This is a genomic window from Paraburkholderia susongensis (genome assembly GCF_900177725.1).
Lineage (GTDB): Bacteria > Pseudomonadota > Gammaproteobacteria > Burkholderiales > Burkholderiaceae > Paraburkholderia > Paraburkholderia susongensis.
The window spans coordinates 342,028-399,432 of record NZ_FXAT01000002.1; the positions used below are offsets into that span (position 1 = coordinate 342,028).

At 62.5% G+C, this 57,405-nt stretch carries 50 protein-coding genes and 1 tRNA gene (2 of these 51 cut by a window edge); 23 read left to right on the forward strand and 28 right to left on the reverse strand.

Annotated features, from left to right (window positions below):
• Positions 1-300, forward strand: the 3' end of a protein-coding gene (locus B9Z01_RS06660; RefSeq protein WP_085481459.1) for an alpha/beta fold hydrolase. The gene continues 471 nt to the left of window position 1, outside the view; only the last 300 of its 771 coding nucleotides appear in the window; its start codon lies off the left edge, out of view; it ends in the stop codon at positions 298-300.
• A gap of 148 nt (positions 301-448) precedes the next feature.
• On the opposite strand, the gene B9Z01_RS06665 is transcribed toward B9Z01_RS06660, so the two are convergent.
• Positions 449-1,390, reverse strand: a complete 942-nt coding sequence (locus B9Z01_RS06665) for an AraC family transcriptional regulator (RefSeq protein WP_085481460.1) — start codon at positions 1,388-1,390, stop codon at positions 449-451.
• 275 nt (positions 1,391-1,665) lie between these two features.
• Here B9Z01_RS06665 and B9Z01_RS06670 point away from each other — a divergent pair, with 275 nt between their 5' ends.
• On the forward strand, positions 1,666-2,514 hold the full coding sequence (locus tag B9Z01_RS06670; RefSeq protein ID WP_085481461.1) for an SDR family oxidoreductase: 849 nt from the start codon (positions 1,666-1,668) through the stop codon (positions 2,512-2,514).
• 98 nt (positions 2,515-2,612) lie between these two features.
• Here the strand turns inward: B9Z01_RS06670 and B9Z01_RS06675 are convergent, their stop codons facing one another.
• The 4 genes from B9Z01_RS06675 to B9Z01_RS06690 all read right to left on the reverse strand — a co-directional run bounded on the left by B9Z01_RS06675 (position 2,613) and on the right by B9Z01_RS06690 (position 6,472).
• Positions 2,613-3,725, reverse strand: coding sequence for a Gfo/Idh/MocA family protein (locus tag B9Z01_RS06675; protein WP_085481462.1), 1,113 nt, complete (start codon positions 3,723-3,725; stop codon positions 2,613-2,615).
• Positions 3,726-3,900: 175 nt separating this feature from the next.
• Entirely contained in the window at positions 3,901-4,302 is a 402-nt protein-coding gene (locus tag B9Z01_RS06680; RefSeq protein WP_244195944.1) for a nuclear transport factor 2 family protein, read from the reverse strand.
• Positions 4,303-4,319: 17 nt separating this feature from the next.
• Entirely contained in the window at positions 4,320-5,363 is a 1,044-nt protein-coding gene (locus B9Z01_RS06685) for a cupin domain-containing protein (RefSeq protein WP_085481463.1), read from the reverse strand.
• Between the two features lie 164 nt (positions 5,364-5,527).
• Positions 5,528-6,472, reverse strand: a complete 945-nt coding sequence (locus B9Z01_RS06690) for a 3-keto-5-aminohexanoate cleavage protein (RefSeq protein WP_085481464.1) — start codon at positions 6,470-6,472, stop codon at positions 5,528-5,530.
• 297 nt (positions 6,473-6,769) lie between these two features.
• On the opposite strand from B9Z01_RS06690, the gene B9Z01_RS06695 reads away from it, so the two are divergent.
• Positions 6,770-7,312 (forward strand): MarR family winged helix-turn-helix transcriptional regulator, encoded by a 543-nt coding sequence (locus B9Z01_RS06695; protein WP_085481465.1) that lies wholly within the window; start codon positions 6,770-6,772, stop codon positions 7,310-7,312.
• A 21-nt stretch (positions 7,313-7,333) separates the two neighbouring features.
• On the opposite strand, the gene B9Z01_RS06700 is transcribed toward B9Z01_RS06695, so the two are convergent.
• Positions 7,334-7,618, reverse strand: a complete 285-nt coding sequence (locus B9Z01_RS06700; RefSeq protein ID WP_085481466.1) for a DUF4148 domain-containing protein — start codon at positions 7,616-7,618, stop codon at positions 7,334-7,336.
• A gap of 165 nt (positions 7,619-7,783) precedes the next feature.
• Positions 7,784-8,110 carry a hypothetical protein gene (locus B9Z01_RS34705; RefSeq protein ID WP_208625898.1) on the reverse strand — a complete coding sequence of 109 codons (327 nt, stop codon included), beginning with the start codon at positions 8,108-8,110 and terminating at the stop codon, positions 7,784-7,786.
• A 20-nt stretch (positions 8,111-8,130) separates the two neighbouring features.
• On the opposite strand from B9Z01_RS34705, the gene B9Z01_RS06705 reads away from it, so the two are divergent.
• The 4 genes from B9Z01_RS06705 to B9Z01_RS06720 all read left to right on the forward strand — a co-directional run bounded on the left by B9Z01_RS06705 (position 8,131) and on the right by B9Z01_RS06720 (position 13,944).
• Entirely contained in the window at positions 8,131-9,222 is a 1,092-nt protein-coding gene (locus tag B9Z01_RS06705; protein WP_085481467.1) for a substrate-binding domain-containing protein, read from the forward strand.
• 16 nt (positions 9,223-9,238) lie between these two features.
• Positions 9,239-11,716, forward strand: a complete 2,478-nt coding sequence (locus tag B9Z01_RS06710; protein WP_085481468.1) for an ATP-binding cassette domain-containing protein — start codon at positions 9,239-9,241, stop codon at positions 11,714-11,716.
• An 8-nt stretch (positions 11,717-11,724) separates the two neighbouring features.
• Positions 11,725-12,735, forward strand: a complete 1,011-nt coding sequence (locus B9Z01_RS06715) for an ABC transporter permease (RefSeq protein ID WP_244195945.1) — start codon at positions 11,725-11,727, stop codon at positions 12,733-12,735.
• A gap of 138 nt (positions 12,736-12,873) precedes the next feature.
• Positions 12,874-13,944 carry a porin gene (locus tag B9Z01_RS06720; RefSeq protein WP_167387443.1) on the forward strand — a complete coding sequence of 357 codons (1,071 nt, stop codon included), beginning with the start codon at positions 12,874-12,876 and terminating at the stop codon, positions 13,942-13,944.
• 199 nt (positions 13,945-14,143) lie between these two features.
• Here the strand turns inward: B9Z01_RS06720 and B9Z01_RS06725 are convergent, their stop codons facing one another.
• The 4 genes from B9Z01_RS06725 to gtdA all read right to left on the reverse strand — a co-directional run bounded on the left by B9Z01_RS06725 (position 14,144) and on the right by gtdA (position 17,939).
• Positions 14,144-15,340 (reverse strand): 3-hydroxybenzoate 6-monooxygenase, encoded by a 1,197-nt coding sequence (locus B9Z01_RS06725; RefSeq protein WP_085481470.1) that lies wholly within the window; start codon positions 15,338-15,340, stop codon positions 14,144-14,146.
• Positions 15,341-15,445: 105 nt separating this feature from the next.
• Positions 15,446-16,087, reverse strand: a complete 642-nt coding sequence (gene maiA / locus B9Z01_RS06730; RefSeq protein WP_085481471.1) for a maleylacetoacetate isomerase — start codon at positions 16,085-16,087, stop codon at positions 15,446-15,448.
• A gap of 33 nt (positions 16,088-16,120) precedes the next feature.
• Positions 16,121-16,819 (reverse strand): fumarylacetoacetate hydrolase family protein, encoded by a 699-nt coding sequence (locus B9Z01_RS06735; RefSeq protein ID WP_085481472.1) that lies wholly within the window; start codon positions 16,817-16,819, stop codon positions 16,121-16,123.
• A gap of 73 nt (positions 16,820-16,892) precedes the next feature.
• Positions 16,893-17,939 carry a gentisate 1,2-dioxygenase gene (gene gtdA / locus B9Z01_RS06740; RefSeq protein ID WP_085481473.1) on the reverse strand — a complete coding sequence of 349 codons (1,047 nt, stop codon included), beginning with the start codon at positions 17,937-17,939 and terminating at the stop codon, positions 16,893-16,895.
• A gap of 130 nt (positions 17,940-18,069) precedes the next feature.
• Here gtdA and B9Z01_RS06745 point away from each other — a divergent pair, with 130 nt between their 5' ends.
• Positions 18,070-19,005, forward strand: coding sequence for a LysR family transcriptional regulator (locus B9Z01_RS06745; protein ID WP_085481474.1), 936 nt, complete (start codon positions 18,070-18,072; stop codon positions 19,003-19,005).
• A 34-nt stretch (positions 19,006-19,039) separates the two neighbouring features.
• On the opposite strand, the gene B9Z01_RS06750 is transcribed toward B9Z01_RS06745, so the two are convergent.
• Positions 19,040-19,597: a MarR family winged helix-turn-helix transcriptional regulator gene (locus tag B9Z01_RS06750; RefSeq protein WP_085481475.1), complete on the reverse strand. Its 558-nt coding sequence runs from the start codon at positions 19,595-19,597 to the stop codon at positions 19,040-19,042.
• A gap of 239 nt (positions 19,598-19,836) precedes the next feature.
• Here B9Z01_RS06750 and B9Z01_RS06755 point away from each other — a divergent pair, with 239 nt between their 5' ends.
• Genes B9Z01_RS06755 through B9Z01_RS06765 form a run of 3 tightly spaced genes read left to right on the forward strand, consistent with a single transcriptional unit; the run spans position 19,837 to position 24,430 of the window.
• Entirely contained in the window at positions 19,837-22,794 is a 2,958-nt protein-coding gene (locus B9Z01_RS06755; protein WP_085481476.1) for a molybdopterin-dependent oxidoreductase, read from the forward strand.
• Positions 22,791-23,636, forward strand: coding sequence for a 4Fe-4S dicluster domain-containing protein (locus tag B9Z01_RS06760; RefSeq protein WP_143808847.1), 846 nt, complete (start codon positions 22,791-22,793; stop codon positions 23,634-23,636). The genes B9Z01_RS06755 and B9Z01_RS06760 overlap by 4 nt, the downstream gene beginning before the upstream one ends.
• A gap of 20 nt (positions 23,637-23,656) precedes the next feature.
• Entirely contained in the window at positions 23,657-24,430 is a 774-nt protein-coding gene (locus tag B9Z01_RS06765; protein ID WP_085481478.1) for an SDR family NAD(P)-dependent oxidoreductase, read from the forward strand.
• A 70-nt stretch (positions 24,431-24,500) separates the two neighbouring features.
• On the opposite strand, the gene B9Z01_RS06770 is transcribed toward B9Z01_RS06765, so the two are convergent.
• The 5 genes from B9Z01_RS06770 to B9Z01_RS06790 form a co-directional block, all read right to left on the reverse strand.
• Positions 24,501-25,487 carry an alpha/beta hydrolase gene (locus B9Z01_RS06770; protein WP_085481479.1) on the reverse strand — a complete coding sequence of 329 codons (987 nt, stop codon included), beginning with the start codon at positions 25,485-25,487 and terminating at the stop codon, positions 24,501-24,503.
• A gap of 299 nt (positions 25,488-25,786) precedes the next feature.
• Positions 25,787-26,554 carry a glucose 1-dehydrogenase gene (locus tag B9Z01_RS06775; protein WP_085482047.1) on the reverse strand — a complete coding sequence of 256 codons (768 nt, stop codon included), beginning with the start codon at positions 26,552-26,554 and terminating at the stop codon, positions 25,787-25,789.
• A gap of 21 nt (positions 26,555-26,575) precedes the next feature.
• Positions 26,576-26,956: a nuclear transport factor 2 family protein gene (locus B9Z01_RS06780; RefSeq protein ID WP_085481480.1), complete on the reverse strand. Its 381-nt coding sequence runs from the start codon at positions 26,954-26,956 to the stop codon at positions 26,576-26,578.
• A gap of 14 nt (positions 26,957-26,970) precedes the next feature.
• Positions 26,971-28,314 carry an MFS transporter gene (locus tag B9Z01_RS06785; protein ID WP_085481481.1) on the reverse strand — a complete coding sequence of 448 codons (1,344 nt, stop codon included), beginning with the start codon at positions 28,312-28,314 and terminating at the stop codon, positions 26,971-26,973.
• Positions 28,315-28,390: 76 nt separating this feature from the next.
• Positions 28,391-29,383, reverse strand: coding sequence for an ABC transporter substrate-binding protein (locus B9Z01_RS06790; RefSeq protein WP_085481482.1), 993 nt, complete (start codon positions 29,381-29,383; stop codon positions 28,391-28,393).
• Between the two features lie 311 nt (positions 29,384-29,694).
• Here B9Z01_RS06790 and B9Z01_RS06795 point away from each other — a divergent pair, with 311 nt between their 5' ends.
• Positions 29,695-31,446: an FAD-binding protein gene (locus B9Z01_RS06795; RefSeq protein ID WP_085481483.1), complete on the forward strand. Its 1,752-nt coding sequence runs from the start codon at positions 29,695-29,697 to the stop codon at positions 31,444-31,446.
• A gap of 184 nt (positions 31,447-31,630) precedes the next feature.
• Here B9Z01_RS06795 and B9Z01_RS06800 read toward each other — a convergent pair.
• Positions 31,631-31,717: transfer RNA gene (locus B9Z01_RS06800), tRNA-Leu, on the reverse strand.
• A gap of 264 nt (positions 31,718-31,981) precedes the next feature.
• Here B9Z01_RS06800 and B9Z01_RS06805 point away from each other — a divergent pair.
• On the forward strand, positions 31,982-32,818 hold the full coding sequence (locus B9Z01_RS06805) for a squalene/phytoene synthase family protein (protein WP_085481484.1): 837 nt from the start codon (positions 31,982-31,984) through the stop codon (positions 32,816-32,818).
• An 86-nt stretch (positions 32,819-32,904) separates the two neighbouring features.
• Here B9Z01_RS06805 and B9Z01_RS06810 read toward each other — a convergent pair whose 3' ends face one another.
• The 3 genes from B9Z01_RS06810 to B9Z01_RS06820 form a co-directional block, all read right to left on the reverse strand.
• Positions 32,905-34,197, reverse strand: a complete 1,293-nt coding sequence (locus tag B9Z01_RS06810; RefSeq protein ID WP_085481485.1) for a DUF1501 domain-containing protein — start codon at positions 34,195-34,197, stop codon at positions 32,905-32,907.
• Between the two features lie 55 nt (positions 34,198-34,252).
• On the reverse strand, positions 34,253-35,911 hold the full coding sequence (locus tag B9Z01_RS06815) for a DUF1800 domain-containing protein (RefSeq protein ID WP_244195946.1): 1,659 nt from the start codon (positions 35,909-35,911) through the stop codon (positions 34,253-34,255).
• 240 nt (positions 35,912-36,151) lie between these two features.
• Entirely contained in the window at positions 36,152-36,478 is a 327-nt protein-coding gene (locus B9Z01_RS06820) for a hypothetical protein (protein ID WP_085481486.1), read from the reverse strand.
• A gap of 227 nt (positions 36,479-36,705) precedes the next feature.
• Between B9Z01_RS06820 and ompR the strand changes: the two genes are divergently transcribed.
• The 3 genes from ompR (at position 36,706) to B9Z01_RS06835 (ending at position 39,567) form a co-directional block, all read left to right on the forward strand.
• Entirely contained in the window at positions 36,706-37,440 is a 735-nt protein-coding gene (gene ompR / locus B9Z01_RS06825) for an osmolarity response regulator transcription factor OmpR (RefSeq protein ID WP_420814649.1), read from the forward strand.
• Positions 37,441-37,483: 43 nt separating this feature from the next.
• Positions 37,484-38,833: an ATP-binding protein gene (locus tag B9Z01_RS06830; RefSeq protein ID WP_085481487.1), complete on the forward strand. Its 1,350-nt coding sequence runs from the start codon at positions 37,484-37,486 to the stop codon at positions 38,831-38,833.
• Positions 38,834-39,018: 185 nt separating this feature from the next.
• A complete protein-coding gene (locus B9Z01_RS06835) occupies positions 39,019-39,567 on the forward strand; it encodes a peroxiredoxin (protein ID WP_085481488.1) in 549 nt (182 codons plus the stop codon).
• A 9-nt stretch (positions 39,568-39,576) separates the two neighbouring features.
• Here the strand turns inward: B9Z01_RS06835 and ispF are convergent, their stop codons facing one another.
• Both ispF and ispD read right to left on the reverse strand, forming a co-directional pair.
• On the reverse strand, positions 39,577-40,056 hold the full coding sequence (gene ispF / locus B9Z01_RS06840) for a 2-C-methyl-D-erythritol 2,4-cyclodiphosphate synthase (protein ID WP_085482051.1): 480 nt from the start codon (positions 40,054-40,056) through the stop codon (positions 39,577-39,579).
• Between the two features lie 98 nt (positions 40,057-40,154).
• Entirely contained in the window at positions 40,155-40,868 is a 714-nt protein-coding gene (gene ispD, locus B9Z01_RS06845) for a 2-C-methyl-D-erythritol 4-phosphate cytidylyltransferase (RefSeq protein ID WP_085481489.1), read from the reverse strand.
• Between the two features lie 130 nt (positions 40,869-40,998).
• Here ispD and mfd point away from each other — a divergent pair, with 130 nt between their 5' ends.
• From mfd to mscL, 4 genes are all read left to right on the forward strand, one after another.
• Positions 40,999-44,481, forward strand: coding sequence for a transcription-repair coupling factor (mfd, locus tag B9Z01_RS06850; protein WP_085481490.1), 3,483 nt, complete (start codon positions 40,999-41,001; stop codon positions 44,479-44,481).
• 153 nt (positions 44,482-44,634) lie between these two features.
• Positions 44,635-45,879: an acetylornithine deacetylase gene (gene argE / locus B9Z01_RS06855; RefSeq protein ID WP_085481491.1), complete on the forward strand. Its 1,245-nt coding sequence runs from the start codon at positions 44,635-44,637 to the stop codon at positions 45,877-45,879.
• Between the two features lie 96 nt (positions 45,880-45,975).
• The gene (locus B9Z01_RS06860; RefSeq protein ID WP_085481492.1) at positions 45,976-47,010 is read left to right on the forward strand and encodes a threonine/serine dehydratase family protein; all 1,035 of its coding nucleotides are present in this window, start codon (positions 45,976-45,978) and stop codon (positions 47,008-47,010) included.
• A gap of 100 nt (positions 47,011-47,110) precedes the next feature.
• Positions 47,111-47,557, forward strand: coding sequence for a large conductance mechanosensitive channel protein MscL (mscL, locus tag B9Z01_RS06865; protein WP_085481493.1), 447 nt, complete (start codon positions 47,111-47,113; stop codon positions 47,555-47,557).
• 124 nt (positions 47,558-47,681) lie between these two features.
• On the opposite strand, the gene B9Z01_RS06870 is transcribed toward mscL, so the two are convergent.
• From B9Z01_RS06870 to B9Z01_RS06880, 3 genes are all read right to left on the reverse strand, one after another.
• Positions 47,682-49,655, reverse strand: coding sequence for a hybrid sensor histidine kinase/response regulator (locus B9Z01_RS06870; RefSeq protein WP_085481494.1), 1,974 nt, complete (start codon positions 49,653-49,655; stop codon positions 47,682-47,684).
• Positions 49,656-49,806: 151 nt separating this feature from the next.
• The gene (locus B9Z01_RS06875) at positions 49,807-50,298 is read right to left on the reverse strand and encodes a response regulator (protein WP_085481495.1); all 492 of its coding nucleotides are present in this window, start codon (positions 50,296-50,298) and stop codon (positions 49,807-49,809) included.
• 95 nt (positions 50,299-50,393) lie between these two features.
• Positions 50,394-52,004 (reverse strand): sensor histidine kinase, encoded by a 1,611-nt coding sequence (locus tag B9Z01_RS06880; protein ID WP_085481496.1) that lies wholly within the window; start codon positions 52,002-52,004, stop codon positions 50,394-50,396.
• 373 nt (positions 52,005-52,377) lie between these two features.
• On the opposite strand from B9Z01_RS06880, the gene B9Z01_RS06885 reads away from it, so the two are divergent.
• Positions 52,378-52,869 (forward strand): hypothetical protein, encoded by a 492-nt coding sequence (locus B9Z01_RS06885; RefSeq protein ID WP_085481497.1) that lies wholly within the window; start codon positions 52,378-52,380, stop codon positions 52,867-52,869.
• A gap of 124 nt (positions 52,870-52,993) precedes the next feature.
• Here B9Z01_RS06885 and B9Z01_RS06890 read toward each other — a convergent pair whose 3' ends face one another.
• On the reverse strand, positions 52,994-55,519 hold the full coding sequence (locus B9Z01_RS06890) for an AsmA family protein (protein ID WP_085481498.1): 2,526 nt from the start codon (positions 55,517-55,519) through the stop codon (positions 52,994-52,996).
• Positions 55,520-55,712: 193 nt separating this feature from the next.
• On the opposite strand from B9Z01_RS06890, the gene B9Z01_RS06895 reads away from it, so the two are divergent.
• Together B9Z01_RS06895 and B9Z01_RS06900 are read left to right on the forward strand one after the other, a co-directional pair.
• The gene (locus B9Z01_RS06895) at positions 55,713-56,411 is read left to right on the forward strand and encodes an ABC transporter ATP-binding protein (RefSeq protein ID WP_085481499.1); all 699 of its coding nucleotides are present in this window, start codon (positions 55,713-55,715) and stop codon (positions 56,409-56,411) included.
• Complete coding sequence (locus B9Z01_RS06900) at positions 56,408-57,211, forward strand: ABC transporter permease (RefSeq protein WP_085481500.1); 804 nt, start codon at positions 56,408-56,410, stop codon at positions 57,209-57,211. The genes B9Z01_RS06895 and B9Z01_RS06900 overlap by 4 nt, the downstream gene beginning before the upstream one ends.
• Positions 57,212-57,272: 61 nt before the next feature.
• On the opposite strand, the gene B9Z01_RS06905 is transcribed toward B9Z01_RS06900, so the two are convergent.
• Positions 57,273-57,405 carry the end of a DUF6013 family protein gene (locus B9Z01_RS06905; protein ID WP_085481501.1) on the reverse strand. The gene runs 416 nt beyond the window's last position, so 133 of the gene's 549 nt are visible here — the last part of the coding sequence; its start codon lies beyond the right edge, outside the window; its stop codon occupies positions 57,273-57,275.

Here is a 57,405-nt window from a genome sequence, read left to right on the forward strand (position 1 = left end):
CAGCCAATCCCGGCAGCGGCCTTCAACGTAGAGCCGAAGAACCACGCGTGGATCGACCGCCGTTGTTCGCCTCAGGCACTCGCCACGTTCGAGAATCAAATCCTTCTCACGGGACGCGGATCGGCGATCGAAGATCGGTTGTTCATTCTTGCCGAAGGATGGGATCCGAGTCCTTTTCCGTATTTCGCCAGGCAGGTCACCGGAAAAGCAGGTTGGCGCGTCTCCACGGTACCGTGCGGTCACGATGTGATGGTTGATATGCCGGTCGAGCTCGCCAATCTACTGATGACGCTTACATAGTTTTCGGCTTTGTCGACTTGCCGCACCAAAGCACCAAAGCAGGAAAGACGGCAAAGACGCGCAGATCCTGGAAAGCCCGGGACGGATTTTGGATGAGTTCAGTGAATTCACGCCACGCGACGAAGCGGGTTGCGTACGAAGTCATCCGTCAGTGAGACGCAGCGAAATCGTCGATTGTTGCAGCTGGAGATAGCGCGAACGATGCCCGCATATCTCGAGCCTCATCGACAGGCGAGCGTCCGAAAAAACGCTTGAACTCGCGACTGAACTGCGAAGGACTTTCGTAACCGACACGCGCCGCAGCGGAGGCGGCCGTCAAACCGTCGCGAATCATCAGCAGGCGCGCCTGATGCAGACGCGTCGACTTGATGTACTGGATCGGGGTGGTCAGCGTGACGGTTCTGAAGTTGACGTGAAACGCGGGCACGCTCATTCCCGCCTCTTCCGCGAGACGGCTGACATCCAATGGCTGGGCATAGTCGGTGTGGATGCGCCGCAGCGCTTTCGCCACCCTGCCGAAGCGGCCCTGATGCGCGAGCGCAGCCCTCATCGCTGCGCCACGTTCTCCGATCAATACCCGGTAGCAGATCTCCCGCACGATTGCAGGCCCCAGTACCTCGGCGTCGAGAGGTGACGTCAGGGCTTGCAGCAAGCGCAAGGCCGCTTCGGCGAGGTCTCCCTCGAGCGGCGTCGACACGATCCCTAGCGGTACACCTTGCTGGTGGAATCCGCCGCGATCGATCGTCAGTATCAGGTCACTCAACTCGATCAGATCGAGGCGCAACGACACGGCAAGCATCGGCTCGGACTCGCTCGCTTCGGTTTCAGTCGAGAACGGCAGCGGCACGGACAGGATCAGATAATGCTGGGCATCGTAGACATACACCTCCTCGCCCAGAAAACCCAGCTTGCGCCCCTGGCACACGATCACGATGCTTGGCTCGTATAGCACTGGCGTGCGCCCGAGCGGCCGGTTCGAGCGCATGAACCGCACGCCTTCGAGTGCGGACTGGGTATACCCCTCATTCGGCGCCAGACGCTGAAGCAGGCTCACCATCCTTGCGGAGACCGGGTTGTCGGCTACTGTCACGAGGGTTCCTCTTTCACCGGATCAGGTGGGGGAATTCTACTGGATACGATCGACCGGCAGCATTCCAATTCAATAGGAATAGGCAATACCGCGATTGCCGTGTGTATTCGCATGCAGGCGCCCGGCTCATAAGATGGGTCATCGGTTGCACGGTACAGCCGAAGTGCCCGGGAGACGGCGGCATGAGCGTAGCGCTCAAGTAAGGTGCTGACCGAGTTCTTTTAAATCATGACATTTGCTTAAGTTTGCACTGCTTATTTATCAAGGAAATTATCATGAGCAATTCTACGAAAATCTGGTTCGTCACCGGCGCATCGAAAGGCATCGGTCAACGACTCGTGCGGCAACTCCTCGCGCGAGGCGATCGCGTCGCCGCGACCTCGCGAACCGTGGCGTCGCTGACCGAGGCAATCGGCCCCGCCTCGGGGCAGTTTCTTCCGCTGCAAGTGGACCTGACCCATGACCAGAGCGTGCGCTCGGCCGTCGCACAGACCATAAGGACCTTCGGCAAGATCGATGTGATTGTCAATAACGCTGGCTACGCGCAGCAGGGAACCATCGAAGCCCTGTCGGACGAGGAGCTTCGGCAAAATTTCGAAGTCAACCTGTTCGCGCCGCTGTCTGTACTGCGGCACGCGCTCCCGCATCTGCGCGAGCAGCGTGGCGGGCATGTCATCAACATCGCCTCGATCGTCGGTTACCAGGGCGGCTACGCAGGCTGGGGCAGCTATGTGGCGAGCAAGTTCGCGCTCGCCGGCCTGACCGAGTCTCTCGCGGCCGAGGTGGCCGAGTTCGGCATCAAGGCGACGGTGGTGTACCCCGGTCCGGTGCGCACGGAGTTCTTGTCGAGCGGCGCGCTGGCGGTGGCCAAACGGCAGATCGATGAGTACGCCGAAGCCAGGGCGTCGCTCGATCTGCACCTGGACACACTGCACGGTCATCAGGCCGGCGATCCGGACAAGCTGGCCACGTTGATCATGCAGGCCGTGGATGTTGCCGATTCACCGTTACACCTGTTCGCCGGCAAGATCGCCAACGAACTGGCGGCGCTGAAAGCCGCGGCGGTCCAACGCGATCTTGATGCATGGAAAGGTTCATCCGAAGCGACGGACTTTGTCGAGTAACTTCAAAGCCGGGCGGCGCCCTGCGATGGGCGCCGCTTTCCCGGAGAAATCCAATCTCCAGGGAAATAGCGGGCGCAACGGCTTTCCAGCCCGGGTCTCTAGCCGGCGACCCGTACCCGTCGAGCGGTCTCGTCAGACTGTTCAATTGCGTGAAGCGTTTTATGAAGTGCAAGCGCATGATCGAAATCAGGCGCTGTGCGGGTTCCGTGGCGCAGATCCTGAGCCATCAGACGGTAAACTTCCGCGACGTTTCGAGCGGTTACGGCATCTTCAAGGCCGAGGGCGGTCGATCGCGGTATCTCGAGTTCCTGGTAACTGTCCTCGCCTTTGCGGGCACCCTCCACCCGTAGCGCAGAGATGTTCACCACAGGAGCGTATTCGAACGCTGCGGTGATGCGCAGATCCCCTTCGGTTCCATTGATTTCCCATCGCAACCCGGTGCCGCGCGGCAAACCACCACGAAGCTGCAACGACAGAGGTGCGCCAGATTGCAACACGGCGTTGATCATCACGTGGTCGGGCGTCCTCAACGGGATGTGCTCTCCCGTTTCCGCGACCCTCACGGTTTGCCGACGCTGGGACAACACGGCATCCACCTCCTGGATCGGCCCCAGCACACTGTGCACCGCCGCGATAGCATGTCCCCCGATCACCGAGAGCAGCGTTGCGCCGTTTCTGGAATCCATCGCGTAACTGTCGCCACGCTGTATTTCGTCACCCCAGGTAACGCCGGCGCAGATGTATGTCGATGACAACACCTCGCCGACATAGCCTTCAGCAACGAGCTTGCGCACGAATTGCACCTCGGGTGACGCGACCGCTTGAGTCCCAGCAACGGCTAGCACGCCCTTTTCGTTCGCAAGCTGAGCAAGCTCGGTGGCTTCGACAAGGCCATTCCCGAGCGGCCATTCACAGTAGACACTTTTCCCTGCCTCGAGCGCTGCCGCCACCACTTCCTTATGGTATGGGACTTTTACCGTTACAACCACGATATCGATGTCCGGTGAAGCGACGAGCTCCGCCACGCTCCCGAAAGCGCGTGGAATGCCAAAGGCGGCAGCTGCAGCCTGCGCACTCGCGAGGCTGGTATTTGCCACGCCCGCCAACTCGAATACATCAGAGAGGGCACGCAAGGCCGGAATATGGGCGGCTGTTGCCCATCCGCGCTCGGCGCTCAGACCGACCATGCCCACACGAAAGCGTTTTTCCATTGCATCCTCGAAACCATCAAGTTTTCCCGGCGGCTTTGCCGGGTGCGTCGCCGAAGCGACGCACTCACTTCATACGAATCCGTACTTGTAGGACGGATCATCCTTATCGCGCCGCCCAACGTTGGAATTCTCGAGTGGCGCGAGGTCGGCGGAGACCGGGTCCGAGCGCTGGGAATCAAGCACGACAACCCGATCGGCAATACGCCACGCCATTTCGACGCTCCATCCGGTCGACGTAGCGGACGTTCACGACCCAGTCCATTGCGGGCTTGTCGCCTTCAGGCCTGGTCCTGTGGCTGGCCTGCGCATAGTGCTCCGCGTATGCCACATCGCCATCGAGCTGAACGTACTGATTGCCGGTGAAATGCTGCGTGCATTCAAAGGCTGGCAACAGCTCCTCCGCCCATTCGATAAAACCTTCAACGCCGCCGTTGTACGCCCCATGGCGATCAATCGCGTCAGGGTGATAACACGACCGGACGAGATCCCAATCCATCCGGTCAATACCTCTGCAGTACCGAATATGGACACGCTTGATTTCCGCCTCGTCCAGATACTGTTGAAGCCGGGTTTCCATGCTTTTCTCCTGTCGACTCATTTGCCGGCACTCGGGTGTGGTCCGTATTCGCCCGTTTCCATCAACTGTGATGCCGCGATCGCCTTCGGCGTCCACCGCAGCGTTGCGCGCGTTTCCAGCAGCCATGCCTGATACGTCTCTGGAACATCCTCCGAGGGCCCATGGTGAATGACGCCCTTCGGTACCCACGTCAATGTTCCGGGATCCGAACATCCTCCCCAGGCACCGGGACCTCGCACATAGCAGATCACTTCATCGAAGTCCGCATTGATGTGAATCGGCGGCCGGCCGGAAGTACGCGAACTGAGGTTGAACATCAAAACATCGCCGGTACCGGATGACAGGAACTGGCTAGGCGGACCGCCTTCCGGCAGATACGTCAGAACCTGGATTTTGCACAGATTGATCTTCCATACAGGAACCGACTCCGACAGCTGAACGCCGAGCGAAAGCGGATCGTGCGGCATGGTGAACACCGTGTTCTCTCCGTCGGCGCACTTCAACACCAGCTTCGTCGGGCCGCCCGCGGGAATGTCGGGGCCAACCTTGGCGTACGTCACATCGCGCGCCACATTGATCATCCCTGTAGGCGCTGGCGGCGTGAGCTTGAGTGCCGACGGGCTCTCGACAATGACACTGCGCATCGCCTCTCCGGTCGGCTGATACCGGTACGCTATGGCTTTCGGAATGCAGACGAAGTCGCCTTCCTCCGCCGTGAGAGATCCAACATCCGTTTCGAATCTGACGGTACCCGATTGAATGAAGTGAATCTCGTCGGCTTCAACGTTTCGAACGACATACGGCATTGGCTTGCGCCTGCCGGACACGAGCAACCTGACACCCAGTCTGGATGTCGCCACGATTGTCGGTAACGCCTGCGCATCGTCCCAGTCATCGGGCGTCAATCGGTCAAGGACCGCTCGTCGCGGGGCGTGCGGCCCTTGCACTGAAACATAGTCCGGTGCATAGGTTGACCGGGTAACGACCGAGTGCGCACCCATGAAGCCGTCCCGGGTCCACAACTGCACAGGAGGCGCTTCATCATTCGTCTCATCAGTCATCTGTCACTCTCCTTCGCTATCTGACGCGTACAACCGGCGCGCTCCGTGAAGGGCCCAGACGGGTCGTCCCCGTCCCGCCCGCGTTGTTCAATCTGTCACAACGGACGTTGGACGACCCGGACCTGGTGAAGCAATCTCACTTGCGGCGCCGCTACAACCGCACTTCAGCGCGTCGGCTTGCCAACCAGCGTCCGATACTCGTTCGCAGTCGCCGGTTTGCGCCCGAGCAGTCCGGCAATGTCGCGTGCCATGTGGAACATCTCGAGGTTGTCCTTCAGACGCTCGTCGCTGTTAGGATACTTCCACGGGGTGTCTTCCGTGCCGATCCGGATGTGCAGCCCCATCATGGTGGCAAGCGTCGTCATGTACAGGCTTGCGCGGCCGGCTGCGCACACGCTGATCACCGAAGTCGGATCAATCTGGCGAATCTGATCGACCATCAGGAACATGTGACGGGTCATGTCCTGGGCGTTGCTGACCCAGGTACCCGAAACCAGGGTGCGGCCAACGTTGAACGGCAGCCCATACAGAAGCAACCAGTTGTACGGCTTCTTGAGGATGCCCGTGTCGATGAGCTTGCGTTTCGCGAGCTCGATTTCTCCGGAGCTATGGATAGCCAGTTCCGGCTTGACGCCAGCGGCTTCCAGCGCCTCGATGGCCGGCACCATGAAGGCTTCCGGATGACCGGGCGCGCATGGTGCAACCTCGGTCAGTCCCTCACGCGCCGGACTCATGCAGATGTCGAACGTCGTTCCGTGGAGCACGTTCAGGTTCACGACGAAGTCGTTACCAAAACGCGCACGCAGCGGCTCCAGCACAGCAGAATAGGCTTCGACCGGCGGAATGTCGCGATCGAGGCGCCGCCCCTGCGCATCCGTCATAAACGAAAAGTCAATATGAACGCCACATGCACCCGCCTCGATCACGCTGGACGCTGCGTCCACGTATTCCTGGAACGACGTGCTCGATTCGAAGCGGCCTGATACCGCCGCGTTGATTGCGATCTTCTCGGGAACATCCCATTTGGGCTGCAGTTCGGGGCCGGCGATAAATTGGTATTCCTCCATTTCACGCTTGGCGGCTTCCCAGAGGGGTAGTTTCTCGATCATGATGATCCTCGACTCAGGTGGTGAAGTAAGGGCTCGGACAGCTCCGAACCAACGACAATCGGATCCGCAGCAAGCGTCCCGCCCGGAATGTAAGGAGCGAAACACCTACCGCTCTCGCAATCCAATCATCTGTGCTAAGATGATTCTATACGAAATCGATTTATATCGAATGATGTGTTTCGGAACGAACAAAGTCAAGGGCATTAGGGAAATTCTCTGGATGCCGGTTGTCACTGAACCCGTGTCCGGGTGACCCGGATCACGTCGGATCGCGTCTATATGTCGAGGAATAAGCGAATGGTTAAGTCCTACTCCACCGCAATCGATATGCCCCTGGATGTCATCGAGTCGCACTGCGCCTCAGCGGAAAATGAGCCGACCGGGATCTTCGACGACCGCGGCCGAACCGTTCCCTGGATGACCCGAACGCTGCATCGTCTCTACGACAGCGAGGCTCAGAAGATCCTCGACCGGAAGAAGGTCTCCATTGCGCATTGGTACTACCTGCGCACGCTTGCCCAGCGCGGTGATCTGAATCAGCTTGAACTAAGCAAACGCGTGGGAATCGCTTCGACTACGGCTGTGCCTGCGTTGGACAGCATGGAAAAGCGGGGGCTTTTGAAAAGAACGCGCGATCCGAAGGACCGGCGCAAATACTACGTGAGTCTCACCGACGACGGCAGGCGTCTGGTGGATGAACTGATGCCGGAAATCGTTCAGATGATTTCCAACTCGTTTGACGGGGTGGATCCCGAAGAAATGCTCACGTTCTGGAAGGTTTTGCACCAGATCGCGCAAAACCTCCTCGATAAGTCCAATGAGGAAGCGGTGGTGGACTAGCCACCCTCCGCCAGCCTCCTTTTAAAAGCCGCCGGCATGTCCCGATCGGGACGTTCCGTCCACCTCGCCACCATAGGCAGAGGCCGCATCTTTCGCCGCGGCATTCTGTGCCTCGACTTTCGCTTCAGCAGCCTGGATATTTTGCGGGTAGTGAAGCCCATCGCGCAGGTCGTAACCCGCGCTCTCGACCTGCACCAACTGGGCGCGCACCTGCGCGCGGCTGAGCGATGACGCTGACTGCGCGAACGACGCGACAGGGGCAACAGCAAGCACCACGACAAGAACAACCTTGCTCAACGATTTCATGACTTCGTACCTCCTGGATTTGATCGTCAGTGGCATGGCAAAACAGCTTTCTGCCACGGTTGACGACAGTCTAAGAGGAAGAAGCACCTAGGGTAAGTACCCATCTCGCCAACTCACTGTTGCAGCCGCGTTGCAAGCCAACGCGCGCCTGTCACTTTGGCGTTCTCACACCCTTCGCCAGGGAGATTCCCCAGGTTTCTTGACTTTGCTCATCCCAAAACGCATCATTCGATATAAATCAATTCTATGTTGCATTATTTCATATAAATTGCATCGCGCAGATGGCGTGAGAGTCGCCACGCGGCCCTCCTCCGCGAGCTCGATGAAAACCGGATGCAGCGTTCCATCACACAAATAACAAAGGAGTACGTAGTTAATAGCAGTAAGGATGACGACATGCGCAGCAGCGATTCGTTGATTTCCAAAGCCCGACTGGCGGCGCATCGGACCTTGCTTTGACATGTAGTTCACCGTTTTCGAATCCGGCTTCATCACCTACATCGAGGATCGTCATGTTCGACAAGTTTCAGGTCTGGCAAGCTGCAAAAATCGGACTACTTATTTCTGTAGCTCTGAGCTGCACCGCAGCCCATGCGGCACAAGACTCGCTCACAAGCCACCAGGGCGATATCACTCCGCTCTGCGGTACCAAACCGATGATCGTTGGCGTGTCGGACGGGTATGGCGGCAATACCTGGCGCAAAACGGGACTTGCCGAAGTCAAGGATGAGCTAAGCCGCTGCAAGAACGTCAAGCGGGTCATTTATAGCAATGCCAACGGTGACCCGCAGAAGGCGAACTCGGACATCAACAGTATGGTTGCCCAGGGAGCCAATGTTCTTATCATGCTGCCGGATTTTGGCGCCGTGCAACTCCCTGCCATGCGGGCGGCCATGAAGGCCGGTGTAGCGGTTGTACCGTATTCGGCACAGATCCCGGGCGTGACTGGCCGCGACTATGTCGTCAATGTGGTTGGCGACACCAAGCAGATCGGCGTGCTTTGGGCCGATTGGCTCGGAACAACCCTCAAGAAAGGCAACGTCGTATTCCTGGGCGGGTCGCCTGGCGCAACCGGGTCGCAGAATTTCATGGACGGCCTGAAAGGTGGTCTCAGGAAATATCCTGACCTGAAGCTGTTGAACGATCAGTTCGTCGTGACGAACTGGAACCCCGTGGACGCCCAAAAGGCCACGGCAGGCCTCATTGCCCAATACCCGCACATCGACGCTATCGTCACCGACTATGGCGTCACTGCGCTCGCCGCTGCGAAAGCATTCGAACAGGCCCATCTTCCCGTACCGGCCATCGTAACGATCGCGAGCGATAACGAGCTGAACTGCCATTACCTGTCGGCGAAAAAGTCGGGCACCGCATTCCCCTACTACACACTCGACGGCACCACTACGTACGTGCGCTTTGCCGTGCGGCACGGGGTAGCGGCCTATCAGGGCACGGCAGACAACGAGTCGCCCGCCGTCCTTCCGTTCGCCTACGCCGACAGCGCCAAGGGTCTCGACCCCAAGTGCGACCCGAGCGCGCCTCCCGACGCCGACCTGTCCTCCGCTCTCCCCCCTGCAAAGCTCAAGGCAGTGTTCGAGCAGTAATCGCGCGAGATCAATCATGAATGACCAGAATACCCTGCTTCAGATTGACGGCGTCACGAAACTCTTCCCCGGCGTGCGGGCACTCGATAACGTCACATTTTCAGTGCTCGCCGGTGAAGTCCACGGTCTCGTGGGCGAGAACGGCGCAGGCAAATCTACGCTGATGGCAGTGGCGTCCGGCGCGCTCGTCCCCGAAGACGGGCGCGTTGTTATCAACGGTATGCAAACCCGGGGCGACACCGACGAGGCTCGGCGCCTGGGGCTAGCGATCGTTCGGCAGGAGCCGGCCTTGATGCCTGATCTGACCGTCGCGGAGAATCTTTACCTCGGCGTACCTGCGCAGCAACGTCCGTCTCTCATGAGGACAAGGGAGTGGGCACACCAACTCCTGCGGCAATGGAGTGACGACGTCGCGATCGACGCGAGCGAGCGTGTTTTGAGCCTGAACCCTGCACAGCGCTTCATTGTCGAGATCGTCAAGGCACTTGCCGCCAAACCGAAGGTTCTGGTTCTCGACGAACCGACCGAACATCTGCTGGCAGAGGACGTCGACCGTCTCTTTGAACGGATTCGCAGCGTCACCGCGTCCGGCTGTTCGGTCGTCTATATCTCGCACCGCATTCGCGAAGTACAGAAGATCGCCAATCGTCTTACCGTGCTCCGCGATGGTCAAGGGCAAGGGACCTACGACGCGGCAGGCCTCAGTGAGCAGCAGATTGTCGAACTGATCGTCGGCGGCGCACTCGACCGGGAGTTTCCCGCCAAAGCGGGAGATGGCCGCAGCGGCACTGTCATCGAAGTGGCCTCGCTGCGCGGTGCGGGCTTCACCGACGTATCGCTTCGGGTTCAGCAGGGAGAAATCGTGGGCCTCGCCGGCATAGACGGCAACGGGCAGCGCGAGTTCATGCGCGCCCTGGCCGGTCTCGCCCGAAGCCGCGGTAGCGTCACCGTGAATGGGAAGCCGGCGAAACTTCAGAGCTCGCAGGCTGCCGCCGCCTCAGGCATTCGCTGCCTTCCCGGCGACAGGCACAGGGAAGGCATCTTCGGCGACCTGTCTGTGCGCGAGAACTTTTCGATCCGCAGTCTTCCGCTGGATTCCATCAAAGGATGGATCAGCCAAAGAAGCGAAGCAACGCGCACCAGACTCGCTGTAGCAGATTTCACGGTCAAGACGCCGTCCGTTGAGACGCCAATCCGCTCCCTGTCGGGAGGCAATCAGCAAAAACTGGTACTCGCGAGCGTGCTTGCAAGCAAACCCGAGGTCCTCCTCGTCGACGAACCAACGCAGGGTGTCGATGTCGGCGCGCGGATGGAAATATACAAGGTGCTTCGCGAGGCCGCCGCAGCCGGCACCGCTGTCATCGTCGTCTCCTCGGACGCAATGGAAGTGGCGGGTTTGTGCGACCGTGTGCTGATTTTCTCTCGCGGACACATCGTCAGGGAACTGCGCGATGCGGCCGTCAGCGAGAACAACATCACGTCGGCCGTGCTCACCGCGACCACCGAGCGTGAGAGGGGTTCGGCAAGCATTCCGGGATTCTGGAAATGGGCCGCGGGAGACTGGGCTCCGATTGCCATGCTTGCACTCGTGGTCTGCGCGCTGGGCATGTATGCGGCGCATGTCAACGAAACCTACCTGTCCACGCGAAACCTGAGTGGAATGCTGGCACTGGTGGCAACGCTGGCCATCGTCGCCTATGGGCAGCAGGCGCTGATGCTGGTTGGAGGTATCGACCTGTCGGTCGGCCCCTTGATGGGCTTGATGGTCGTTATCCAGTCCTTCTTCCTGAACGACGGCGCCACGTTGGGCCATCAGTTGTCGGGGTGGGTCATCGTGTTTCTCGTCGCCATAGCTGTCGGATTGGTGAACTGGACACTGGTCGGGCCCTTCCGGCTGCATCCCATGGTTGCGACGCTAGCGACCTACATGGCCCTGCAGGCGGTTTCGCTTCTGTTACGTCCGGTTCCGGGCGGCTTGATCGCCGACTCCGTAGTCGAGACGATTGGCATGCAGGCCGGATTCATACCGATTATCTCGATCGTTGCGGTCATTCTCGCCGTCGGGTTGGAATTTTCGCTATTCAGGACCCGCCTGGGTCTCGCGTTTCGCGGCGTGGGCTCGCGGACGGAAGCTGCGCGTATGGCGGGCGTACGGTCCCATCTGACGCTGCTCGCAGCGTATGTGGGCTGCTCGCTCTTCGCTGGCATCGCCGCTATCCCGATGATGGCTCAGGTCGGATCCGGCGACCCGAGCGCAGGCATCAACTACACGTTGGCTAGCATCGCGGCCGTCGTTATCGGCGGGGCAAGCCTGTTTGGCGGACGCGGATCTTTTATCGGTTCCCTGCTCGGTGCGCTTCTGATAATCCAGGTCAATGTGGTCACGTCATTTCTCGACATTGGAGATTCGTGGCAGTCCTACCTGTTGGGCGGCATGATCCTCGTGTCTGTCGCCCTCTATTCAAAGAGCAGAGAAATGGCGGTGGCGAAATGAGAAAGGTCGTGAGCAATCAGGCAGACGTGGTTTCGGAACCCGCACGGCCATTCGTCGCGAAGTCGAGGTCAGTCCGGGTTCCGGCGTTCGGCGAATTCTGGTGGATCTGGGTCGGATTGGTGCTGCTCTTCTGCGTCAGTCTGGTGGCCGCGCCAGGCACCATGACCCGCGGTTCGATTCTTGCCATGCTTCCGTTCGCCGGCATCCTTGCGATTGTCGCAACAGGACAGACCCTGGTGATCCAACAGCGCGGGCTGGACATGTCGGCGATCGGCATGGTCTCGCTTGCCGGCGTGGTGATGGCCCGCAGCGGATTCGGCTTCGATTCCATCATCCTCGCTGTCATCTTCACCGTGTGCATGGGTGGGTTGGTCGGAATCGTCAATGGCGCACTGGTTTCGAAGTTTGCGATCACCCCGCTGGTTGCAACCTTGGCAGTCAACGCGCTTCTCATCGGCGGCGTCCGCTCGTTGACCGGTAATGTCCCGGTCAACGTCCCAACCCCCATGCAGACGATCTCCCACGCCCAGTTCATCGGCTTGCCCGCCAATGTGCTGTTCGCTTTCGCGTTCGTGGTAACGGCGTGGTTCATCACCCGAAAAACCGCGATCGGGCGCCGGTTTGTCGCTGTGGGTGTCAATCCGCGCGCGGCAGAGGTCGCTGGGGTGAGGGTCCTGCAGTACCGGATTGGGGCATACGTCGCGTCTGCGGTGTGCTTCTCCGCTGCCGGCATGCTTCTCGCCGGATTCATCGGCAGCGCGTCGCAGACATCGGGCAACGACTATCTGCTTCCGGCCATCGCGGCTGTGGTTATCGGCGGCACGCCCTTTACCGGCGGAAAAGGCAGTGTCATAGCCAGCGCGGTCGCGGCGCTGTTCATGGCGCAACTCGGTCAGCTCGTGCTGGCACTGGGTGCGGGACCCGCGGTTCAGCTGCTGGTCCAGGCGTGCGCAATTCTGCTCGCCACCACCGTTCGCCATCTGCCGGCAGCCATAAGAGCGTTTCGCAAAAACGTATAGCGGGAAGCCGTAGCCCGTACCTGAAAGCGGTTCAACGTTATAGGAGCCGCGAGTGTAGCTTTACAAGCCGATTGCAACGACCCGGCGAAGGTCGCCAGACAATCTCCGGAGACTTTTCTATATATTCAGGATGACGAAATGAGAAAGATCTTTTATTGCGCATCGTTAATGGCTTTCTGCACCTGCAACACCTATGCGCAGAGCACGGTGACCTTGTACGGACGCATCGCATCGGGTCTCGATTTCGTCACGAACGTTGCGACCCCGACCGGCCAGTCGAAGAACAATTTCAGGTTCGGCAGCAACCAGTATGGATATAGCTGGTTCGGCCTGCAAGGCGACGAGGACCTGGGAGGAGGCTTGCACGCGGTCTTCAAGCTCGAAAGCCTTTTCACTTCGGGAACGGGGCAGATTCCGGCTAACACGATCTTTACCCGCGATGCTTATGTGGGCTTGTCCGATAGCCGATACGGCAGTATATGGTTCGGAGAAGCCATGAGCCTGACCGACGAAACCGGCTGGTACATTGACCCGCTTGGCGAGCAGGTAGGCGTGGGCGTGGGCAATTTCGCATTCGGGCGAGCGTGGGGACCGCGATCGAACGTCGTCACGTACAACTCACCCCGTTGGGCTGGCTTCTCCTTTCGCGTACAGAACGGATTGGGCAATGAAGCTGGAAACTTCCGGGGCAACCGTCAATTCAGCGTAAGCGCACAGTACACCCTCACCAACTTCGCCGCGTACGGCGTTTATGAGGAAATCCGCGACACCAACGGCCACTTTTCAGATCTATACGCTGCGTCACGTGAATACATGGCAGGCGCCACTTACCAGTTAGGCGGACTCAAGTTCTACACCGGCTTTCAGCAACTGGTCTCGTCCGGACAGTACACCGTTGCCACTTCGTTTAATCCTTACGCCGCCACACGCAGCCAGCAGGAATGGATAGGCGCCTCGTATCAGGCTACCCCTGCCCTCGCCTTCCAGGCCGGCTGGTATCACGGTAACGTGAACCATGGCGGTGGAGAGGGCAATCTCGGCGCAATCGCCACCACCTATAACCTCTCGAAGCGGACCTTCCTCTACCTGACTCTTGGAATGATGTTCAACGGCAAGAACTCCGCATTCCCGGTTGAGACGGCCGATTCCCAACCGCTACCGGGCCACAACCAGCAAGGCGGCTACTTCGGCATCATGCACTACTTCTAGGCAAGGGTTTGCAAGCGTACTGAGGTCCGTGTGTCCGTGGTGTGTCCATGCGCCTGCGTGTCTTACCCGATCTCCCATCACATCGGGTAAGACGGGCGCCGCCGTTTCAACCAGGCATACCCGACGTATCAAACGTTTGTGGCTATACCAATGGGCTGCATTCCTCGCAACCCGAGCGAGCGTGACCCCATCTCATTTCTCATTTCAGACAGTCTTCGGCGCGCCAGCCATGCAACCACGCCAGCGCGTCATAGAACTGCTCCTGCGTGCGGCCTACCCAAAGCGAGTTGCGCACCTGACGTTCGACACCCTTCGCGTGATAGATACGGCCCATCTCGCGCGCCGAGTACAGCACGCGCGCCGTGCGTGGAATGCGTACCGACTCGTACAGCTTGAAGGCCGCTTCGAAATCGCCATCGGTCCCGGCTACGGCCGCGCCAAGCGTAACAGCGTCTTCAAGCGCCTGGCAGGCGCCCTGCGCGAGGTACTGGGTCATCGGATGCGCGGCGTCGCCGAGAATGGTGGCACGTCCGTCGCTCCAGCGTTCCACGGGATCGCGATCCGCCGTGGCCCAACGCTTCCATGAGGTCGGCCGGTCGAGCATCTGGTGCGGCAGCGGGTGGATGCCCTCGAAGTACGACAGCACCTCCTGCTTGCTGCCCTCCCGCACGCCCCATTCCTCCTTTTCACGGCTATGAAACGTGACAACGAGGTTGTACTGCCGGCCGCCGCGCAACGGATAATGCACAAGGTGGCAATGCGGCCCCGCCCACACGACAGGCGCATTGATCCGCAGGTCTTCGGGCATGTTCTCGACATCGACCACTGCGCGATACACGACATGTCCCGTGACGCGATGCTCGTCGCCGATCAGCGCCTTGCGTATCGCTGACTTCACGCCATCGCAGCCGATCACCGCATCCGCGCTGTAGCGCTCGCCATGCTGGTCGGTGACGGTCACGCCGTCGGCATCCTGATCCAGTGTGCACACCTGCGTATTGGTGCGGAACTGGATCAGCGGATGATCCTTGACGGCTTCGAGAATCGACAGATGGATATCCGCGCGGTGAATCACCGCATAGGGATTGCCGAAGCGCGCGCGATACGGCGCGCCGACATCGACGTGCGCGATTTCCTTTGCGTCGAGCGCATCTCTCAGGCTCAGATAGTCGGTGAAAACGGACCGGCCGCGCGCCGCCTCGCCGACACCCAACGCATCGAGCGCGTTGAACGCGTTCGCCGCGAGCTGGATGCCTGCGCCGATCTCCTGGATTTCCGCAGCCTGCTCGAGCAGTTGCACGCGAATACCCTGCCGTGCGAGCGCCAGCGCAGTGGCGAGGCCACCAATGCCGCCACCGATCACGAGTACGCGGCGTCCCTTGTTTGTGTCATTCATGACTGTCTCCTGTCGATGGGAGTTAGCGCTTTAGCGCTTACTCCCGTCCCATGCAAAGCTGCCGACCCGAGTTAGTACTTCAGCGCCAACGCTGGCGCCACCCACTCAGGCGATGTAATCCGGTTGCCGCTGCGGTTCCGCTGCAGCGAACGCCGGATGTTTCAACGCATGTTCATACACCGCGAGGCTGCGCGGATACGCACTCAAATCGCAATCCATACGCAACGCGTTGGCGATCTGAGGCACAAGCGTCACATCAGCCAGCGTCGGCTGCGAGCCGAAGCACCACGGACCCGCATTGCTGCGTTCAAGCAGACGCTCGACGCCCGCCATCCCTTGAGCGACCCAGTGCCGATACCAGGCGGTTTTTTGCTGCGGCGTCACTTTCAGCTCCGTCTCCAGGTAGCGCAGCACGCGCAGGTTGTTGAGCGGATGGATGTCGCACGCAATCAGCGTCGACAGCTCGAGCACACGTGCCCGCAGTTCCGTGTCAAGCGGAATCAGGCGAGGCTCGGGATGCGTCCGGTCGAGATAGTCGATGATCGCGAGCGACTGGCCGAGCCTGAAATCACCGTCGATCAGCGCGGGCACCGTCGCGGACGGATTCACGTTCGCCACATAGTCCGCGGCGCGATGCTCGCCGGCACGGATATTGACGGGTAACGTGTCGTACGCGAGACCTTTGAGCGCGAGCGCAATCCGTACGCGATACGACGTCGAGCTGTTGAAGAAGCTATGGAGTTGCACGAGTAGACCTCCGTCCAATGCAGATTACGTATGTCAGACCACGCGCACCGTCAATTCCCCAAGACGCTCGACGCCGACCTTCATCGTGTCGCCCGTCTTCACCGCCCCGACGCCTTCCGGCGTACCGGTGAAAATCACATCACCCGGTTCGAGGCGGAAGAATTTCGACAGGTCCGAAACGGTTTCGGCCACCGACCAGATCAGATGCGACACGTCGCTCTTCTGCTTCGTCTCGCCGTTGACGGTCAGCCACAAAGCGCCGCTTTCAAAGTGACCTGCCGCGCTGGCGGGATGAATCGGGCCGATCGGTGCGGAACGGTCGAATGCCTTGCCGATTTCCCACGGCCGGCCCATCTCACGCATCTTCATCTGCAGGTCGCGGCGCGTCATGTCGAGACCGACCGCGTAGCCCCAGACATGATCCAACGCCTGTTCAAGCGGAATATCCGAGCCGCCCTTGCCAATCACCGCAACGAGCTCCGCTTCATAGTGATAGTTCTGCGTCTGCGACGGATACGCCAGTTCGAGCGTCTCACCGTACGCAACCGGCACGACGGCATCGGCCGGCTTGCAGAAGAAGAACGGCGGCTCGCGATCCGGATCGAAGCCCATTTCGCGCGCGTGCGCCGCGTAGTTACGGCCCACGCAATAGACGCGGCGCACCGCGAATTGAGTGTCACTACCGTCGACGGGAACGGCAACCGGTGCTTCGGGCGGGAATACAAAGGTCATGATGATTTCGACTCAAAAGAAAAAGAGGAGTACGGACGCATGTGCAGCCCGTGCCGCTGGAAAAGCACCGCGGTCAACTGCGTTCTTCGCGCAGCAGATTTAGCGCGCTCAGCACGGGGCGGTCCGAATAACTGAACAGCACGCTTTCCGCCGATGCCACCAGTTGCATGGGTGCCCATGACGGCGCAACGAACACGTCGTGCGGCTCGAATGCGAATTCGTCGTTGCCGATCCTGACGGTGCCCCTGCCCTCGACAACGCAAAACACGGTTGCATCCGTGCTGCGATATGTGCGGCCCTTGAAGCCCGCAGGCAGGTATTGCATGAAGGTCGCCATGGTCGGCATCGGCCAGCCGCCTGTCGCCGGGTTCACGTAGCGCAGCTTCACGCCGTCCCACTCGTCGAGTTCGCCGTTGCGATACAGCGTGTCGAGCGCCGCGCGGCTGCGCTCGTACGGGTAGCTGAAAATCGGTGAAGTGGGATCGGACACGCGATGCCGCACGGGCACCATGTTGTGGCCGAAGCGCGCAAAACTATCACCCTCGGGGCGCGCCAGCGGCTGTGTCGCCTCGGGGTAGTTCTCGGCGAAACCGGCGTCCATCTGCGCGACGAGCGGAATATCGAGCCCATCCAGCCATACGACAGGCTCACCGCCCTCGTCGACGGACGGATTGCCGTGGTCGTGCCATGTCCACGACGGCGTGATGATGAAGTCACCCGGGTGCATCGTCGTGCGCTCGCCGTTGACGGCCGTCCATGCCCCCTTGCCTTCGACGATGAAACGCAGCGCCGATTGCGTATGCCGATGGCTCGGTGCGATTTCACCGGGCAGGATCAATTGCAGTCCTGCATAAAGGTTCGGCGTCATGCTCGACTTGCCGGGCAGGCCGGGGTTTTCGAGCACCAGCACGCGGCGCACGGCTTCTTCGGCGCTGATCACGGAGCCGGCCTGCATCACGAGATCGCGCACCTGCGTGTATTTCCAGATGGCAGGCTGCGCTTTCGGTTGCGGCACTTTCGGCACGAGGTTGTGCAACGATTCCCACAGCGGCGCCATGCGCTGCCCCGCGATTTGCTCGTAATAGGCGGCGCGCGATGCGCCTGGGTTGTTGTTTGTCATTCGCGTCTCCAGTCCAGGTCTTGTGTTTGATTTATATGCGACAGAGCCATATCTCGTAAAATGGCGAAAACATCTGATCCATATGACTTCGGATATACCTCACAGCGGAAATCCGAATGGAGGTTTAGCGATGGACTGGACTTACCGTCTTCGTCTGAGGCATTTGCAGGTGTTGCTGAGCCTCGCGAGCACAGGCAATCTGAGTCAATCAGCGGCGGCGCTCAATACGACGCAACCGGCGTTGTCGAAGTGGCTCAAGGAGCTGGAGGAAGATGTCGGCCTGCCGCTATTCGAACGGCACGCCCGCGGCTTGCGGCCCACGCCGTATGGCCAGGCGCTGATCGAACACGCGCGCCGCATCGAAGCGCACCTCGATGTGGCGCGCGACGACCTGCGTGCCATGCGTGAAGGCGGCAGTGGCCTCGTGAGCATTGGCACATCGGGCGTATCGGCGGCGGATACCGTGCCCCTCGCCGTGGCCCGGCTTCTCGAGCGCATGCCTCGCGCGCAGGTGCGGCTCGTCGAGAGCACCATGAATCAGCTGATGCCGCAACTTGCGCGCGGCGAGCTGGATATCGTCGTTGGGCGGTCCGGCCAACAGTATGACGATCCGCAGTTGCACACGGAGACGCTCTACACGGAGCCGATCAACTTCGTCGCAGGATCGCAGCACCCGCTTGCCGGGAACGCAACGCTCACCTGGAACGACGTTCTCGCCTATTCGTGGATCGTCTGGCCACAGGGCACTCCCGTGCGAACCGCACTGGAGGCAGCGCTTGCGGCGGAAGGACGGGCGCTGCCGAGCCATTGCGTAGAGTCGAATTCGTCGATTCTCAACCTGACGTTGCTGAACAACACGCAACTGGTGGGCGTTGCGTCGCATCGGGCGGCCCTTCGCTTCGAGCAACTGAACGCGCTTCGCATTTTGCCCATTCAACTCGAGGGCTTCGGATCCGTCTCGGTCTACTGGCACGCCGAAAACGTCAATCGCGCGGCGGTGGCCATGGCATTGGAGAGTCTTCGAGCATTCGCGGACCCGCACATGAAAGAATGGCACACCGCTTAAGGCGTCGAACCACGCTTCAACAAGCTTCAAACGCTCAATCCACCACCGTATCCTCCTGGGACATCTGGTTCAGGTTTTTCTCGATCTGATGCATGACCTTCCAGAAAACACGCATATCTCTCGGGGTGATCCCTTCGAGAGAGCCTGAGATCATCCCGGTCAGCTCGGGCAAAAGCTCATCCACCATCCGCTTGCCTTCCCCCATCAGGCTGACGAAATACTTCCGCCGGTCGTTTGGGTCCCGGGTTCTCTGCACGAGGCCGCGCTTTTCGAGGTTGTCCAGGGCCGGCACTGCCGTAGTCGACGCAATACCCACGCGCTTGCTCAGTTCGAGCTGGTTCAGCTCGCCGCGTTCCGCCAGCACCCGCAGGTAGTACCAGTACGCAATTGCGAGGTTCTCCCGGTCAAGAATCTTCTGCGCCTGGGCGTCGTAAAGCCGGTGTACCGTTCTTGCCATCCACGGAATGGTTCTGCCGCGATCGTCGAATACGTCATACGGTTCCTTTTCCACGGGGACCAGCGGCACGGCAGCGACCTTGCCCGCTTTGACCGATTTGACCGCTTTGACCGCGTTGGTGTTCGATTTGGCCATTTACTCGTTCCTTGACGTTGGGATCGCCCGCCGGACCTGGCTCCGTGTGGCGAAATGAAACGGTTATCAAAAGCACGGACCAGGGCATTCCCTGGAATCCTTGACTTTGTTCATCCTAAATCACATCATTCGATATAAATCTATATTAGATGGAATCATCTTTTTGCAAATGATCCGTCGCAACAAAGATCATACAACACACGACCCCGTGTGCGACCGTTTTGTCGATCGAGACTCTCATGCAGCGATACCTTCTTTTATTCATACTCTGGTTCATGCCGACCGCGCTGCGGATCGCCGCACGCGTGTTTCCCAGCGTGCGCGAGCACCTTGGGTCGGAAAACCGGGTGATTCAGTTGCGGCTGCGAGACAACAGTCTCGCGAGACAGATTCATTTCAGAAGCGGCAACATCTCGGCGCGCTGGGGCGCCTCTGCCCAGCCGGACGCTGAACTCGTCTTCATGGATGCGCCTACCGCGTGCCGGATGCTCGCGCCGACCACCGATCACGCCTTTCTGATCGATGCGCTGAAGAACTTCAAGATCACCCAGGGTGGAAGCGATCAGGCGCTGGTCTGGTTCGGCCAACTGGTCAATATCATGAAGACGGCCTCGTGGCGCCGGGGCACGAGGATGAAGGACGGCACCACCCGTTACGTGACGCTCACCAACGGCGGGCCGGTATTCGTGTTTGTGAAGGAAGGCAAGATTATCCGCACAACGCCGATCGATCTGGCCGAGGAAGACGCGCCCAGTTGGACCATCACCGCGAGGGGACGCCGATTCTCGCCGGCGAGGCGTGCAACGGTCAGCCCGCACGCACTCTCGCTGAAATCCCTCGTGTACTCCGACAAGCGGATTCTCCACCCGATGAAGCGGGTCGACTTCGACCCGAAGGGCGAACGCAACCCCCAGAACCGCGGGATTTCCGGGTATGAGCGCATTAGCTGGGACGAGGCGCTCGACATCGTCGCGGCAGAGATCACGCGCATGAAGCAGCAGCATGGCCCCGGCGCCATCGCCATGGCGACAGGGGCTCACCATCAGTGGGGAAACATCAACTACTACCTGAGCGCCATGCAGCGCTTCGGCAACCTGATCGGCTACACGCGCGTCGAAATGAGCCCGATTAGCTGGGAGGGCTGGTACTGGGGTGCGATGCATCACTACGGCAACAGCCTGCGTCTGGGCACACCGAGCTTTTACGGCACGACCGAGGATTGCCTCGAACACGCCGAGGTGATCGTATTCTGGTCGAGCGATCCCGAGTCGACCAACGGCGTCTACGCGGGTTTCGAAGGAACTGAGCGTCGGCTGTGGGCGAAGCAGCTCGGGATCGAGTTCGTCCACATCGACCCGTACCTGACGCAATCCGCGCAGCTTCTCGGCGGCAAGTGGCTCCCGATCCGCCCTGGCACCGACTCGGCCTTCGCGATCGCGATCATGCACGAGTGGATGGTGAACGAAACCTATGACAAGGACTACGTAGCGTCGAGAACGACGGGCTTCGACGAGTGGCGCGCCTACGTGCTGGGGGAGGAAGACGGCATCCCCAAAACGCCCGAGTGGCAGGAAGCCGAAACGGGCATTCCGGCGAAAGACGTCCGCAGCCTTGCCCAGCGATGGGCGTCGAAGAAGACGTACCTCGCGGCCGGCGGCCTGGGCGCGGGTTTTGGCGGCGCGTGCCGCACGGAAACCGGTGCTCAATGGGCGCGCAGTGTCGTGATGATGATGGCGATGCAAGGTTGGGGAAAACCGGGCATCAACTTCGGCAACCTGCAGATCGGCGCGCCGCAAGACCTGAACTTCTACTTCCCCGGGTATGCCGAGGGCGGGATCTCGGGCGACCTGAACTACACGGCGAGCGCGGCGCACAACTACTGCCGCATGCCTCACATCATCACGATCAATCCGGTGAAGCAGTCCGTGCCTCGCCAGCGGTTTGCCGAGGCGATCACCGAGGGCAAGGCGGACGGCTACCTGTGGGACGGTTTCTCGACAGAAGGGCAATTCGCCCACTACTCGTACCCCAAGCCGGGTCATTCGCCGATCCACATGCTGTATCGGTACGGTTCCTCGTCGTTCGGCACGGTCCCGGGATCGAACCGGCTCATCGACGCGTATCGTCACCCGTCACTCGAATTCATCGTCAACCAGTCGATCTGGATGGAGAACGAGGCTCAGTTTGCCGACGTCATCCTGCCGGCCTGCACGGCGCTCGAGCGCGACGACATCTCCGAATGGGCCAACTGCGGCGGCTATATCCAGCACGCGCAGAGCCAGCTCAACCACCGGATGATGATCATGCAGCACAAATGCATCGAACCCCTTGGCGAATCCAGATCCGACTACCAGATTTTCCTGGACATCCTCCTGCGGCTTGGCTATGGCGGGATGTATTCGGAAGGCGGCGGCTCGGAACTGACGTGGTGCGAACGGATGTTCAACTCCACGGATCTGCCCAAGCAGACGACCTGGAAGAAGTTCCTGAAAAAGGGCTATCACGTCGTGCCGCCGCCCGCGGACCACGACCGCCAACCCGTCGACATGCGCTGGTTCGCCGAGGGGCGCCCCAAGGATCTACCGGAGGCCAACCCGCTTCCGGGCGTGTATGCGACGAAGTTTGGACAGAGCCTGCCCACGCAATCGGGCAAGTTCGAGTTCGTTCCGTCGAGTCTGCGCCGCATCGAGAAAATCGATCCCGCACGGCCGGCGGTCAACCGGTACATCAACGGCAATAGCGCCAAGAAGCAGCCGTTTCCTTTGCAGCTCGTGACCAACCATCCCGTTTATAGCTTCCATTCCCAGACGGATGGGAAGAACAGCCACATCAGCACCATCAACGAGCACCGGCTGAACGTCGGCGGCTATCGATACTGGATCCTGAGAATGAGCCCCCACGACGCGGCTGCGCGAGGATTGAAGTCCGGCGACCTCGTTCGGGTCCACAACGCTCAGGCATCGGTCATCTGTGCGCTGGACGTTTCCCATCTCGTCACCGAGGGGGTCGCACGCGGCAGCGAGTCCTGTGCCGAACTCGATCTGATCCAGACTTCGGTAGGTCTGGTCGATCGTGGAGGGTGTCTCAACCTCCTCACGCCCGGCCGAAAAATGAGTGCGACCTCGGACGGGATCATGCCGAACAGTTGCTGGGTGGAGGTGGACAAATGGAACGCGACCATGGAGAAAGCAGCATGAGCGGCTGGGCACTGATCATCGATGTTTCGCTCTGCATCAACTGCAGAAACTGCGTCATCGCGACCAAGGACGAGTACGCCGGCAACGCTTTCCCTGGCTATTCGGCGCCGCATCCTCCCGAGGGTCTCGAGACGATCCGGATCGAACGTCATGTTCGCGGGGAAGGCTCGCTCATCGACGTCACCTATATTCCGAAGACCTGCAATCATTGCGACGACGCCCCGTGCGTCAAGGCTGCCGCGGACGGTTCCATCTACAAGCGCCCGGACGGTGTGGTGGTCATCGACCCGGTCAAGTCACGCGGCCGGCGCGATCTGGTCAAAACGTGCCCGTACGGAATGATCGAGTGGAACGATCAGGAACAGGTGCCGCAGAACTGGAACTTCGACGCTCACCTGCTCGACGCCGGCTGGAAAGAGCCGCGTTGTGCGCAAGCGTGCCCGACGAGAGCGATTCGCGCGCTGAAGGCGGAAGATGCCGAGTTGCAGGACATCGTCGAAAAGGAGCACCTGTCCGTCATTCACCCTGAGTTCGGCACGAAGCCACGCGTCTTCTACCGCAATCTCGATGATGCGCTTAGCCATCTGGTAGCGGGCAACGTTTGCGAAGACATCGGCGACGGCCGGTTGCGCAACCTCGAGGGCGTTGAGGTCGTGCTGCACGATTCCGCCGATGGAAGCGAACGCTCGACAACGACGGACCATTTCGGCGATTTCCGGTTCTCCGGTCTGACTTCGCAGTCCTCAGTCATTGAGCTGCGAGTACGAAAAGATGGGACCGAAAAAATCATCGCCGCGAGAGAACGCACAGGAAGCGTCAACCTCGGCACGTTGATGTATTGAAGTCAAACTGGGAGTCATGCATGCAGCTTAAAGACAAGGTAGCGGTTATTACGGGCGGGGACAGTGGTATCGGGTTGGCTTCGGCGCGGCTCTTTCTCAACGAAGGCGCGAACGTTGTCGTCATGAGCAACAATGCGGATACGCTTCGTGCCGCTCATGACCTGTTGGGCGCCAGGGTCGTGACGATCGAGGCGGATGTCACGGACGCTCATGCGCTTGTCGACGCCTTCGCTGAAGTCGGCCGCCAGTTCGGCCATATCGACGTGCTGCTCGCGAGCGCCGGAGTCGTATCGCCCACCCCTTTGGAAGGCACCTCCAGCGAGCTTGTCGAACGCATACTCAGGATCAACGTCGCCGGGAGCTTCTATACCGTGCAAGCCGCACTGCCATATCTGCGCTCAGGCTCATCGGTCATCCTTATCGGCTCGGTCGTCGCGACAATGGGTGTCGGCGGATTCGGCATCTACGCCGCAAGCAAGGCGGGAATCTCCGGCATGGCTCGCGCGCTCGCGTCGGAACTGACGCCGAAAGGCATTCGCGTCAATACGCTGGTTCCGGGCCCGACTCGCACGCCGATCTGGAACACCATCGCTCAGACAGAGGCGCAGTTGCAGGAGCTGGAAGAGAGCCTCGTCCGAACCATTCCGATTGGCCGCCTCAACGATGCCGAGGAGGTCGCACAGGCTGCCCTCTTCCTCGCTTCGAATTACTCGAGCAGTATGCAGGCCGCGGAAATGCTCATCGACGGTGGTGCGTCACGCGCTCCGCAGGGCGCTCCCGCCTATCGCCCATAAGCGCCAAAAGCCGGAAGAAACCGGGCCGCCGGCGATGAGCATCGCGCTTGCGCTGAATTGCGCCGTAGCTTCAGCGTGCAGAATGCGGGCCGGCGGCGGCCAGCAGTTGCTCGGTGAGAAACATGCCGATGGCGTCGAGCGCTTGTGCCGATGCCTTCAATCTCCCGATACTGCCGGCGAATCCATGCGGCATGCCCAGCCAGACGTCGAGCCGGGCATCGGTTCCCGCTGCAACGGCGCGCTCGACATAGCTGCGCGAATCATCGAGCAATACTTCGTCGTCTCCGACGTGAATGCGGACCGGCGGCAAGCCGGAAACGGGTGCGTGGAGCGCGGAAGCCAGCGGAAACGTCGGGTCGGCGCTCCCCAGATAGGAACGCACCAGTTGCGCCACCTGCGGGAGCGTGAAATACGGATCGGCGTCCGCGCGCGTGAGATAGGTCTCGCCCGAGAGCGTCAAATCGGTGACCGGCGACAGTGCGGCCACGCCCACGAGAACCGCGTCGTCGGAGACGCTGTCTGCGCTGTCCGCGCCGACGCATGCGGCGAGTATCAGCGCGAGATTGCCCCCAGCAGAATCTCCCGTGACGGCGATCCGGCGAATTCCCCGTTCGTCGAGTCCGCGATAGCACGCCAGCACATCGTCGACGGCCGCGGGGAAAGGATGCTCGGGGGCAAGTCGGTAATCCGGGATAAATGCGCTCGCTCCCACCCTCGCGGCGATATGCCCGACTAAATGACGGAATGCTTTGGCACTTCCCAGGTTGAACCATCCGGCGTGCAGATGGAGAATCGCCTCGTCGGATCGAGCATGCGCAGGATGAACCCAGAGTCCCGGAACGCCGCCAACCGTGTCAGGTTCGAACGTCACGTCGTCGCGCGGCAATATGCGTTCCATCATCGCATCGAATGGCTCGCGTGCTTCGATGCCCGCCGATACACCTTTCATGGGGAGCGCGATCGCGCGCGAGGTATTCGTGACCACCCTATCTTCCGGGTCGAGCGGATGAGTGACGACGAAATCCCCCAGTGCACCTTCAGTGGTCAGACCTTGCATGATCAGCTCTTTCGAATCGATGGGTTGTGAATGGCACCGGCCCGTGTCCGATAGACAGCCAGGCGGATTTCCGCGCGGCCGTCTCGTTTGCGAGTTGACGATGCGAATCTGGCCGGCGTTCAGCCAAACAGCTTGCTGTCGTCCTGGCGGTCCTGGCGATCAGTCATTGCCTGAATGCTACGTCCGCAATGACGACGCGCCTATCTCCAGGATCACAACGTATCCTTGCTTCTGGCAGAACGATCGGAATCCGTCGGAGCTTTCAATTCACACTTTTCCCGTTCAGATCCCAGAGCTCGTCATGTCGCGAGAAAACCGCCGTCCACCGCCAGCTCAGCGCCCGTGACGAAGGAGGACTGGTCGGACAGGAGCCACACCGCAGCGGCGGCGACTTCCTCGGGTAAGCCAATACGCCCGACGGGGTGAGATGTCCTGAGCTTATCGAGCAGGTCGGAAAACTGCGGGTCGGACGTCAGCGCCTGAACCATCGGTGTATCCACGGCACCGGGCAGAATGGCGTTAGCGCGGATATTCTGGTGGCCGTAATCAACCGCAGCGCCTTTCGTCAAACCCAATACCCCGCCCTTCGACCCGCAATAATCGGCCGAGCGCGGCACCGCCACCCGGCCAAGCGCGGACGATGTGTTGACAATGGCGCCCCCGCCGGTTTGCAGCATCGCGCGTATCTCGTGTTTCATGCAGAAAAATACGCCGTCATAGTTGACGCTTTGAATGCGGCGCCATTGTGTAGCGCTCAGTTCGTGCAGCAAGACGTTCGTATGGGCGAGACCGGCGTTGTTAAACGCGCCGTCGAGCCGCCCGAACCTGCCTACCGTTGCCGCCACGAGCGCTTCGGCTTGCGCTTCATCGGCAACGTCTGTCGCCACGAAAATCGCCTCGCCGTCCTGCTGGCGGATCGCTGACACGGTGGCGTCGCCCTGCGCCACACCAATGTCGGCGACCACCACGCGCGCTCCCGCCGCGGCGCACGCAATGGCCGCCGCCCGCCCGATACCCGAGCCACCACCCGTGACGATGATCGCCTTCCCTTCAAGAGCCCGATCCATGCGCTTACGCTCCCTCTGCAATCAATGCGCGAACAACTGCGCGACGTCGATATAGATACGGTAGTCTTCGATTTGCCTCGCGTGCATCCGCCAGATCGTCACGGCCGGCACGATCAGCGTGGATCCGTCCTTGCGCGTGTAGGTCACTTCGAGCCGCGAGACAATCACGTTGTCGAATCCCCACACATCCAGCAACTGATGTTTGATGCTGGCAATCAATGCCATGAAATTCCTCGAAGCCTCGGCGACATTTGCGCGTCCGACGACAGGCTCTTTATTGGCGTAGATAAACGCGCAGTTTTCCGCGAGGAAAGGCAGCAGACGTTGCTCGTCCCTCGAATCAACGGCTTCGTACACCTCGGATGCATATTCGAACGCGGCTTTGTGCACCTCGTTGGACATGTGGAATCTCCTTCTCAAATGGTGATGGCGTACGACGCCGTCACGCGTGACGATGCAAACTGTTTGACCAGCAAAGCAATGCACGAAAGGGCTCCGGCAACGGCGATCGTCGCGAAGACACCGACAAACGTAAAATGCCAGCGTACGAGTTCGGCGACGAGAAACGAGCCTGCAATGCCGCCGAAACGCGCTATGCCCAGCATCCACGCGACACCGGTGCCGCGCCCTTCAGTCGGATAAAAAGCGGCCGCGAGCGCATTCATCGAGGCTTGTGCGGTGTTCGTCAGCACACCTGACACAACGACGATTGGCACGAGCAAGCCTACGTGCGCGGCCGTCGCTCCGATACAGAAGAGGCTGACCGCGGCGAGTGCGTAGCACGTCGCTATCACGAGATTGGCATTGAAGCGATCCATCAGCGCGCCGCACAGCACCGCGCCGACCCCACCCAGCGGGAACAGCGCGGAGATGAGCGTCGCGCTCTTCTGGCTCAGGCCCGCATCCCTCAGCAGAATCGGCATCCAGTTGATTAACGCGTAGATAATCAGGAGACCTGTAAAAGCGGCGAGCCATAGCATCAATGTACCGACGATGTACGGACGCGACAACACAAGGCCGAGCCCTTTGTCACCTGTTTCCGGCGCATTCTCGGTGAGGACGAAGCGGTGCGCATTGCCTGCTTCTTCGGAGATGCGCGCAAGGATCGCGCGAATGCGCGCCACGGGCTTGCCGTTTGCGATCATGAAGCGCACGGATTCGGGCATCCTGAGCAACAGTAAGGCCGTGTGAAGTATCGGTGCGATGCCGCCCACGATCAGCACACTTCGCCAGCCGGCATGGGGAATCAGCCATGCCGCGAGCAGTCCGCCCAAAGCCGCGCCAAGTGGGAAGCCGCAGCACATCAGACTGGTCACCGTTGCACGGCGCCGGGTTGGGCAGAACTCGTCCATCATGGTCACGGCGCCGGGCATCGCTGCGCCGAGGCCGATGCCGGTCATGAAGCGCAGCACAGTCAGTTGACCGATGCTCGTCGAGAACGCGGACATGACACAGGCCACACCGAAGAGCAACACGCTCCCAACCATCAGGGACCGTCGTCCAATCCGGTCGGACAATGGGCCGGACACGAGCGCACCGAACGCGAGGCCGAACAGCGCGGCACTCAGGACCGGCACGAGGTCGGGCCTGGAGAGATGCCACTCGGTCAGTAACGACGGCGCGATGAAACCGATTGCCGCTGTGTCGAAACCGTCCAGCATGACAATCACGAAGCACATGAAAAAAATGAGTCGTTGAAAGCGGCCGAACGGGTGCTCATTAATGAGCTTCTGGGCGTCGACGACCGAAGCACGTTTCATCGTTTATCTCCTGCCAATTACACGACGCTGGCGGTCGTCGCGGTAAGCCGTCGCGGTAAGCCCTTGCGGCTTACCGTCAAATTGCAAAGCTTTCGAGGGTTGCCGGGTGGAATAGCTCGCGCGGTTCAAGCCGGCGGCTTGACAGTCCTTCGTCAAAATGGCGAGCGAGAAAACGGCCAATTGCATGCTCATTAGCCGAAAAACCGTATGACCAGAAGTCTGTGCCCATCAGCTTGCGAGCGGCGCGTAGCTGATCTTCAACGAACGGCAGCGTCACTTTGGTCGCCGCCGTATCGCTCAACCGCGTCAACGCGAGGGCTTTAGACTTCTCGAATGCCTTCATCAATGCACCGGGTAGCCAGGGATGACGCTCCGCCAGCGTCTTCCTGACTCCGAGCGTGTGCATGATGGGAAACAGCTTGGTGCGCGTGTACCAGTCTGCTGCGGCTTTGTGGGGATCGTCGAACAGATACTTGACCTGAGGATGACCACGGTCGAAGCACGAGGGTGCTCTCGGCCCGATGACAGCATCGATTTCCCCGTCCGCCAGCAGGCTCGAGATCGTCTTGCCTTCAGGCGCGTTCTCCAGCTTCACGTCCGCAGGCAGGTTCAACGTGATTTTCTCGACTCTGGACGGATCTTCGTATCCACCGCGCACCCAGGTCACATCAGACGGTTTTACCCCGTACTCCTCCTCGAGAAACAGACGGACCCAGACGTTTGCCGTTAGCTGATACTCCGGCACCCCGATGCGCTTGCCCTTCAGATCTTCCGGGCGGTCAATGCCCCTATCCGCCCGCACATAGATCGAGGTGTGCCGAAACGCTCTCGACGGAAAGACCGGCACCGCGATGTAAGGCGAGGTCCCAGCCGCGGTCTTCACTGAGTAGCTGCTGAGCGAGAGCTCGCAGATGTCGAAGTCCGCGTGCCTGAACGCGCGAAAGAAGATCTCCTCGGGATCCTGCAACATGAAGACCGGGTCCACACCTTCGATTTGAACCTCACCGTCGACCAACGGCCTGATCCGGTCGTAGTTGCCTACCGCGATAGATAACTGAAGTTTGCTCATCGTCTCTGCTCCGGTTCCATGCAGCAACCCTGGCTGCCGCCAATTAGATTTATATCGAATGATCTTTCATAGAACGATATATGTCAAGAAATTGTGGTTGTCCAGGGGATTCCCTGGAATTCCTTGACATCGCCCCTTCCAGAACACATTATTCGATATAAATTTATCCTTATACGTATGATGCTTAATCGAATTATTTGACTGACGCACGGTGCGCACTATGCTGGTTGTAGTGCGACGGCTTTTCAGCGTGGCCGGGCACACCGATTCCGTGCAGATACGTCGGAAACCCTTAAAACAGGACAAACACCATGAGCACCGCGACGACGGAGAACTGGGACCGCGAGGTCGACGTCATCATCATGGGTGCGGGCGCCGCCGGCATGACGGCGGCGATCGTGTCGAAGAACGAGGGACTCGAGCCGCTCGTGCTCGAGAAGACCGATCAGGTCGGCGGAACGTCCGCGTGGTCGGTGGGAATGTTGTGGTTTGTCGACAGCACGCCGATGCGAGCCGCTGGCTTCAAGGATTCATTTGATAAGGCGCGGCACTACTTTGCCAGCACGGTCGGTACGAGTGTCGACCGCTCATTGCAGGAAGCCTATATCCTCAAAGGCCGGATCGCTCTCGACTATATGCTGCGCAACTCCGCGCTGGAGGTCATGGCGGTCGATTACCCGGACTATCACCCGGAGCTGGAAGGGGGCATGTTCGGGCGCGCTCATGCCCCGCTGGAATTCGACGCCCGGCAGCTTGGCCCGCACTTCAGGAATTTGCGCGCTCCGCTACCGGCATTTGCTCCGTTCGGCGGCATGATGCTCGACCTCGTGGACTTGCTCCACTTCCTTTCCTTCACGAAGTCAGCGCGGTCGTTCTTCCACGTGACGAAGCGCTTTTTGCGCTATGGCGTGGATCGGCTGAGCTACCACCGTGGCACCCGGCTCGTTGGCGGAAATGCGCTGATCGCTCGACTGTACAAGACCATACTGGACCGGCAGATCGAAATCTGGCTGCGATCGTCCGCCACGAAGCTGATCGTCGACAACGGCAGCATCATCGGCGCAGAAGTAGTTCGGGAGGGTCGCACCATTCGAGTCCGCGCCCGCCGAGGCGTGGTCATTGCGACCGGGGGCTACCCGGGCAGCAAAGAAATGCGCGAGGAACACTCACGCAAGCCCACAGTCGAGCTTGGATTGGGACTGCCTTCCAACGTTGGCGAGGGCATTCGGCTGGGTCTATCGGCCGGGGGACGACTTGATCACAACTCCGAAGACACGGGCTACTATGTGCCGATGTCAGTGCTCTCGACCAAAACTGGCGACAAGATGCTGTGGGGGCACTTCATGCTTGACCGTCCGAAGCCCGGGTTCATTGCGGTGGGCAAGGACGGCAACCGCTTCACGAACGAGGCGGCGTCGTACCACGCCTTCACCCTCGGAATGTTCGAAGCCGGCGCCATCCCTGCTTATCTTGTTGCCGACGCGGCGACGGTAAAGAAGTACGGCATTGGCGTCATCCTTCCCGGCAGTTTTTCGTTGCGGCGCTATGAGAAGGCAGGCTACCTGTTCAGCGGCCGGACACTCGCTGAACTTGCGCGCAGCATCGGCGTCGACCCAGGCGGACTGGAGCGCAGCGTTGCACGCAATAACCGCTTTGCGGCAACCGGCGTCGACGATGACTTCGGCAAGGGTTCATCCGCGTACAACGTGTACAAGGGTGATCCGACGCACTCACCCAATCCTTGTCTTGGCCCCATCGAGAAGGGACCTTTCTACGCCGTCAAACTGATGCCGGGCGACTTCGGCACGAGCCGGGGACTCGTGACAAACGCCGACGGCGAAGTGCTCGATAAGGACAACGCTCCAATTCCAGGCCTGTACGCGTGCGGTAATGACATGAATTCGCCGGTGGGCGGACACTATATTGGCGCGGGGATTACACTCGGTCCCGCATTGACGTTCGGATATCTGGCTGCCATGTCGATTGCTGGAAGCAGGCAGACGAAGGTCGGCGACAACGCAGGCATCCCGTCTTCTCCCACCTCGAGGGTCCGCGTTGCCTGATCGCCAGGTGTTCGCCGCAGCCTCGGCACTCAGTTCGTGCTCAGTTTCGTGATACGTCCGGGCCGTGGTTATGGAACGTCGTAGAGGAACTCGATTGGCTTGCGGAAAATCTCAACAAAAAACCCGCGAAGCCTTGAGCTGTCGCGGGTTTCTGGATTTTTCCGGAACATTCCGGAATGCTACGTGGTGCGTGAGGCCGGACTCGAACCGGCACACCCTTGCGGGCGTCAGGACCTAAACCTGGTGCGTCTACCAATTTCGCCACTCACGCGAATCTTTCAGCTTTTATGCTGCAGGCACGGCTGCTGCGATGCCTCTTGCCCGATTGTGCAGCCCTTGTGCCGCCCGTTCACGGCGCACACTGAGGCGCGCCCCAAAGGGTAAGCGCGAGATTCTAACCGATTGATTCGCGCTTGTCTGCCCCCGCTCATATCTGCGCGAGCAGCGCCGATGCTACAATTTCCGGCTCGACGCAAAGGCGCGGCGACATCCGCCGGACGCCCTTCCCGCCAGTCCTCCCCACACTCCCAAGCCAGTGAATTTCGACGAATATTGCCAGCAAAAAGCGGCGCCTCCCGGATCGAGCACTTACTACGCGCTTCGCCAGGCGCGCGCGGCAAGTCAGCCGCTGTTGACGGCGCTCTTCGCATTGCGCCGCGAGTTCGAGGAGACGGTCAAGGAGACGAGCGATCCCACGATCGGCCGCACGAAGCTCGCGTGGTGGCAGAACGAAATCGCCGCGCTCGCCGCGGGCTCGCCGTCGCATCCGGTGTCGAAGGCGCTGGCAGCCTATCTGCCCGATGTGAAGGCGGAATACACGACGTTGCAGGCCTTGCTCGACGGCTTCGAAATGGATCTCGACCAGGCGCGCTACCTCGACTATCCGAATCTGCAGCGCTACGTGCGCGGCGTCGGCGGCAACTTTGCGGCGCTGATCGCACGTGCCGCGACGGGTCATCCGGCCAGCGACGCCGCGCCGGACTCGAACTGGGCGGCACCGCTTGGCGAGGCGCTGATGCTCGCGCAGTTCGTCGCCGAAACCGGCAACGATGCGCGCCACGGGCGCATCTACATCCCGATCGACGAGATGCAGCGCTATAACGTCACCGCCGCCGATCTCATCAACCGCAAATACACCGATGCATTCACGGAGCTGATGCGCTTCGAGACCCGCCGCGCGTGCGATGCGGTACAGGCCGCGCTCGCCGCCGTGCCGCCCAAGGCACGGCGAGCGCAGCGCACGCTGCTCGCGCTGGCGGCGCTCGCGTTGGCATTACTGGAAGAGATCGAGCGGGACGGCTATCACGTGCTGCATCAACGTATCGCGTTGACGCCGGTCCGCAAGCTCTGGATCGCGTGGCGCGCAAAATAGGCCCGAAATAGGCACGGTGAAGGCACAGCGCCAGCACAATCAAAGTGTGATGAAGGCGCGCCAGGTGGCGCTCGAACTCGGGCGGATCAAACGCGCAGCAACGGCAACGGCTCGAACCGCTGCTGCAGAATCGCCGACGCATCGAGCCCCCACCAAGGCCCCAGCACCGTTGCATAGAGCTCGCGGAAATCCACGCCAACCGGCAGATTGCCGTTCCCATCGAGCCGCGCAAGCACCGGCGGCACGCCATACAGACCGCTACGCACGCGGCCGCCCGTCACGAAATGCGGCGCCACGGTGCCATGGTCGGTGCCGTTGCTCTGGTTCTCGCGCGGACGGCGCCCGAACTCCGCGTACGTCATCACGAGCGTATCGTTCCAGCGGCCCAGCTCGACGAGCGCCGCCTGCATCGCCGCCAATCCTTCGGCGAACTGTCTGAGTAGCGAGGCCTGTTGAGCCGGCTGGTTCTGATGCGTGTCGAACCCGTTGAGCGTCAGACGGATCACGGCCACGCCCTGGCCACCAGATGGCTGTCGCCGCGACGGGTTCCCGGACGGAACTTGCTGTGGAGCCTCGCTCGCGGCGAGCACCTGCATCGCCGTTCTGATCGAATTGCCGAACGCGCCGCCCGGAAACGTGGTCTTCAACTGCGGCTGCCCCGGCATCGGACGCAGATGGTCGGCGGCTTTCACGATATCGTTCTCGACCTCGAGAATATGGGCAAGCTCCGGATTGCGTTCGTGCAGCGAGACCGGCACGGCGAGCCGCGACGCCTTGACGAACTGCGCGGGATTGACGAGCGCGATGGCGCGCGCACCATTCGCGAGCGGTCCCATTTCGGCGCTGCCGATCACCACCCCGTCGGCGGCGAAACCGGCCGGCACCGGCCTCGCCGCAAACGCGCGCGTGAGCCAGCCGTCGCGCAGATATTGATCGGAGCGCGACGCGGTATCCCAGATCTCGATCGAGCGGAAATGCGAGAGGTTCGGCTGCGCGTAGCTCACGCCTTGCACGATCGCCAACTGCCGGCTGCGCCACAGCGGCATGAGCGGCAGCAACGCGGGATGCAGCGCGGTGCGCTCGTCGAGTTGAATCGACTGCTCGCGCCGGATGCCGATGTTCCTGCGCAGCGCGTAATACGTGGGATCGGCAAACGGAATCACGGTATTCAAACCGTCATTGCCACCCTTCAGTTCGATGAGGATCAGCAGGTTGCCGTAGCCACGTGCGGTCGCAGCGGGCACGCCCGTGGCGTGCGGCGTATTCGCCGAATCCGGCAACCATGCGGACGACGCCGCGTTCTGTGCGCCGAACGAGCGAGGCAACCATAGCGCCGCGCCGGCCGCCGCGCTCATCGAAAGAAAGTTGCGTCGCTTCATCCTGTACCTCGTTGTGGTTATGTTCGTGCGATCCGTACCGCCGCCGAAGGACCGTTCACTTCAACTGATACGCCGGGTCCATCAGCAACGCTTCGAGGTATGCGCTCGCGGTCGAATCGGTTGCGATCGCATCCACCGGCGTGAACGGCAGCACCGCGTGCTGCAACTGCAATTCGGCCGACAGCCCCAGCTTCGCAGCCGGCGAAGTGTTGTAGTGCGCGAGCCAGTTCGCGATGTCAAAGCGTACGCCACCCTGGCCGCCGCGCGCCATTGCGCGCTGCAATGGCGGGCTCGCCTGACCGGCTGCTGTCGTATGCGACGCGCTCGCCGCCCCCTTCGCGCCGGCCGGGCCATTCATGCGCATCGGTGCCGCGGCCTCGGTCGCGCGAAACAGCTGCTCGACGAATTGCTTGCGCGCGAGCAGCGTCGAGCTGTTGATCCACGTCGTGCCGCCCGGCCATCCTTTGACGTTCGGCGGATAGAACAGGTTCTCGCCGAGCGCGCGAGTCTGCGCGGCAAACGGCGCGGTGTTGTCGTAGCCGATGTCGAAAGCGCGCAGCGTCCCGACCACGAACTCGACCGGCGACTTCACGAGCACGCCGCGCGTGTCGTCGCTCCAGAACGCGTCGCTCAGGAAGAGCCCGCGCAATGCAGCCTTGATATCGTAGTGGCTTGCGCGAAACTGCCCGGCGATCGGCTCGATGCGCGCCGGGTCCGGCGTGTCGGAGACGAATTCGCGCCATAGCTTCGTGGTGACGAAGGTCGCGGTTTCAGGCCGCGCGAGCAGAATGTCGAGCACCTGGTCGCCATCGAACGGACCGGCTTGACCAAGCACGGTCTTCTCGCCGTCGTCATGCTGGTCCGCACGCCACACGTAGGTCTGCGTATCGGGATCGAGACTCCAGCCCGTGTAGGCGCGCGCGGCCTCGGCGACGTCGCGCTGCGTGTAGTGCCCCTCGCCGAGCGTGAACAGCTCCATCACCTCGCGCGCGAAATTTTCGTTGGGCCTGCCCTTGCGATTGCTCGCGCCGTCGAGGTATTGCAGCATCGCCGGATCTTTCGCGACGTCGTGCAGCATCTCGCCGAAATTGCCGAGCGCGTGACGGCGCAGCAGCATGTTCTGCTGCGCCATTCGCTGCGGATACGGCACCTTGTCCTGCCCCGACGTGAAGTGGTTATGCCAGAAAAGCGTCATGCGTTCGGTCAGCGGCGAAGGCGTGTTCAGCATCTCGCGCAGCCACCACGCTCGTAATAGTTCGTAACGCTGCGAGAGCAGCCGTTGTTGCTCGCGACGCTCGTCCGTGCTCCATGCGCTGCGCTCGGCGCGGGTCGGAATGGGTTCGGCCACCCACTCGGGCAACGGCGAAATGGCGTCGGTTCGCGTGGTCGCGAGCATCCGGTCGACGGCCTGCTCGCGCGTGAGTCCCGCATACTGGGCGAGTTCGGCGTTATCGGGCGCGAAACCGGCACGTGTCAGGAAAAAGCGCGCGTCGTCGAGATCGAGAATGCTCTGCGCGTTTTCCGCTGTGGCCGCCCGGGTCGCCGTGACCGATGCCGCAAGCGACCCGCGATGCCCGCCACGCGCAGCGTGCGCGGCATGCACCGGGCGCTGCTGGGCAAGCGCGCCCGGCGAACCGTACGTCGACGCGGCCAGCGCGGTTGCCGACACGACAAACCACGGGCTGCCGCTAACATGTCGAGGAAGTTTCATCATCGCTGCCCCATGTTTTCACGACGTCACGAATAAAAGCGCTCGCGCAAGGCAGAACGCGCCTCGCGCTGGTGGCTCAACGGAGAAGCGGAACAGGAAGTTGACGCTGAAGATGCAACAGGATTTTTCAGGCGACGCCGCGCGGGTGGCGAAAACGCCTTGAGATGCGCCGCCAGGCGGGCCCGCGCGTGGCGGTGCGCATAGGTGCGCCTGCGGTGTGCGCGTTGAGCAGGCCCCCAAAAGCTAGCGCTTATACAGCTCGCGCACCGCGTCTTCGATATGCTGGCGCAGCAAACGCCGCTCTTCGGGCGTCATATGGCCGTCACGACGGCGCTGATCGAGATCGGGGGGAACCACGGTGCGCATCATCGCGTCTGATGCAGGACGATCGATGCTCGGGCTGCGGCGAATGGCCCTGCCATTGCCCGGGCGGGGCGCGCGTTCGCTCGCGACTCTGTCGGCGGACGGCTGGGCATAGGCGAGCGTCGGGCTCAGTGAGCCTGCGAGCGTACTGGCTACCGCCAGTGCAATCACGCTCAGGCGCACATTAGGCCAGACCCCTCCCTTCATGTTGTTCCCTTCATGCCGCGGCAACGGACTACCTCAGATGCGTGTACAAACCCCGGTAATAGCCGGGTACGAGAGTTTTGTCGAGTGAAGTATCCACCGAACGGCCGCATTCAGTAAAGGAGTCTAAACGCCCCTACTTTACGTCGTGCCACACTGCGGGTAAATTTTGTAACTGACTGTAACCCCGGAAATGGTGTAACCGCGCACCACTTTCTAATCGCGCTAAGATGCCGGACATGGAAACCAAAAACCCTTCGAAAATCCTCGTCGTCGACGACGATCCACGCCTGCGCGACCTACTGCGCCGCTACCTCGGCGAACAGGGCTTCAATGTCTACGTCGCCGAAAATGCGCCGTCAATGAACAAGCTCTGGGTGCGTGAGCGCTTCGACCTGCTGGTGCTCGATCTGATGCTGCCCGGCGAGGACGGCCTGTCGATCTGCCGCCGCCTGCGCGGCAGCAACGACCGCACGCCGATCATCATGCTGACGGCCAAGGGTGAGGATGTCGATCGCATCGTCGGCCTCGAAATGGGCGCCGACGACTATCTGCCCAAGCCGTTCAATCCCCGTGAGCTGGTCGCCCGTATTCACGCGGTGCTGCGCCGCCAGTCGCCGTCCGAACTGCCGGGCGCGCCGTCCGAAACGACCGAAGTGTTCGAATTCGGCGAGTTCGCGCTGAATCTCGCCACCCGCACGCTCACCAAGGCCGGCCAGGAAATTCCGCTCACCACGGGCGAATTCTCGGTGCTCAAGGTGTTCGCGCGCCATCCGCGTCAGCCGCTCTCGCGCGAAAAGCTCATGGAACTCGCACGCGGGCGCGAATACGAAGTCTTCGACCGCAGCCTCGACGTGCAGATCTCGCGTCTGCGCAAGCTGATCGAACCCGATCCGGGCAGTCCGCGCTTCATTCAGACCGTGTGGGGCCTGGGCTACGTGTTCATCCCCGACGGTGCTGCCTGAGCTTGCTCTCCATTTCCGTTTCTGTTTCAGACAAGAAGGGCCCATGCGGATCGACCGGCGCCTCCTGACGCTCGCGTTCGGCGGCCTTTTCTGGCGAACGTTCCTGTTGATCGCGCTGTTGATCGCAGTGAGCCTCGCGGCGTGGTTCCAGAGCTTTCGCGTGATCGAGCGCGAGCCGCGCGCGCAGCGCGTGGCTTTGCAGCTCGTCGCGATCGTCAAGCTCACGCGCACCGCACTCCTCTATTCCGATCCCGACCTGCGGCGCGCGCTGCTGCAGGATCTGGAGAGCAATGAAGGGGTGCGCGTGTATCCGCGCGAAGCCACCGACAAATACAAGCTCCAGCCCGACGAGTCGCTGAACCGCCTGATCGAGCACGACATTCGCGGCCGTCTCGGCGACGACACCGTGATCGCGCAGAGCGTGAACGATATCAACGGCGTATGGATCAGCTTCAAGATCGACGACGACGACTACTGGGTCGCGCTCGATCGCGATCAGCTCGACAACGCCACCGGCCTGCAATGGGCCGGCTGGGGCGTGTTCGCGCTCGCGCTGTCGCTGTTCGGCGCGGCGTTCATCACGAGTCTCGTGAACCGGCCGTTCGCGCGTCTCGCGATGGCCGCGCGCAGGGTCGGCTCCGGGCAGTCACCCGAGCCGCTGCCCGAGCGCGGCCTGGGCGTCGCCGCCGAAACCAATCGCAGTTTCAATCAGATGGTGCGTGATCTCGAACAACTCGAGGCCGACCGCGCGCTGATGCTCGCGGGCATCTCGCACGATCTGCGCACGCCGCTCGCGCGGCTGCGGCTCGAAACCGAAATGAGCCCGTCCGACCAGAACACGAAGGACGCGATGGTCGACGACATCGAGCAGATGGACATGATCATCGGCCGCTTCCTCGATTACGCGCGGCCGGTGCAGCGTGTGCCGGAGCCGGTCGATCTGTCCGTGATCGCGGGCGAACTCGCCGCGCGCATGCAGAGCGAGGACAGCATGCGGCTCATCACGCGGCTCGCGCCGTCGGCGGTGATCGAGGCCGACGAAACCGATATGCGGCGCGTGGTCGGCAATCTGCTCGAAAACGCGCGCAAATACGGGAGCAGCGACGAAGACGGCATTCCGCACGTGATTCTCGAGACGCGCGTTTCGCATTCGCGCGTCGAGCTGTCGGTGGTCGACGAAGGCCCCGGCATTCCGGAAGACCAGCTTGCGCTCGTCACGCGGCCGTTTTATCGCGTGAACTCGGCGCGCACGCAGGCCAACGGCACAGGCCTCGGCATGGCGATCGTGCAACGGCTCGTCGCACGCTATCGTGGCGCGCTGCGTCTGCGCAACCGCTCGCCGGGACCCGGGCTCGAAGTCACGATCGAGTTTCCGCTCGCCAAGGGTGTTTGAGCCGGGGCGCGGGCGGCAAGCCGTGGTGCCCCCCCGGTAGCAGGCGGTCATGGCATCCGGTGAACCTGCGCACCGCGCCCTGTCCGGATCGACCCGATCGATCGCCTCGAATAAACTGTTGAATGGATGGTTCGGCAGATTTGCAGTGAACGTGCTGTTTTTCCAACTTGCGAAGGAGCACCTGCATGAAAACCGTTGGCGATAAGCTCGAAGCGTTCACCGTCACAGCCGCCAAGCCGGGCTTCAACCATCACGAAGAACACGGCGTCTCGGCGTTCGAAGAAATCACGGAGCAGTCGTTTCGGGGCAAGTGGAAAATCATCTACTTCTACCCGAAGGATTTCTCGTTGGTCTGTCCGACGGAAATCGTCGAGTTCGGCAAGCTCGTCAAGGACTTCGAGGACCGCGAGGCGGTGCTGCTCGGCGGCAGCGTCGACAACGAATTCGTGAAGCTTGCCTGGCGCCGTGAGAACAAGGACCTCGACAGACTGAACCACTACTCGTTCGGCGACGTGAAGGGCGAACTGATCGACCAGCTCGGCGTGCGTGACAAGGAAGCGGGTGTCGCGCTGCGCGCGACCTACATCGTCGATCCGGACAATATCATCCAGCACGTCTCGGTCAACAATCTCAACGTCGGCCGTAATCCTGAGGAAGTGCTGCGTATCCTCGATGGCCTGCAAACGGAGGAGTTGTGTCCGAGCAACCGCGCAATCGGCGGTGCGACGCTGTAGGCGGCACGCTCAGTTCCTGACCAGCAGCACCGCGGCCTGCGCTTCGATCCCCTCGCCCCTGCCGAGGTAGCCGAGCTTCTCGTTCGTCTTCGCCTTGACGTTGACGCGCTCGATCGGCAGCCCAAGGTCCGCCGCGATATTCGCGCGCATTCCCTCGATGTGCGGCGCGAGCTTCGGCGCCTGTGCGATCACGCTGCTGTCGACATTGCCAATCGCAAAGCCCGCCGCCTTCACGCGGGCCACACACTCGCGCAGCAACGCGCGGCTATCCGCGCCGGCGAACTTCGCGTCGGTGTCGGAGAAATGGCGGCCGATGTCGCCCAACGCGGCGGCGCCGAACAGCGCGTCGGTGATCGCATGCAGCAGCACGTCCGCGTCCGAGTGACCGAGCAACCCGCGCTCGTACGGAATCGTCACACCGCCGATAATCAACGCGCGTCCCGGCACCAGCGCGTGCACGTCGTAGCCTTGGCCAATTCTGAAATCCATTTGCATACCGTCCTCAAGTCCTGAAGTCTTCTTCAAGGCTTATCTAAAGTCTCTTTAAGCCGCCCATGCAGCCCGCTCACTGCAATACCGGCAAAACATCACGACGCCGCAGCCCGGCTCAGAATCGCCTCGGCCAGCTCGAAATCCTCGGGATACGTCACCTTGAAGTTGCGCAAGCTGCCTTGCACGAGCTTCGGCGCATGGCCCGACCATTCGATCGCGCTCGCCTCGTCGGTCAGATCGTGACCATCGGCCTGCGCGCGCAGGATCGCCTCGCGCAGCATGCCGATGCGGAACATCTGCGGCGTCTGCGCCTGCCACAGGCCGTCGCGCGCTTCGGTGCGGGCGATGCGGCCATCATGAGAAGCGGCGTCGAGACGCTTCAACGTATCGGCGACCGGCAGCGCCATGATGCCGCCGACCGCGTCGTCCTTCAGCGAGCCGATCAGCGTGCGGATCAGCGCGGGCGTGATGCCGGGGCGCGCCGCATCGTGCACGAGCACCCAGTCGTCGTCGTGCGCGCCGAATTCGGTGAGCGCATGCAGACCGTTCAGCACCGACGCCTGGCGCGACGCGCCGCCCACGCGGCGCACCGCGAAGCGCAGGCCGCCGAAGCGGCGCGCGTCGAAATGCTGGTCGTCGGGCGCGATCACGACGAGGGTCTGCGCGAATTCGCTGCACGCGTCGAATGCCGCGAGCGAGTAATGGAGCATGTCGCGGCCGGCGACAGTGCGATATTGTTTGGGCATCGCGGCGCCGGAACGGCTGCCGGTGCCTGCGCACGGAATCAGGGCGAATAGACGGGAAGTCACGAGTGCGGATGCCGCGAAGTCAAAGTAAAGGACGGATTTTATAATAGCTCCTTCGCCATCCACGCCCGACACGCGTAAACTTGGCCGTCACGTGTGAGCCTGAGCCCCACCGAGCCCCATTCTCCCCTTTATGCCAGACATCGCCGCATCCTCGCAGTCCTCCCCGCCCGTCGCGCTCGTCAAGGCCGGCCAGCGTTTCGCCTTCGACGGCACGCACGGCTCGTCCGACGCGCTGCTGATCGCCCGTTACCATCTCGCGTATCGCGAGAAAATGCCGTTGCTGGCGGTGGTCTGCGAAAGCGCGGTCGACGCGCAGCGTCTGTCGCAGGAAATCGGCTTCTTCGCGCCCGAAGCGCGCGTGCGTCTGCTGCCCGACTGGGAGACGCTGCCCTACGACACGTTCTCTCCACACCAGGATCTGGTCTCCGAGCGCCTCGCGACGCTGCACGATCTCGGCGAAAGCCGCTGCGACATCCTGCTCGTGCCGGCCACGACCGCCTTGTACCGCATGCCGCCCGCGTCGTTTCTCGCGGCCTACACGTTCTCGTTCTCGCAAGGCGAGCGCCTCGACGAAGCGAAGCTCAAGGCGCAGCTGACGCTCGCCGGCTACGAGCACGTGAGCCAGGTCGTGCGTCCCGGCGAATACTGCGTGCGCGGCTCGCTGCTCGATCTCTTTCCGATGGGCTCGCCGCTGCCGTACCGGATCGATCTGTTCGACGACCAGGTCGACTCGATCCGCGCGTTCGATCCGGACACACAACGCAGCCTCTACCCGGTCAAGGACGTGCGCCTGCTGCCGGGCCGCGAATTCCCGTTCGACGAAGCCGCGCGCACCGCGTTTCGCAGCCGCTGGCGCGAGACTTTCGAGGGCGATCCGAGCCGCGCGTCGATCTATAAAGACATCGGCAACGGCGTGCCGTCAGCGGGCATCGAATACTATCTGCCGCTCTTCTTCGAGGAGACGGCCACCCTCTTCCATTACCTGCCGGAAGGCTCGCAACTCGCGTTCGTCGGCGATCTGGACGCGGCAATCCGGCGCTTCACCAACGACACGAAGCAGCGCTTCAACTTCCTCTCGCACGACCGCGACCGGCCGATTCTCGAACCGCAGAAGCTGTTCCTCTCGGACGAGGACTTTTTCACGCTCGCCAAGCCGTTCGCACGGCTCGCGCTGCCTGTCGATGGCGGCGGCGCCTGGTCGGTCGCGCTGCCGAACCTCGCGATCGACCGGCACGCCGACGACCCCGTCGCGGCCCTGCGCGCGTATCTCGCCAGCACGCCGAACCGCGTGCTGTTCGCCGCCGAATCGGCCGGCCGCCGTGAGACGCTGCTGCAACTGCTCGCCGACAATCATCTGAGGCCCGCCTCGAGCGACAGCTTCCTGGACTGGCTCACGGGCGACGCGCGCTTCTCGCTCGGCGTCGCACCGCTCGCGAACGGCTTCGCGGTGCCGGGCGACGGCATCGCGATCATCACCGAAACGGAGTTGTACGGGCCGCTCGCGCGCCGCGCGGGGCGCCGCCGCCAGGAACAGGCGAGCAACGTCGATTCGATGGTGCGCGACCTGTCCGAGCTCAAAGTGGGCGACCCCGTCGTGCATTCGCAGCACGGCATCGGCCGCTACATGGGTCTCGTCACGATGGACCTCGGCGAAGGCGAAACCGAGTTCCTGCACCTCGAATACGCGGGCGACAGCAAGCTCTACGTGCCGGTCGCGCAGTTGCACGTGATCTCACGCTATAGCGGCGCCGACCCCGAAAGCGCGCCGCTGCACTCGCTCGGCTCGGGCCAGTGGGAAAAGGCGAAGCGCAAGGCCGCACAGCAGATTCGCGATACCGCGGCCGAACTGCTCAATCTGTACGCGCGGCGCGCCGCCCGCGAGGGCCACGCGTTCGCGCTCGAACCGAAAGACTATGTGAAGTTCGCCGAGAGCTTCGGCTTCGAGGAAACACCGGACCAGGCGGCCGCGATCGCCGCCGTGATCGGCGACATGACGAGCGGCAAGCCGATGGACCGGCTCGTGTGCGGCGACGTCGGCTTCGGCAAGACCGAGGTCGCGCTGCGCGCGGCCTTCATCGCGGTGATGGGCGGCAAGCAGGTCGCGCTGCTTTCGCCCACCACGCTGCTCGCCGAACAGCACACGCAAACCTTCACTGACCGCTTCTCCGACTGGCCGGTGCGCATCGCCGAACTGTCACGCTTCAAGTCGACCAAGGAAGTGAACGCGGCGATCCAGCAGATCAACGAAGGCTCGGTCGACATCGTGATCGGCACGCACAAGCTGCTGTCGTCGGACGTGCAGTTCAAGCGGCTCGGGCTCGTCATCATCGACGAGGAGCATCGCTTCGGGGTGCGCCAGAAAGAAGCATTGAAGGCACTGCGCGCCGAAGTCGACGTGCTCACGCTGACCGCGACGCCGATTCCGCGCACGCTCGGCATGGCGCTCGAAGGCTTGCGCGATTTCTCGGTCATCGCAACCGCGCCGCAAAAGCGCCTCGCGATCAAGACCTTCGTGCGCCGCGAGGAAGACAGCGTGATTCGCGAGGCCATGCTGCGCGAGCTCAAGCGCGGCGGCCAGGTGTACTTCCTGCACAACGAAGTCGAGACGATCGAGAACCGCCGGCAGATGCTCGAAGCGCTCGTGCCCGAAGCGCGCATTGCGGTCGCGCACGGCCAGATGCATGAGCGCGAACTGGAGCGCGTGATGCGCGATTTCGTCGCGCAACGCGCGAACGTGCTGCTGTGCACGACGATCATCGAAACCGGCATCGACGTGCCGAGCTCGAACACGATCCTGATCCATCGCGCCGACAAGTTCGGTCTCGCGCAATTGCATCAGCTGCGCGGCCGCGTCGGGCGCTCGCATCACCAGGCGTATTCGTATCTGCTCGTGCACGATCCGCAAGGGCTCACGAAGCAGGCGCAGCGCCGCCTCGAAGCGATCCAGCAGATGGAGGAACTCGGCTCGGGCTTCTATCTCGCGATGCACGACCTCGAGATTCGCGGCACCGGCGAAGTGCTCGGCGACAAGCAGTCGGGCGAGATTCACGAGATCGGCTTCCAGCTTTATACCGACATGCTCAACGACGCAGTCAAGGCGCTCAAGGACGGCAAGGAGCCGGACCTCACCGCGCCGCTCGCCGCGACCACCGAGATCAACCTGCACACGCCCGCCATCCTGCCCTCGGACTATTGCGGCGACGTGCAGGAGCGTCTGTCGCTCTACAAGCGCCTCGCGAATTGCGAACACAACGATTCGATCGACGGCATCCAGGAGGAACTGATCGACCGCTTCGGCAAGCTGCCGCCGCAGGCGCATGCGCTCGTGGAAACGCACCGTCTGCGGCTGGCCGCGAAGCCGCTCGGCATCTCGAAGATCGATGCGGGCGAAGCGGTGATCGGCCTGCAGTTCATCCCCAATCCGCCCGTCGACGCGATGCGGATCATCGAGATGGTGCAGAAGCACAAGCACATCAAGCTCGCGGGCCAGGACAAGCTGCGCATCGAAACGCGCAGCCCCGATCTCGCGGTGCGCGTCGCCACCGTCAAGGAGACGTTGCGCGCGCTCGGAACGCCCAGCCGCGGCACGGCGGCGGCCACCGCCACGCGCTAGAAGCGCGGCGCGCGGTACATGAAGAAAACGGGGGGACGTCCCCCGTTTTCCTGCGCCGATGCTGCGCTGCGCCAACGCCGCCGCGCCACGCGAATAACCTTACAAAGACCCTTTTGGGATATGATCGACCAACGCAAATGCTGGAGTCCCGTCATGTCTCACGCCGTTGAAGCAGCTCAATCGTCGCAGTCTTCCGCCTCCCCTGCCTCTCCCGCTTCTCCCGCCTCTCCTGTTTCCCTGCCCTGGGTCACCCGTCTCGTGTCGATGGACACGGTAAGCCGCAATCCGAATCTCGGCCTGATCGAAACCGTGCGCGACGAATTGCGCGCGGTCGGCATCGACGCGACGCTCACGCATGGCAAAGGCGGCAAATGGGCGAACCTCTTCGCCACGATCCCCGCGCACGACGGCGAAACGAACGGCGGCGTGGTGCTGTCGGGCCATACGGATGTCGTGCCGGTGGACGGCCAGCAGTGGGACAGCGATCCGTTCAAGCCCGAGATTCGCGGCGACAGGCTGTATGGCCGCGGCACCTGCGACATGAAGGGCTTCATCGGCGCGGCGCTCGCGCTCGTGCCGGACATGCAGCGTACCAAGCTCGCCAAGCCGATCCACTTCGCGCTGTCGTTCGACGAGGAAGTCGGCTGCGTCGGCGCGCCGCTTTTGATCGCCGATCTGATGAAGCGCGGCGTGAAACCGGACGGCTGCATCGTCGGCGAGCCGACCAGCATGCGCCCGATCATCGCGCACAAGGGCATCAACGCGTATCAGTGCTGCGTGCGCGGCCAGGCCGCGCATTCGTCGCTGACGCCGAAGGGCTTGAACGCAATCGAGTACGCCGCGCGCCTCATCTGCCACATTCGCGACATAGCCGATCAATTCCGCGAGCAAGGCCCGTTCGACGAACTGTACGACGTGCCGTTCAGCACCGCGCAAACCAGCACGATCACGGGCGGCAATGCGATCAACACCGTGCCGGCCGAATGCCAGTTCCAGTTCGAATTCCGCAATCTGCCCACGCTCGACCCCGAGCAGATCTTCACGCGCATCGACACCTACGCACGTGAAACGCTGCTGCCGAAAATGTTGCGCGAGCATCCGTCGGCCGCGATCGAGATCACGAAGATCGCCGCGGCGCCTGGGCTCGATGCGTCCGAACAGGCCGCGATCACGCAGCTCGTGCGCGCGCTCACCGCCGATCAGGACAAACGCAAGGTCGCGTACGGCACCGAGGCCGGGCTCTTTTCGAACGCGGGCATTCCGAGCATCGTGTGCGGTCCCGGCGACATCCAGCAGGCGCACAAGGCGAACGAATTCGTCGAACTGGAACAGCTCGCGGGCTGCGAGCGCTTCCTGCGCAAGTTCATCCACAGCATGTCGGTGGAAGCCGCGAAGTAAGGGCCACGAAATAAAGCCGCGAAGCAAGGCGCGCACGCTGAAACTGCGCGCCGCGAAACGGGTCTCAGATATATCGACGACACCCACGCTACCGCCATGTCAAGCGCCATGCCGCAACACACGGACCACACGATCGACGGCGAGCCGATCCCCACGCTCGACGACATCGCCGCGCAGCATTTTGTGCTGACGCCGTGGATCGTGCGAACGCCGGTGCTCGACCGGCTCGATTTTTCATCGCTGCAAGGCACGGCGGTGAATTTCAAGTTCGAACTGCTGCAAGCGAGCGGCAGCTTCAAGGCGCGCGGCGCGTTCACGAACCTGCTCGCGCTCGACAACATACAGAAGAGCGCGGGCGTGACCTGCGTGTCGGGCGGCAATCACGCGGTGGCGGTCGCCTACGCGGCGAAGCGTCTTGGCATCGGCGCGAAGGTCGTGCTGTTCAGGGCGGCCAATCCGGCGCGCGTCGCGCTCTGCCGCGAGTACGGCGCCGACATCGTCTATGCGGAAGACCTCGCCGAGGCGTTCGAACTCGTGCGACGAATCGAAGCCGAGGAAGGCCGCTACTTCGTGCATCCGTTCAACGGTTATCGCACCGTGCTCGGCACGGCCACGCTCGGCTACGAATGGGCGACGCAAACGCCGGACCTCGAAGCGGCGATCGTGCCGGTCGGCGGCGGAGGCCTGGCCGCCGGCGTCGCCACGGCGCTGCGGCTCGCGAATCCGAACGTGCATGTGTATGGTGTCGAACCCGAAGGCTCGGACGTGATGAGCAAGAGTTTCGCCGCCAACCATACGGTCAGAATGGGCCATATGCACAGCATCGCCGATTCGCTGATGTCGCCGCATACCGAGCAATACAGCTACGAACTCTGCCGCCGCCATGTCGACCGGCTCGTCACCGTTTCCGACGATCAGTTGCGCGCGGCGATGCTGATTCTCTTCGAACAGTTGAAGCTGGCCGTCGAGCCCGCCTGCGCCGCTGCCACGGCGGCCTTGCTCGGGCCGCTGCGGGAGCAGTTGCACGGCAAACGCGTGGGCATCCTGCTCTGCGGCACCAACACGGACCCGGTCAGCTTTGCCGCGCATCTCGAGCGCGCGCGTCATAGCGAGTCACAGTTTCCGCGTTAGTTACGTCGATTGAACGCGCCTCCTGGATTGCTGCTAAAACACTAGCCTATCCGCCGCAGATTGGTATTATTCGGCTATTCATATCTGGGGAGAGGTTTCTATGAGCATGGTCAAGGAATTTAAAGAATTTGCCCTCAAAGGCAATGTGATGGATCTCGCGGTCGGTGTCATCATCGGCGGCGCGTTTTCCAGCATTGTCAATTCCGTGGTCAAAGACCTGATTATGCCGATTGTCGGGCTCGCCACCGGCGGCCTCGACTTCTCGAATATGTTCATTCGCCTCGGCGACATTCCGGCGAGCTACAAAGGCAGTCCCGGTTCGTACAAAGACCTGCAGACAGCGGGCGTCGCGGTGATCGGCTACGGTTCGTTCATCACGGTGCTCATCAACTTCGTCATCCTCGCGTTCATCATTTTCCTGATGGTCAAGTTCATCAACAATCTGCGCAAGCCGGCCGAAGCCGCGCCGGCGGAACCGCCGCCGACGCCGGAAGACGTGCTGCTGCTGCGCGAGATCCGCGATACGCTCAAGAATCAGCCGCGTTGACCATGAATGAAACTCCGGTTTGACGGCCGGAGCCGATGAAACAGAAAAGGCCTGTTGCGATGGTTGTCGCAACAGGCCTTTGTGTTTTCGCGCCTCACGCACCTTCAAGCGCCCTCAAGCGCCTTTATGCGCCCTTGCGCGCCTTCATCTGCGCCGCACTTTCGATCATCGTTTCGAGCTGGCCGAAATTGACAGGCTTGGTCAGATGCGAAGTAAAGCCCGCGCCCAGACAGCGGCGCACGTCCTCGTCGGTGCCGAAGCCGGTCAGCGCGACGGCCGGCGCATCCGAATGTTCGCGGAACGCCTTGACGAAATCGAGGCCGGTGCCATCGGGCAAGCCGACATCGCTGACGACCAGATCGAAGCGCTGCAACTGGGTGGCAGCGAGCGCGTCATCGACGCGGCCGACCACCGTCACCGCATGACCCACGCTGCGGATCAGTTGCGCCATCACCTCGGCAGTGTCCGCGTGATCTTCGATCAGCAGCACGGTCAACGGGCTCGCCGGCTGCACGGTGCTTGGCACGACGACCGGCTGCGCCGCGGCGGGCGCGGCCGCGGTCGGCAGCGTGATCGTGAAGGTCGCGCCGCAGTGCGGGCCGGGACTGTGCGCGATCACGGTGCCGCCGTGCACGTCGGTCAGCGCCTTGGTGATCGCAAGACCGAGGCCGAGGCCGCCGAATTGCCGCGTCATGTTCTGGTCACCCTGCTCGAACGCGTTGAAGAGCTTGCCGATCTGCTCCGGCTCGATGCCGATGCCCGTGTCCTCGACCGAGATCTGCACGTGCATGCGCTCGTCGCGCGTGCGCACGTAGATGTGACCGCCGTCCGGCGTGAACTTCGCGGCGTTGCGAATCAGGTTCCACAGCATCTGCTGCAGGCGCGCGCGATCGGCGAGCACGTAATGATGCGTCGCGAGCTTGTCGACGTGCACGTCCTGCTGCTTGACCTGAATCTCGCTGCGAAAGAGTTCGAGCACGCTGTCGATCACGTCGTGCACGTCGACGGTTTCGAGCGACAGCCGCAGCTTGCCGTTCGCGACGCGCGTCAGATCGAGCAGATCGTCGATCAGGCGCGCCTCGAGCTCGATGTTGCGGCGAATCATGCGCACGCTGCTGCGCGCCTGACCGGGCAGATCGGGGATCATCTCGAGCACGCTCGCGCCGGCCAGCACCGGCGTGAGCGGCGTGCGCAATTCATGTGACAGCATCGCGAGAAAGCGGTCTTTCGCGCGGTTCGCCTCCTCGGCGGCCTGACGCGCGGCCTGCTCTGATGCGAGCAGCCGCTCGCGCTCCTCGATCGCCTCACGCTGCGAGTGAATGTCCGTGCAACTGCCGAACCATTTGCTGACGTTGTTTTCGGCGTCGCGCATCGCGACCGCGCGCACGTCGAACCAGCGGTATTCGCCGTCGTGCCGGCGAATCCGCATCTCGCGCCGGTAGTCACCGCTCTGGCCGGCGACCGCCTTGAGCCAGCTGCGGCGAATCTCCTCGCGATCGTCAGGATGCACCGCATCGAGCCATGCGAGGCCGTACGAACAGTGCTCGGACATGCCCGTGTAGTCGTGCCACTGCTTCGAGAGGAAATCGCAATCGCCCGCCGCATTGCAGGTCAGCACGAGATGCGGCAGCGCCTCCGACAGCGTGCGGTAATGCAGCTCGCGATCGCGCAGCAGCAGCGCTTCGTCCGAGGCGCGCTGCAGACGCACCTGCGAGAGCACGCGCTCGACCGCCTCGGGAAGATAGTCGAGATAGTCGCCGGACTTCGGCACCACGTCGGACACGCCCGCGCGCAGCGCTTCGATCACGCGCGATTCGTCGGTGAAGCCGGTCACGAGGATCGCGGGAATCCGGATGCCTTCCGCGCGCAGGCGGCGGAAGAAATCGAGCCCGGTGTCCGGTCCGCTCAACTGATAGTCGAGCACCAGCAGATCGGGGCCGCCGCTCGCGAGCCGGTCGCGCGCGGCCTCGATTCCGGCGCAGATCGCCACCCGGCAACCGGCGCGTTCGAGCGACTTGCGCGCAAGCCGCAGGATGCCCTCGTCGTCGTCGACGACGAGCACATAGGCGGCGTGCGGCGTGGACACTTCTTCGGTCATGCAGGTCTTCTCTGGCTAGTTCGATCGCTTATCTTGTCATGAACGGCTTTCGGTCAGCTTCATGCGCGGAACTTCATACGCTGAACTTCATGCCCCAACTTCATGTGGTCAGCTTCACGCGGCGCTGGCGGCGCAGCTTTCTCGCCGCGGCTCACGGCGGGGCCAGCCGATGCCCCGGCGGCAGCTTGACCACCTGCAGGAAGAAGCCGAGCCGGCGCACCGCCTCGATGAACGCATCGTATTCCACCGGCTTGCAGATGTAGACGTTGCAGCCGAGTTCGTAGCAGCGCGTGATCTCGCGCGGATCGTCGGTCGTGGTCAGCACGATGACCGGCACGGCGGCGGTCTCGGGTGCTTCCTTCAGGCGCCGCAACACCTCGAAGCCGTCGACGCGCGGCATTTTCAGATCGAGCAGGACGACGAAACTCCCGAGATTCTCGCGCGATGGATAATGATTCCCTTCGGGATCGCGCAGGGCTTCGGCGGGCGTGGGGCCGAAGAAATAGTCGAGCGCCTGCTGGCCGTCGCGAAAGCGCACGAAGCCGTTCGAAATGCCGGCGCGACGCAGATTACGCTCGACGAGCGTCGCGTGGCCGTCGTCATCTTCGATCAGCACGATGCTGACCGTTTGCGCGTGACTCATATGCTCTCCGTGCTAACCCGTGCTAGCGATTGGTCATGCAGGCTACCGCGCGGCCCGCCAAGCGCAAATCCGCCACCGCCAACGCGGCAGCCTCCTCAGAAACGCATCGGCTGCTCAGGCAGCACCACGAAAAAGGTCGACCCCGCCCCCTCGGCCGACTCGACCCACACGCGCCCGCCATGCCGTTCCACCGTGCGCCGCACCACCGCGAGACCGATGCCCTCGCCGCCCGCCACGTCGCCGTGCAAACGCTGAAACGCGCGAAAAACTTTCGACAGATACGCGGCCGGAATCCCCAACCCATTATCGCGGACATAATAAGTGCGCATACGCACTGCGTGCGCCCCGGTTTCGTCGACGCTTTCGGACTCGAGCGCGCCGACCTCGATGCGCCCGCGCCGCGCCGGGTCCAGAAAATTCAGCGCGTTGCCGATCAGGTTGCTGAAGATCTGCTCGACCGCCGCCGGATCGCCCCAGGCAGGCGGCAGATCGCGCACCGCAACCACCGCCTCGCGCTGGCTGATCGCGCCCTGCATCGCATCGACGACCCGGCCCACGACACGCCCGACGCTCACGCGCTGCCACTGGTATTCGAGCCGCCCGGCGCGCGAAATCCGCAGCAGCGCGTCGATGATCGACGCCGCGCGCGCGACCGCGGTGCGCAGATAATGCAGCGACTCGCGCACGTCGCCGTCGAGAATATGTGTCATGCGCCGCTGTTCGTTCGCAGGCAGGTCGGTGTCTGCGACGATGCGCTCCAGCTCGTCGCACGACACGTGCAACTCCTTCGAGAACCCCTGCAGATTCACGAGCGGCGAGCGCAGATCGTGCGACACGCTGTAGATGAACATTTCATTATCTTGCGTTTCCTGGCGCAATTCCTCATTGACGGCCGCCAGTTCCTGGGCACGCACCTCGAGTTGCGTCTTCAGCGCGTCCTGTTCGGTTTCCGCTTCGCGCAGACGCGTGTCGGTCTGATGCAGCACGGTGTCGAGCGCGGCGATTTCGTCGCTGCCCGACAACGGCGCCGCGAGCGGCCGGCCGCTGCCGAGACGCTCGGCGTTATCGATCAGCACTTCGAGGCGGCGGCCGATGCTGCGCGCGAACACCATCGCGGTCGCCGCCCAGATCAGCATCGAGCCGAGCACGACGGCGATCAGTGCATATTGCTGACGCTCGCGCCGCTGCGCGAGCGCCGTCGAGCGTTCGGTGTCGAGCCGCGACGCCTCGGTGCCGAACGCGGCCAGTTCGTCGCGAAACGCCGCGACCTGGCGCGGCAACGCGCCGGTTTCGAGCGCGAGATAGGGGCCGAGGCCGCGCCCCTCGTGCAGCGCCTGCGAGATCGCGACGCTCTGCTCGCGGTAGGCATCGATCACGCGCCGCATGTTGCGCACGCGTTCGGCCTGCTGCGGCGTGTCGGCGACGAGCGTGTCGAGCTTCGCGAGCCGGTCGTTGAGGTCGACCCACACCGCGTGACGGTCGATCAGCGATGCGTCGCCGGTCACCATGGCCGTGCGCACGCGCGCCGCCTCGCGCAGCAACGGATCGACGATGGCCGACGACTGGTAAAGGATCTGCTTGCTGTTATCGACCCACTGCGCGGCCTGCGCGGTCTGCTCCTGCGTATCGAAGACGACGCCGAGCAGCGCAAGTTCGACCACGCTCGGCACCGCGATCAGCAGCAGACCCTTGGTGAATAGTTTCATGTTCCCGGAAGGGCGTTCAGGCGGTCGTTCAAACGGCGGCGGCCCGCGCACTCCCATCGCGCCCCGCGAGGCGGGCGCAGCGCGGCCGGACGGGCCATTATCGACGTGAATCCGAGATATTTCAATGTAGCGGCAGGAAGCGCTCGCCCACACAAAAATGACTTTTTTATTGGCATGGGATGTTTTTTCGGCGTCTCGTGAGTCTATGATGGAGACAACATCTGCTGGGAAGCGAAAGCGCGCGGCGAGGCGATTCGGCATGATTCGTGCGGGAAGCGGTGAAGCGGCGCAAGCTGTCGAATCACCGTGAATCCGGCCTTCTCGTATGCTATAAAAGATCGACGTGCGGCGCGCGAAAGCCGGGAGTGGTCGCATGAGGACGCAGCGTTTCTTGCAATTCTTTTTCAGGCGAATTTTTATGTCCTTCCCGAAAAAGCGTAGACGCGCGAAGGTGGACGGCGACGAGTCGTTCCTCGCGGTCCTGCGGCATTTCAAGCCATTCGGTCAGCTCGACACCAAAATCGCGCGCGCCCGCGCGCAGGACGAGCCGGTCCTCTATGCGCATGTGCTGCCCGGGCTCGACGTGCTTCTGTGCAGCGTGCGCGGCGCACAGCCGCCCTATCCCGCGCCGGCCGAATTGCGGCGGCGCTGCATCGAATCCATCACCAACGCACTGGAGCAGCCGCTCGACGGTCTCGAAAACGGCGGCTACTGGTACGAGGCGGACGGCTTCGGCTTCCTCGTGTTTGCAAGCCGCGCGCGCGGCAAGATTCTGACGGAATTCGGCGCGACGCGAGTCAGCACCCGTCGCGGCGTGCGCCGCCAGGATGCGGCAGGAGACGCAACGCCACGCTCGCTCAGGTAGGCTGAAAATCGGTGCTGCCGACTCGCCGCGGACAACGCGGTTGATGGTTTTGTGGCGGGCTCTTCCGTAGCCGTCGTCGTTCTTTCTTACCTGTGCGCGGGCAAGCCGCACAGCATCGCTTCCGTCAGCTCCCCTTGTATTCAGCAGCGTTTGCCGGCGACAGCGTCGCGGGCTTGCGATCGGCCGCACCAGGAGTGCGAGGCGCGCCCGACGACTTGTTGCCCGGCACGCCATCGATCGAAAGCGGCGCCTTCGGCTGCTGCTTCACACCCGGCGGCGGCGCCTTCGGCATCTGCCTGACCTGCGCGAGCAGTTCGGCGCACGGCACCGGCTTGTTGTCGCTTGGCGCAAGCAGCGGTATCAGCGCCGCGAACGGATTGATGAGCCCGAGCCCGATCATCGCGCCACCGCGCAACGCAAGCGCGGCCGCATTCACGCCGACGTGCGGATCCTTGAGGGTACCCCTCACGTAGAAGGGCGAGCGCAGCGAAAACACCCGGAAACCCTTCGTGTGCGGATGGACGTTGAGGTCCATCGTCTCGTCGCGCAGATTCACCTGACCGTCGATGCTGATGACCGCGTCGTCGGTATCGAGCGCGAACACGCGTGTTTCGAGCACGCCGTTGGTCGCGACGAAATCCGCCGCCGCGCAGTTGATCTTCACGTCGCGATTACCGAACAGCTTTTCATACACGACGTTCGCGACGTTCAGGCCCGCCGCCTCCATCAACAGACGGCTCACCGTGCCGTTGGTCACGAGCGCCTTCACCTCGCCGTTCGAGGTGGCCGCGAGCGCCGCCGGCGAATTGCCGGTCGCGGAGAGTGACGCGTCGCCGTTGATCTCGCCGAGCGCGTTCTGCATCGTCTTGAAGTTCGGGAACAGCTGCTTCAGCTTCAGATGCCGAGCCGAGGTCGAGAAGCGTCCCTTGAGCGGCGTCGCGCTGCCGTCCAGATGGATGTCCGATGCGAGCGAGCCACCCGCGACCCCGAACTTGAGCGGTTCGAGCGAGAGCACGCCGTCGGTCATCACGACGTGCGTGTAGAGGTCCGTGATCGGCAGGCTCGAGTTCTTGACGATGCGCCGGCCCGTGAACTTGACGTCGGCATCGATCGCCTTCCAGCGGTCGGTGTGGAATTCCTCGACCGGCAACACACGGCCGCTCGGCTGTGCGGTCGCGTCGCCGCGCTTCGCCTTGCTCGCGCTCGAATCCGCGCCGATCACCGGTGCGAGGTCGGAGAACTGCAGCAGGTGCGACACGAGTTCGCCCTGCAACAGCGGACGCGGCTCCCGCGCCGTATAGGTGAGCGAGCCGTTCAGATCGCTGCCGCCGACCCGGCCCGTGAAATTTTCATACGTAAAGACGCTTGCATGCGCCTTGAAGCGGCCGATCAGATGCCCGTCGGTCGCATACGGCGGCGTCTCGGGCAGCGTGACGCCGGTCAGCGAATAGAGGTGCGCCATGCTGTTGCCTTGCAGCCAGAGACGCAGATCGATCGCCGCGAGATGCGCGGGGTCGGTGATCGTGCCGACGAACGCGACATGCAGATCGCCGGCCTTCACATCGGCCTGCACCGGGAACGGCCGGTTCGCGTCCTGTAGCGCGAGCACGCCACCCACCTTGCCGCTGCCCGACACGGCGGTCTTGTTGTAGCTGCCTTTGACGGTCCACGCGATCGCATAGAGCGGCGTGGCGCGCGGGGCGGCGGGGGTGCCGGCCGCGCCGCTCGCGCCGGACGCTGTCTCGGCTGTGCTGGCGCCCCCGCTCGTCGCGACGGCGCCGCTCGCGGTGAGTGCGCCCGCGGCGCCCGAGGTGGCCGCGGTGGCGGCCGCGGCAGAGGCTCCCGCCGAATGCGCTTCTGCTACTACCGAGGCACCTGAAGCCGCTGAAGCTCCCGAAGCATCCGACGCCGCAGCCGCGGCCGCCTCCGACGCCGCCTTGGCTTCCGAAGCCGCCTGCGCCTCGGCCTGCGCCGCGAGCCGGTTCGCGCCCGCCTTGCCGATCGCCTGCACCGACGCGCTACGCGAGGCCGCTTCCTGCTGCTTCAACGCTTCGCCGAGCGGAACCGGCTGACCGAGCGTATCGATAGCCACCGTCAGATCGACCTTCTCCTTCTGATCGGACAGCGTGACATTGCCCTTCGCGAACGCGATGTCGCGCAGATCGAGCTTCCATTCCGACGGCCCGCTCGACGACGCCAGCTCGAAGGTCCAGTTGTTGCGCCCGTCGGCCAGGCGTTCGAGATCGACCGACGGGTTCACGAGATTGATCGCCGGAATCACGATGTCGTGCGCGAGCAGCGGCAGCACTTCGACCTCGAAGTCGATTTCGTCGAGCGTCGCGAAGTGCGGCTGCTTGGTCCAGTCGGGATTGCCGAGCGTGATGTCGGCCGCCGTGAAGCGCGGCCACGGCACCCAGCCGCGCCAGCCGGTTTCGCCGGCCGGAGCCCGCCAGCCCACCTTGAGATCGCCGTTGATCGCGAACGGCCGGCCGATCGCCTGCGTGACCTTGTCGTTGATATACGGCCGGGCGCGGTTCCAGTCGAAAGTCAGAATGAAGATGACGAGCGCTGCAATCAGGATGACGAGCGTCGCCAGCAGCCATGCGATGATTTTTCCGATTCGTCTTCCGACGCTGCTCGACCCTGCCATTTAAAGGCTCCGCGTGTTGTTCTACGTTATGCACCGGGCGTGCAGTTATCGTGCCCGGACCTGAGCGGCGCGTCACCGCGCTTGCTGTTCGAGCTTGTCGTTTTATCATGGCGCACAGTTTGAGGACAGATTGATCAGCGGATTGCCGCCCGAACCAGCCGCAACGCATACATTCCCCCACGACGACCCAACCATGACCGATGTTCCCTTCGTTCTCGCCGACGGCATCGTGCGGCGCGATGCGCAGCGCGGCCAGACGCTGTTGCAGCCGACCACCTTCGCGCTGCGCGCCGGCGAGCGTGTCGCGATTACCGGGCCGTCCGGCTCGGGCAAGAGCGTGTTTCTACGCGCGCTCGCACTGCTCGACCCGCTCGATGCGGGACGCATCATGTGGCATGGCGCGCCGGTCGAGCGCGCGGCGATTCCGCGCTACCGGCGCAACGTCGCCTATATCCGCCAGCGGCCCGCGCTCATCGACGGCAGCGTCGAAGACAACCTGCGCTATCCGTTCGAGCTGCGCGCCTATCGCGACGTGCGCTTCGATCGCGACCGCGCGGCCGCCCTCGCCGGGCAGGCCGGCCGCGGCGGCGACTTTCTCGGCAAGCTCGCGAGCGAGCTGTCGGGCGGCGAAGCGCAGATCGCCGCGCTGATCCGCGTGCTGCAACTCGCGCCCGAGGTGCTGCTGCTCGACGAGCCGACCGCCTCGCTCGACCCCGCGTCCTCGCTTGCGATCGAGGCGCTCGTGCGGGCGTGGTTCGACGCCGCGCCCGGCCGCCACGCGTCGATGTGGGTGTCGCACGATCTGGCGCAAGCCGCGCGCATGAGCGAGCGGCATCTGACGATGCGCGCCGGCGTGCTCGAAGAAGCCGCGCCCGAGGAGTTGCGCCAATGAGCCTGCAGAACCTGAGTTTGTGGGATGTCGCGATCGCGGCGCTGCTGATCGTCGTGAATGGCGCGGTGTCGGTCGCGCTGAAGCTCGATCTCGAACGCAAGCTCGCGTGGGCAGCGGTGCGCACCGTGGTGCAGTTGCTCGCGATCGGCTACGTGCTCGGCTGGGTGTTCCAGTACGGCCGCTGGTACGTCGTGCTGCCGCTCATGATCGTGATGACGCTGATCGCCGGCTTTGCCGGCGCGCAGCGCGGCAGCCACGGCTACGCCGGGCAGCGCGCGGACAGCGTGCTGTCGATCTGGGTCAGTTCGTGGCTCGTCGCGGCCGTGGGGCTCTTCGTCGTGATTCGCATTCACCCATGGTACGAGCCGCAGTATGCGATTCCGATTCTCGGGATGATCCTCGGCAATACGCTGACCGGCGTCTCACTTGGCATCGAGCGCATGACCGAGGAGCTGACCGCGCGGCGCGATCGTGTCGAGATGGCGCTCGCGCTCGGCGCGACGCGCTGGGAAGCGGCGCAGGCGCCGGCGCGCCAGGCGGTGCGCGCCGGCATGATGCCGACTTTGAACCAGATGGCGGTGGTCGGCGTCGTGAGCCTGCCCGGCATGATGACGGGCCAGGTGCTGGCCGGCCAGTCGCCGTTGCAGGCGGTGCGTTATCAGATCGTCATCATGTTTCTGATCGCCGCGTCGTCGGCGTTGGGAACGGTGGGCGCTGTGCTGCTGACGTACCAGCGGCTCTTTTCGGCGGAGCAGCAGTTTCTGCCCTCGCGGCTCGTGGAGCGCGTGGCGAAGCGGTGAGCCTGGGCCTGCAACCGCGCGTGCATCGATCAACACGCACGCGCGGACGCGCACCCCGCCATCAACGCTTCGCGCTCACCGTCACCGAGGTGCCGTCGCTGAGCGTCAGCGTTTTCACGCTGCCATTGACCGGCATCGTGAAACGCACGATCTGGCTCATGCGGACATCGTTCGGACACTTGAGCGTCTTGCCG

Coding starts and splice junctions, on each gene's coding strand:
- B9Z01_RS06670 (WP_085481461.1), top strand. CDS start 1,666: ATGAGCAATTCTACGAAAATCTGGTTCGTCACCGGCGCATCGAAAGGC.
- B9Z01_RS06675 (WP_085481462.1), bottom strand. CDS start 3,725: ATGGAAAAACGCTTTCGTGTGGGCATGGTCGGTCTGAGCGCCGAGCGC.
- B9Z01_RS06680 (WP_244195944.1), bottom strand. CDS start 4,302: ATGGAAACCCGGCTTCAACAGTATCTGGACGAGGCGGAAATCAAGCGT.
- B9Z01_RS06685 (WP_085481463.1), bottom strand. CDS start 5,363: ATGACTGATGAGACGAATGATGAAGCGCCTCCTGTGCAGTTGTGGACC.
- B9Z01_RS06690 (WP_085481464.1), bottom strand. CDS start 6,472: ATGATCGAGAAACTACCCCTCTGGGAAGCCGCCAAGCGTGAAATGGAG.
- B9Z01_RS06695 (WP_085481465.1), top strand. CDS start 6,770: ATGGTTAAGTCCTACTCCACCGCAATCGATATGCCCCTGGATGTCATC.
- B9Z01_RS06700 (WP_085481466.1), bottom strand. CDS start 7,618: ATGAAATCGTTGAGCAAGGTTGTTCTTGTCGTGGTGCTTGCTGTTGCC.
- B9Z01_RS34705 (WP_208625898.1), bottom strand. CDS start 8,110: ATGAAGCCGGATTCGAAAACGGTGAACTACATGTCAAAGCAAGGTCCG.
- B9Z01_RS06705 (WP_085481467.1), top strand. CDS start 8,131: ATGTTCGACAAGTTTCAGGTCTGGCAAGCTGCAAAAATCGGACTACTT.
- B9Z01_RS06710 (WP_085481468.1), top strand. CDS start 9,239: ATGAATGACCAGAATACCCTGCTTCAGATTGACGGCGTCACGAAACTC.
- B9Z01_RS06720 (WP_167387443.1), top strand. CDS start 12,874: ATGAGAAAGATCTTTTATTGCGCATCGTTAATGGCTTTCTGCACCTGC.
- B9Z01_RS06725 (WP_085481470.1), bottom strand. CDS start 15,340: ATGAATGACACAAACAAGGGACGCCGCGTACTCGTGATCGGTGGCGGC.
- B9Z01_RS06735 (WP_085481472.1), bottom strand. CDS start 16,819: ATGACCTTTGTATTCCCGCCCGAAGCACCGGTTGCCGTTCCCGTCGAC.
- gtdA (WP_085481473.1), bottom strand. CDS start 17,939: ATGACAAACAACAACCCAGGCGCATCGCGCGCCGCCTATTACGAGCAA.
- B9Z01_RS06745 (WP_085481474.1), top strand. CDS start 18,070: ATGGACTGGACTTACCGTCTTCGTCTGAGGCATTTGCAGGTGTTGCTG.
- B9Z01_RS06750 (WP_085481475.1), bottom strand. CDS start 19,597: ATGGCCAAATCGAACACCAACGCGGTCAAAGCGGTCAAATCGGTCAAA.
- B9Z01_RS06755 (WP_085481476.1), top strand. CDS start 19,837: ATGCAGCGATACCTTCTTTTATTCATACTCTGGTTCATGCCGACCGCG.
- B9Z01_RS06760 (WP_143808847.1), top strand. CDS start 22,791: ATGAGCGGCTGGGCACTGATCATCGATGTTTCGCTCTGCATCAACTGC.
- B9Z01_RS06765 (WP_085481478.1), top strand. CDS start 23,657: ATGCAGCTTAAAGACAAGGTAGCGGTTATTACGGGCGGGGACAGTGGT.
- B9Z01_RS06770 (WP_085481479.1), bottom strand. CDS start 25,487: ATGCAAGGTCTGACCACTGAAGGTGCACTGGGGGATTTCGTCGTCACT.
- B9Z01_RS06775 (WP_085482047.1), bottom strand. CDS start 26,554: ATGGATCGGGCTCTTGAAGGGAAGGCGATCATCGTCACGGGTGGTGGC.
- B9Z01_RS06780 (WP_085481480.1), bottom strand. CDS start 26,956: ATGTCCAACGAGGTGCACAAAGCCGCGTTCGAATATGCATCCGAGGTG.
- B9Z01_RS06785 (WP_085481481.1), bottom strand. CDS start 28,314: ATGAAACGTGCTTCGGTCGTCGACGCCCAGAAGCTCATTAATGAGCAC.
- B9Z01_RS06790 (WP_085481482.1), bottom strand. CDS start 29,383: ATGAGCAAACTTCAGTTATCTATCGCGGTAGGCAACTACGACCGGATC.
- B9Z01_RS06795 (WP_085481483.1), top strand. CDS start 29,695: ATGAGCACCGCGACGACGGAGAACTGGGACCGCGAGGTCGACGTCATC.
- B9Z01_RS06810 (WP_085481485.1), bottom strand. CDS start 34,197: ATGAAGCGACGCAACTTTCTTTCGATGAGCGCGGCGGCCGGCGCGGCG.
- B9Z01_RS06815 (WP_244195946.1), bottom strand. CDS start 35,911: ATGATGAAACTTCCTCGACATGTTAGCGGCAGCCCGTGGTTTGTCGTG.
- B9Z01_RS06820 (WP_085481486.1), bottom strand. CDS start 36,478: ATGAAGGGAGGGGTCTGGCCTAATGTGCGCCTGAGCGTGATTGCACTG.
- ompR (WP_420814649.1), top strand. CDS start 36,706: ATGCCGGACATGGAAACCAAAAACCCTTCGAAAATCCTCGTCGTCGAC.
- B9Z01_RS06830 (WP_085481487.1), top strand. CDS start 37,484: ATGCGGATCGACCGGCGCCTCCTGACGCTCGCGTTCGGCGGCCTTTTC.
- B9Z01_RS06835 (WP_085481488.1), top strand. CDS start 39,019: ATGAAAACCGTTGGCGATAAGCTCGAAGCGTTCACCGTCACAGCCGCC.
- ispF (WP_085482051.1), bottom strand. CDS start 40,056: ATGGATTTCAGAATTGGCCAAGGCTACGACGTGCACGCGCTGGTGCCG.
- mfd (WP_085481490.1), top strand. CDS start 40,999: ATGCCAGACATCGCCGCATCCTCGCAGTCCTCCCCGCCCGTCGCGCTC.
- argE (WP_085481491.1), top strand. CDS start 44,635: ATGTCTCACGCCGTTGAAGCAGCTCAATCGTCGCAGTCTTCCGCCTCC.
- B9Z01_RS06860 (WP_085481492.1), top strand. CDS start 45,976: ATGTCAAGCGCCATGCCGCAACACACGGACCACACGATCGACGGCGAG.
- mscL (WP_085481493.1), top strand. CDS start 47,111: ATGAGCATGGTCAAGGAATTTAAAGAATTTGCCCTCAAAGGCAATGTG.
- B9Z01_RS06870 (WP_085481494.1), bottom strand. CDS start 49,655: ATGACCGAAGAAGTGTCCACGCCGCACGCCGCCTATGTGCTCGTCGTC.
- B9Z01_RS06875 (WP_085481495.1), bottom strand. CDS start 50,298: ATGAGTCACGCGCAAACGGTCAGCATCGTGCTGATCGAAGATGACGAC.
- B9Z01_RS06880 (WP_085481496.1), bottom strand. CDS start 52,004: ATGAAACTATTCACCAAGGGTCTGCTGCTGATCGCGGTGCCGAGCGTG.
- B9Z01_RS06885 (WP_085481497.1), top strand. CDS start 52,378: ATGAGGACGCAGCGTTTCTTGCAATTCTTTTTCAGGCGAATTTTTATG.
- B9Z01_RS06890 (WP_085481498.1), bottom strand. CDS start 55,519: ATGGCAGGGTCGAGCAGCGTCGGAAGACGAATCGGAAAAATCATCGCA.
- B9Z01_RS06895 (WP_085481499.1), top strand. CDS start 55,713: ATGACCGATGTTCCCTTCGTTCTCGCCGACGGCATCGTGCGGCGCGAT.
- B9Z01_RS06900 (WP_085481500.1), top strand. CDS start 56,408: ATGAGCCTGCAGAACCTGAGTTTGTGGGATGTCGCGATCGCGGCGCTG.